This is a genomic window from Bifidobacterium erythrocebi, from assembly GCF_012932675.1.
Taxonomy (GTDB): Bacteria; Actinomycetota; Actinomycetes; order Actinomycetales; family Bifidobacteriaceae; genus Bifidobacterium; species Bifidobacterium erythrocebi.
Genome location: NZ_JAAIIF010000005.1, coordinates 57,672 through 115,342 on the forward strand (window position 1 = coordinate 57,672; position 57,671 = coordinate 115,342).

General features: G+C 62.0%; 42 protein-coding genes and 2 tRNA genes (2 of these 44 cut by a window edge). 36 read left to right on the plus strand and 8 right to left on the minus strand.

Annotated features, from left to right (window positions below; genetic code table 11):
• From topA to G1C98_RS01365, 3 genes are all read left to right on the plus strand, one after another.
• Positions 1–2,759, plus strand: partial view of a type I DNA topoisomerase gene (gene topA / locus G1C98_RS01355; RefSeq protein ID WP_169078533.1) — the 3' portion only. It extends 235 nt beyond the left edge of the window; 2,759 of the gene's 2,994 nt are visible here — the last part of the coding sequence; its start codon lies off the left edge, out of view; it ends in the stop codon at positions 2,757–2,759.
• Positions 2,760–2,906: 147 nt separating this feature from the next.
• Complete coding sequence (gene tmk / locus G1C98_RS01360) at positions 2,907–3,536, plus strand: dTMP kinase (RefSeq protein WP_169078535.1); 630 nt, start codon at positions 2,907–2,909, stop codon at positions 3,534–3,536.
• Between the two features lie 67 nt (positions 3,537–3,603).
• Positions 3,604–4,755: a DNA polymerase III subunit delta' gene (locus tag G1C98_RS01365; RefSeq protein ID WP_169078537.1), complete on the plus strand. Its 1,152-nt coding sequence runs from the start codon at positions 3,604–3,606 to the stop codon at positions 4,753–4,755.
• 39 nt (positions 4,756–4,794) lie between these two features.
• Here the strand turns inward: G1C98_RS01365 and G1C98_RS01370 are convergent, their stop codons facing one another.
• Positions 4,795–5,808 (minus strand): LacI family DNA-binding transcriptional regulator, encoded by a 1,014-nt coding sequence (locus G1C98_RS01370; protein ID WP_169078539.1) that lies wholly within the window; start codon positions 5,806–5,808, stop codon positions 4,795–4,797.
• 191 nt (positions 5,809–5,999) lie between these two features.
• On the minus strand, positions 6,000–6,260 hold the full coding sequence (locus G1C98_RS01375) for an HPr family phosphocarrier protein (RefSeq protein ID WP_169078541.1): 261 nt from the start codon (positions 6,258–6,260) through the stop codon (positions 6,000–6,002).
• 283 nt (positions 6,261–6,543) lie between these two features.
• On the opposite strand from G1C98_RS01375, the gene ptsP reads away from it, so the two are divergent.
• From ptsP to G1C98_RS01415, 8 genes are all read left to right on the plus strand, one after another.
• Positions 6,544–8,193 carry a phosphoenolpyruvate--protein phosphotransferase gene (gene ptsP, locus G1C98_RS01380; protein WP_169078543.1) on the plus strand — a complete coding sequence of 550 codons (1,650 nt, stop codon included), beginning with the start codon at positions 6,544–6,546 and terminating at the stop codon, positions 8,191–8,193.
• 156 nt (positions 8,194–8,349) lie between these two features.
• Positions 8,350–8,904, plus strand: a complete 555-nt coding sequence (locus G1C98_RS01385; RefSeq protein ID WP_169078545.1) for a YbhB/YbcL family Raf kinase inhibitor-like protein — start codon at positions 8,350–8,352, stop codon at positions 8,902–8,904.
• A gap of 167 nt (positions 8,905–9,071) precedes the next feature.
• Positions 9,072–10,661 (plus strand): C69 family dipeptidase, encoded by a 1,590-nt coding sequence (locus G1C98_RS01390; RefSeq protein ID WP_169078547.1) that lies wholly within the window; start codon positions 9,072–9,074, stop codon positions 10,659–10,661.
• Positions 10,662–10,710: 49 nt separating this feature from the next.
• Entirely contained in the window at positions 10,711–12,228 is a 1,518-nt protein-coding gene (locus tag G1C98_RS01395; RefSeq protein WP_169078549.1) for a formate--tetrahydrofolate ligase, read from the plus strand.
• 240 nt (positions 12,229–12,468) lie between these two features.
• A complete protein-coding gene (locus G1C98_RS01400; protein ID WP_169078551.1) occupies positions 12,469–13,929 on the plus strand; it encodes an ATP-binding protein in 1,461 nt (486 codons plus the stop codon).
• Positions 13,930–14,948: 1,019 nt separating this feature from the next.
• Complete coding sequence (locus G1C98_RS09465) at positions 14,949–19,421, plus strand: prealbumin-like fold domain-containing protein (protein ID WP_169078553.1); 4,473 nt, start codon at positions 14,949–14,951, stop codon at positions 19,419–19,421.
• A 75-nt stretch (positions 19,422–19,496) separates the two neighbouring features.
• Complete coding sequence (locus G1C98_RS01410) at positions 19,497–21,176, plus strand: isopeptide-forming domain-containing fimbrial protein (protein ID WP_169078555.1); 1,680 nt, start codon at positions 19,497–19,499, stop codon at positions 21,174–21,176.
• A 31-nt stretch (positions 21,177–21,207) separates the two neighbouring features.
• A complete protein-coding gene (locus G1C98_RS01415) occupies positions 21,208–22,131 on the plus strand; it encodes a class C sortase (RefSeq protein WP_169078557.1) in 924 nt (307 codons plus the stop codon).
• 322 nt (positions 22,132–22,453) lie between these two features.
• Here the strand turns inward: G1C98_RS01415 and G1C98_RS01420 are convergent, their stop codons facing one another.
• Entirely contained in the window at positions 22,454–22,801 is a 348-nt protein-coding gene (locus G1C98_RS01420) for a phenylpyruvate tautomerase MIF-related protein (RefSeq protein WP_169078559.1), read from the minus strand.
• A 107-nt stretch (positions 22,802–22,908) separates the two neighbouring features.
• Between G1C98_RS01420 and G1C98_RS01425 the strand changes: the two genes are divergently transcribed.
• Positions 22,909–23,445, plus strand: coding sequence for a GtrA family protein (locus tag G1C98_RS01425; RefSeq protein WP_026646565.1), 537 nt, complete (start codon positions 22,909–22,911; stop codon positions 23,443–23,445).
• A 138-nt stretch (positions 23,446–23,583) separates the two neighbouring features.
• Here G1C98_RS01425 and G1C98_RS01430 read toward each other — a convergent pair whose 3' ends face one another.
• Entirely contained in the window at positions 23,584–25,008 is a 1,425-nt protein-coding gene (locus G1C98_RS01430) for an MFS transporter (RefSeq protein ID WP_169078702.1), read from the minus strand.
• A gap of 252 nt (positions 25,009–25,260) precedes the next feature.
• Between G1C98_RS01430 and G1C98_RS01435 the strand changes: the two genes are divergently transcribed.
• The gene (locus G1C98_RS01435) at positions 25,261–25,920 is read left to right on the plus strand and encodes a histidine phosphatase family protein (protein WP_169078561.1); all 660 of its coding nucleotides are present in this window, start codon (positions 25,261–25,263) and stop codon (positions 25,918–25,920) included.
• Between the two features lie 81 nt (positions 25,921–26,001).
• Positions 26,002–26,838 carry a hypothetical protein gene (locus G1C98_RS01440; RefSeq protein WP_169078563.1) on the plus strand — a complete coding sequence of 279 codons (837 nt, stop codon included), beginning with the start codon at positions 26,002–26,004 and terminating at the stop codon, positions 26,836–26,838.
• A 176-nt stretch (positions 26,839–27,014) separates the two neighbouring features.
• On the opposite strand, the gene G1C98_RS01445 is transcribed toward G1C98_RS01440, so the two are convergent.
• A complete protein-coding gene (locus tag G1C98_RS01445; RefSeq protein ID WP_169078565.1) occupies positions 27,015–28,277 on the minus strand; it encodes a DUF805 domain-containing protein in 1,263 nt (420 codons plus the stop codon).
• Between the two features lie 212 nt (positions 28,278–28,489).
• On the opposite strand from G1C98_RS01445, the gene gltX reads away from it, so the two are divergent.
• From gltX to G1C98_RS01465, 4 genes are all read left to right on the plus strand, one after another.
• Positions 28,490–30,010 (plus strand): glutamate--tRNA ligase, encoded by a 1,521-nt coding sequence (gene gltX / locus G1C98_RS01450; RefSeq protein ID WP_169078567.1) that lies wholly within the window; start codon positions 28,490–28,492, stop codon positions 30,008–30,010.
• Between the two features lie 257 nt (positions 30,011–30,267).
• A tRNA-Glu gene (locus G1C98_RS01455) sits at positions 30,268–30,340 on the plus strand.
• Positions 30,341–30,376: 36 nt separating this feature from the next.
• Positions 30,377–30,451 (plus strand) — tRNA-Gln (locus G1C98_RS01460).
• A gap of 102 nt (positions 30,452–30,553) precedes the next feature.
• Positions 30,554–31,870: a metallophosphoesterase gene (locus G1C98_RS01465; RefSeq protein WP_169078569.1), complete on the plus strand. Its 1,317-nt coding sequence runs from the start codon at positions 30,554–30,556 to the stop codon at positions 31,868–31,870.
• A gap of 126 nt (positions 31,871–31,996) precedes the next feature.
• Here G1C98_RS01465 and G1C98_RS01470 read toward each other — a convergent pair whose 3' ends face one another.
• Positions 31,997–32,806, minus strand: a complete 810-nt coding sequence (locus G1C98_RS01470) for an IclR family transcriptional regulator (RefSeq protein WP_169078571.1) — start codon at positions 32,804–32,806, stop codon at positions 31,997–31,999.
• A 184-nt stretch (positions 32,807–32,990) separates the two neighbouring features.
• On the opposite strand from G1C98_RS01470, the gene leuC reads away from it, so the two are divergent.
• The 7 genes from leuC (at position 32,991) to G1C98_RS01505 (ending at position 43,096) form a co-directional block, all read left to right on the plus strand.
• A complete protein-coding gene (leuC, locus tag G1C98_RS01475) occupies positions 32,991–34,394 on the plus strand; it encodes a 3-isopropylmalate dehydratase large subunit (protein ID WP_169078573.1) in 1,404 nt (467 codons plus the stop codon).
• A gap of 44 nt (positions 34,395–34,438) precedes the next feature.
• Positions 34,439–35,128 carry a 3-isopropylmalate dehydratase small subunit gene (gene leuD / locus G1C98_RS01480; RefSeq protein ID WP_169078575.1) on the plus strand — a complete coding sequence of 230 codons (690 nt, stop codon included), beginning with the start codon at positions 34,439–34,441 and terminating at the stop codon, positions 35,126–35,128.
• A gap of 366 nt (positions 35,129–35,494) precedes the next feature.
• Complete coding sequence (gene rpsO / locus G1C98_RS01485) at positions 35,495–35,764, plus strand: 30S ribosomal protein S15 (RefSeq protein ID WP_003827663.1); 270 nt, start codon at positions 35,495–35,497, stop codon at positions 35,762–35,764.
• Between the two features lie 246 nt (positions 35,765–36,010).
• Positions 36,011–38,701: a polyribonucleotide nucleotidyltransferase gene (locus tag G1C98_RS01490; RefSeq protein ID WP_169078577.1), complete on the plus strand. Its 2,691-nt coding sequence runs from the start codon at positions 36,011–36,013 to the stop codon at positions 38,699–38,701.
• 466 nt (positions 38,702–39,167) lie between these two features.
• Entirely contained in the window at positions 39,168–39,734 is a 567-nt protein-coding gene (locus G1C98_RS01495; RefSeq protein ID WP_169078579.1) for a LemA family protein, read from the plus strand.
• A 170-nt stretch (positions 39,735–39,904) separates the two neighbouring features.
• Complete coding sequence (locus G1C98_RS01500) at positions 39,905–42,103, plus strand: DUF2207 domain-containing protein (RefSeq protein WP_169078581.1); 2,199 nt, start codon at positions 39,905–39,907, stop codon at positions 42,101–42,103.
• 129 nt (positions 42,104–42,232) lie between these two features.
• Entirely contained in the window at positions 42,233–43,096 is an 864-nt protein-coding gene (locus G1C98_RS01505; RefSeq protein WP_169078583.1) for an aldo/keto reductase, read from the plus strand.
• Between the two features lie 23 nt (positions 43,097–43,119).
• On the opposite strand, the gene G1C98_RS01510 is transcribed toward G1C98_RS01505, so the two are convergent.
• Positions 43,120–43,809: a LysE/ArgO family amino acid transporter gene (locus G1C98_RS01510; protein WP_169078585.1), complete on the minus strand. Its 690-nt coding sequence runs from the start codon at positions 43,807–43,809 to the stop codon at positions 43,120–43,122.
• 77 nt (positions 43,810–43,886) lie between these two features.
• Here G1C98_RS01510 and G1C98_RS01515 point away from each other — a divergent pair, with 77 nt between their 5' ends.
• The 9 genes from G1C98_RS01515 (at position 43,887) to G1C98_RS01555 (ending at position 54,521) form a co-directional block, all read left to right on the plus strand.
• Positions 43,887–44,081 carry a hypothetical protein gene (locus G1C98_RS01515; protein WP_169078587.1) on the plus strand — a complete coding sequence of 65 codons (195 nt, stop codon included), beginning with the start codon at positions 43,887–43,889 and terminating at the stop codon, positions 44,079–44,081.
• Positions 44,038–45,546, plus strand: a complete 1,509-nt coding sequence (locus G1C98_RS01520; RefSeq protein WP_169078589.1) for an aminotransferase-like domain-containing protein — start codon at positions 44,038–44,040, stop codon at positions 45,544–45,546. Before G1C98_RS01515 ends, G1C98_RS01520 begins: the two co-directional genes overlap by 44 nt.
• Before the next feature lie 25 nt (positions 45,547–45,571).
• Positions 45,572–47,176, plus strand: a complete 1,605-nt coding sequence (locus G1C98_RS01525; protein ID WP_205831828.1) for a peptidase U32 family protein — start codon at positions 45,572–45,574, stop codon at positions 47,174–47,176.
• A 55-nt stretch (positions 47,177–47,231) separates the two neighbouring features.
• Complete coding sequence (locus G1C98_RS01530; RefSeq protein WP_169078593.1) at positions 47,232–48,230, plus strand: purine nucleoside phosphorylase YfiH/LACC1 family protein; 999 nt, start codon at positions 47,232–47,234, stop codon at positions 48,228–48,230.
• A gap of 108 nt (positions 48,231–48,338) precedes the next feature.
• Positions 48,339–49,151, plus strand: a complete 813-nt coding sequence (locus tag G1C98_RS01535; RefSeq protein WP_240944874.1) for an IspD/TarI family cytidylyltransferase — start codon at positions 48,339–48,341, stop codon at positions 49,149–49,151.
• Between the two features lie 19 nt (positions 49,152–49,170).
• Positions 49,171–49,827, plus strand: coding sequence for a pyroglutamyl-peptidase I (locus G1C98_RS01540; protein WP_169078596.1), 657 nt, complete (start codon positions 49,171–49,173; stop codon positions 49,825–49,827).
• A gap of 159 nt (positions 49,828–49,986) precedes the next feature.
• Positions 49,987–51,396, plus strand: a complete 1,410-nt coding sequence (locus G1C98_RS01545; protein WP_240944875.1) for a cell division protein — start codon at positions 49,987–49,989, stop codon at positions 51,394–51,396.
• Positions 51,397–51,628: 232 nt separating this feature from the next.
• Positions 51,629–52,963 carry a C1 family peptidase gene (locus tag G1C98_RS01550; protein WP_169078597.1) on the plus strand — a complete coding sequence of 445 codons (1,335 nt, stop codon included), beginning with the start codon at positions 51,629–51,631 and terminating at the stop codon, positions 52,961–52,963.
• Positions 52,964–53,393: 430 nt separating this feature from the next.
• Positions 53,394–54,521 (plus strand): 3-deoxy-7-phosphoheptulonate synthase, encoded by a 1,128-nt coding sequence (locus G1C98_RS01555; RefSeq protein ID WP_169078599.1) that lies wholly within the window; start codon positions 53,394–53,396, stop codon positions 54,519–54,521.
• A 126-nt stretch (positions 54,522–54,647) separates the two neighbouring features.
• On the opposite strand, the gene G1C98_RS01560 is transcribed toward G1C98_RS01555, so the two are convergent.
• The gene (locus G1C98_RS01560) at positions 54,648–55,529 is read right to left on the minus strand and encodes a glycosyltransferase family 2 protein (protein WP_169078601.1); all 882 of its coding nucleotides are present in this window, start codon (positions 55,527–55,529) and stop codon (positions 54,648–54,650) included.
• A gap of 92 nt (positions 55,530–55,621) precedes the next feature.
• On the opposite strand from G1C98_RS01560, the gene G1C98_RS01565 reads away from it, so the two are divergent.
• Both G1C98_RS01565 and G1C98_RS01570 read left to right on the plus strand, forming a co-directional pair.
• Entirely contained in the window at positions 55,622–57,175 is a 1,554-nt protein-coding gene (locus G1C98_RS01565) for an AI-2E family transporter (RefSeq protein WP_470287744.1), read from the plus strand.
• On the plus strand, positions 57,175–57,671 hold the 5' portion of the coding sequence (locus tag G1C98_RS01570) for a glycosyltransferase family 2 protein (RefSeq protein ID WP_169078605.1). The gene runs 727 nt beyond the window's last position; the window shows 497 of its 1,224 coding nt (coding positions 1–497); the start codon lies at positions 57,175–57,177; the stop codon falls past the right edge of the window. The genes G1C98_RS01565 and G1C98_RS01570 overlap by 1 nt, the downstream gene beginning before the upstream one ends.

Sequence of the window (57,671 nt, forward strand, 5' to 3'; positions counted from 1 at the left end):
CCGATCTGAAGTCCGCCCTGAAGAAGGCCGACGAGCTCTACCTCGCAACCGATGAGGATCGCGAGGGCGAGGCCATCGCATGGCATCTGGTGGAGACGCTTAAGCCGAAGGTGCCCGTCAAGCGCATGGTGTTCCACGAGATCACCAAGAACGCCATCAAGCAGTCCCTGGAACAGACCCGCAATGTCGACGCCGACATGGTGGATGCGCAGGAGACCCGCCGCATCCTCGACCGACTGTACGGCTACGAGCTGTCGCCGGTGCTGTGGCGCAAGGTGGGGCCGGGCCTGTCCGCCGGGCGCGTGCAGTCCGTGGCCACCAGGCTGATCGTCGAACGCGAGCGCGAACGCATGGCCTTCACCCGTGCCTCGTATTGGGATATCGTGGCGGGTCTTACCGCTCCGAACGCCCAGGGCGAGAACGTGGATTTCGAAGCCCGCATGGTGTCGCTGGGCGGCAAGCGACTGGCCGCTTCCAAGGATTTCGGTGCCGATGGCAAGCTCACGCCGGCCGGATTCGCGGATAATGTCTGCCAGCTGACCGAGGCGGAGGCCACGGCTGTCGCGCAGGCGTTGCGCCAGGCGCGGTTCACGGTGGTGTCGATGAAATCGAAGCCGTACCGCCGCCAGCCGCTGCCGCCGTTCACCACCTCCACGCTGCAGCAGACGGCAGGCAACCGGCTCGGCATGAGCTCGCGTGCCACCATGCGTGCGGCGCAGGGCCTGTATGAGAACGGTTACATCACCTATATGCGTACCGATTCCGTCACCCTGTCGAGCGAGGCCATCGCGGCCGCGCGCAACGCCGTCGAATATCACTTCGGCAAGGCGTTCCTGTCCGACAAGCCCAAGCAGTACGCCACCAAGACCGCCGGTGCCCAGGAGGCCCACGAGTGCATCCGTCCGGCGGGCTCCCAATTCCATGATCCGAGCGAGCTGGCCACCAAGCTGCCGAGCGACCAGCTGAAGCTGTATACGCTGATCTGGCAGCGCACGCTTGCCTCCCAGATGGCCGATGCCACCGGTTCGACGGCCACGGTGAGGATCTCCGCCCCCGCGGAAGGCCACGGCGAGGCCATGTTCCAGGCTTCCGGCACCGTAATCGACTTCCCGGGCTATATGAAGGCCACCGGCGAACAGCATCACGCCGCCAAGCGTGACGACAAGCGCGAGAGCGGCGACACGTCGTTGCCGCCGATGAGCGCCGGTCAGCAGCTGGACGCCAGGGATGTGCAGGCCGACGGGCACGAGACCCAGCCGCCGGCACGATACACGGAGGCGTCGCTGGTCAAGACGCTTGAAGCCAAGGAGATCGGCCGCCCGTCCACGTACGCCTCGATCATCTCCACCATCATCGACCGCGGATACGTGTATGAGCGCGGACGTGCGCTGATTCCCAGCTGGCTTGCATTCGCCGTCATCAAACTGCTGGAGACGAAATTCCCCAAGCTGGTCGACTACCAGTTCACCGCCGACATGGAGAACGGGCTCGACCAGATCGCGCACGGCAAGCAGACCGGCCGCGACTGGCTCACCCGCTTCTACTTCGGCGACGGCGACGCGTCGGCGACCAATGCGGACGAGGCGCATGAGGGACTGCAGCGCCAGGTGGCGCAGCTGGGCGAGATCGATGCGCGCGCCATCAACACCATCGAGATCGGCGACGGCATGCATGTGCGCGTCGGCCGGTACGGCCCGTACCTGGAGGATATGGCCCATACGGACGAGAACGGCAATCCGAAGCGCGCCCCGCTGCCCGACACCATCGCGCCCGACGAACTGACCGTGGAGGTCGCCCGCGACCTGATCGAGAACCATTCGGGCGGTCCGCGCGAGCTGGGCAAGGATCCGAAGACCGGCGGCACCGTGGAGGTGCGCAACGGCAGGTTCGGCCCGTATGTGGCGCTGGTGCCCGTCGAGAGCGAAGACGCACCCGCTGCCGCGCCGGCGGCCAAGGGGTCGAAGAAGTCCGCTGCGCCACGCCCGAAGATGGCCAGCCTGTTCAAGACGATGAGCCCGGAATCCATCACGCTGGACGACGCGTTGCGTCTGCTGAGCCTGCCGCGCGAGGTCGGCTCCTACGAGGAGACGAACCCCGAGACCGGCGAGATCTCCGTGTCCAAGGTTGCGGCGAACAACGGTCGTTACGGCCCGTACCTGACCAAGACGAAGGCGGACGGTTCCACGGAGACCCGTTCGCTCAGCTCCGAGGACGAGATCTTCACCGTCGACATCGAGGCGGCCAAGGCCCTGTTCGCGCAGCCGAAGTACCGTGGCCGTGGTCGCGGGGCTGCCAAGCCGCCGATCCGCGAACTGGGAACGGATCCGGAAAGCAAGAAACCCGTGGTGATCCGCGAGGGGCGCTTCGGCATGTACCTGACGGACGGCGAGACGAACCGCACGTTGCCGCGCCAGTACGATCCCGCGACGATCAGCCCCGAGGATGCCTACCGCATCCTGGCGGAGAAGCGTGCGATGGGACCGTCGAAGAAGCGTGGTCGTCGTGGTGCCGCCAAGAAGACGTCCAAGAAGACCGCCGCGAAGAAGTCGACTGCGAAGAAGACCGTGAGCGCGGTCGAGGCGAAGCGTGCCGAACGCCGAGCGAAGGTGAAGCAGCTGGCCGACCAGGGGTGGGCGAATACGCGCATCGCCGAGGAGCTGGGGTCGACGCCGTCCACGGTGAAATCCGATATCGCATGGCTGACCGAGAACGAAGGGTACGAGCGCCCGAGCGTCGTGCCCAAGGGCTCGAAGAAGTGACGGAGCAGCGGCAGCGTTGCGAACGTCGCAGGGTACAGTGATGAATATGCACCAAGGCATATTCATCTCCTTTGAAGGACGGACAGTCCGGTGGACTGTGCGTAGCAGTGAGCAGCGGCAGCGTTGCGAACGTCGCAGGGTACAGTGATGAATATGCACCAAGGCATATTCATCTCCTTTGAAGGCGTCGACGGCGCCGGCAAGACCACGCAGGTCAACAGGCTGCGCGATGAGCTCGAAGCGATGGGCCGTGAGGTCGTCGTCACGCGCGAGCCGGGCGGCACGCCGCTTGGCGGGGCCATCCGCAAGCTGCTGCTGCACGGTGTTCCCGGCGGATCGGCCGATATCGCGCCGCGTGCCGAGGCGCTGCTGTTCGCGGCCGACCGCGCCCAGCATGTGGCGGAGGTTATCCGTCCTGCGTTGGAGCGTGGCGCTGTGGTGATCACCGACCGGTACCTTGATTCGTCATTGGCCTATCAGGCCGGGGGCCGTGAGCTCACCGCCGACGAGGTTCGCTCGCTCAGCATGTGGGCGACGAACGGGCTTCTGCCCGCGCGAACGTATCTGCTTGACATGGACCCCGCACTTTCGCATACGCGTCTTGACCACGATGAGGATCGTATGGAATCGGCCGGCGACGCGTTCCAGCGTCGTACACGTCAGGCGTTCCTCGATCTGGCCGCCGGCGAACCCGACCGGTTCCGCGTGATCGACGCTTCGGGTACGGTGGAGAACATGTGGCGTGCCATTCGCGCCGACATTGCGGACTTGCTGTAGACGCCGCGGCCCAAGAAATTCGCATATTCATATAAGAACGCAATACGACGCAAGGGGGAGTGCATTCATGAGCGTGTGGGATGGCATCATCGGGCAACGGCCCGTGTGCGACATGTTGTCCGCGATCGCGACGGGCGACCCGTCCAAGCTCGCACAGTCATGGCTGATCTGCGGCCCTCCCGGATCGGGGCGCTCGAATCTGGCGCGCGCGTTCGCGGCGGCCTTGGAAAGCCCAGATCACGGGCTCAATGACGAACCCACCCGCGTCACCAATCAGGTGCTTGCCGGAACGCACCCGGATGTGAGTATTCTCGCCACCGACAAGGTGACCATCGGCATCGACGAGGTGCGCGAGCTCATCACCGTGTCCGAGCAGATGCCCAGCACCGCGCCGTGGCGCATCATCATCATCGAGGACGTGGACCGTATGCTGGAGCGCACGACGAACGTGCTGCTCAAGGAGATCGAGGAACCGGCCGAGCATTGCATCTGGCTGCTGTGCGCCCCGAGCGCGCAGGACGTGCTGCCCACCATCCGCTCCCGTACGCGCATCGTGAATCTCGCCGTCCCGCAGCCGGCCGCCGTGGCCCAGTGGCTTGAGCAAAGCAACGGCATCGATGCGGATATCGCCGAACAGTCGGCCCGTCTTGCCGAAGGACATATCGGCGTCGCAAAACTGTATGCCACCGACGAGCGGGTGCGTTCAGAACGCGACGAGCTGGTGGCAGGCGTACTGAATCTGCGCCGCGCTTCGGATGCCGTGTTGCTGGCCGACAGGCTGAATGCCGATGCCAAATCGCAGGCGGAGCATGACGTGGAGCGTGCGGCCGAGAGGGAACAGGCCGATTTCCGTCGGATCAACGGGCTGGGGGAGTCGGATCGCATCCCGCCCAAGCTGCGTGGCGCGTACAACGCCATCGCCAAGAAGGAGGAGATCAAGCGCAAGGCCACGCGCCGAAGCCGTGACGTGCTTGATCGTGCGCTGAACACCATCGCCAGCGTGTACCGCGATGTCGCGGTTCTGCAGAACAATGCCGAGGAGTCGGTCGGGCTCATCAACCGTGAGCATCGCGCGGCCATTACGGAACTTGCCGCCGGCATGCCGCGTGCCGCGGCCGTGGCACGGCTCGACCATGTGGCCGTGGCGCGTAAGCGGCTCAACGGCAACGGTAATCCGCTGTTGGTGTTCGAGGCCCTGTTCTGCGCGTTGCTTCCCTGACTCCCGAAACGTGGGTGCGCCTCGGCGGGGGAGCATGGATTAGGCTCTGTTGCCTGTGAATCCCGTGGATTCGCGGATCACCAGCTGCGGCAGCAGCGAGATATGCGCGGGCGTACCGCCGGCATTGGAGATCAGCCGCAACGATTCCGAGACGATCTGCTCGAACGGCGGGTGCACGGAGGTCAGCGTCGGCATGGTCGTCGCCGCCAGCGGGGAATCGTCGAAGCCGACGATCCGCACATCGTCCGGCACATGCAGTCCCAGCGTGTGCAGCGCCACCATCGCGCCGAATGCCACCGCGTCGTCCGCGCATACCAGCGCGTCCGGCCTGTTGTCCTTGGCGAACAGACGCATCGAGCAATCGTATCCGCGCTGTACCGTGCGTTCGCCGAACTGGTTCCAGTCGGTGTGCGTGGCAAGGCGGTACGAGCGTACCTGGGTGTGGAACATGGTGAACAGCTCCGCCGATTCGAAGGAGATCTCCTTGCTGGCCATGTAGGCCACGGCGTGTGCGCCGCGTTCGGTCAGATGCCGCATGATGAGCTCCATCGCGGCGTTTTCGTCGATGGAGACCATGGAGGTCTTGAATGATTGCTGGTGGCCGCCGATCTGCACGATCGGCATGATGTCGGCGTAATGGTCCAGCGTGTCCGTCAGGTCGGCATCCGTGGCGGGTACCACGAGCAGGCCGTCCACGTGCCGTGAGGCGAGGGACTCGATGCGGCTTATCTGCGTGGCCTGATCGCCGCCGATACCGATCATGAGCTGTTGTTCGTCGGCGTCGATGGCGTATTCGATCTCGTCGAGCAGCTGGGCGCTGAACGAGTCGGTGGCGCTGGGAATGACCAGGCCGATGGAGTTGGTCACGTCGCTGCGCAGCGCGCTTGCCGCATAGTTGACGGAGTAGTTGAGCTGTTCCGCCGCCTCACGCACCCGTCTGGCGATGTCGTCGTCCTTGTTCCGTTTGCCGGACAGCACGCGGGACACGGTGGCGATGGACACGTTGGCCAATGCCGCGACGTTCGTGATGGAGCTGTTGGACTTGCCTGCCATGGTCTCCTTTTCATATGGTTCGTGCGTGTGACGCGGTTGCGATGGACGGATTGGGTGCATGGACCGGAAAAGCGTGAAACATTCCGTGGAACATCAGGGCGATGTATGTGCGCCGAAAGCCTTTCCGAGAATAGAACGGCCGCCCGTCAAAAATGGCGGGCGGCCGAAACGCACAAGGGGTGAGGGGTGACTCACTCGGCGTTCACGAGGATGTTGACCAGGTTGTCGGCAACGGTCTCGTCGTCGGCGCCCTGCACGTCGATCACCACGGCGTCGCCCTGCTTGATGCCCAGGCCCATGACGGACAGGATGGAGCCGGCGGGAACGGCGTTGCCGCCTTCCTTGGCGATGGTCACGTTGCAGCCGGAGGCGGTGACGGCCTGGGCGAACTGGGCGGCCGGACGGGCGTGGATGCCGACGGGATCGTTGATGGTGATGGTGCGGGTTGCCATAATGACACTCCTTTGAGTCGATGTGTTCTGTTGTTCCTAACAATCATGCGGCAACATGCGCGCCGCTGAGGAACAGTGTAGCACTTTTTCGCAAAACGCGGAAAACGTTTACCGTTTTTGTGTCGCGGATTACCGGGTGTATACTGGCCACTGGCTGAAAATGATTTACCGGCAAAGACGGTGGGGGTCATTGCAGTAACATAACGCGCCGAGTACGCGCGCATATCCAATTGTGCTGACCGCGCAGCAGGTGGTCGGAAGTAATTAGGAAAGGGAGTCACTCATGATTATCAAGGGTGTTGGCATTGGACGTGGCGTCGCAGTGGGCAAGGTCATCCGCATGGCCCCGCCGCTGGAGGAGCCGGCCGACGTCCGCCGTGACGCATCGATCAGCGCGGTGGAGGAGAACGAGCGCGTGACCAAGGCCATGGCCAAGGTGAACGCCGAACTGAACCGCAAGGCCGAGCAGGCCGCCAACGGCGACGAGGGCGCCAAGCAGGCCGCCCCGATCCTGCAGGCCATCGCCATGTTCGCCTCCGATCCCTCCCTCGCCGAAAACATCAAGAACCTCGTCAACGGCGGCAAGACCGGCGAACGCGCCGTGCTCGAAGGCTTCGCCCAGGTCGAGGAGATGTTCAAGATGATCGGCGGCTACCAGGCCGAACGCGCCGCCGACCTGCACGATGTCGGTCAGCGCGTGATCGCCGAACTGCGCGGCGTCGCGGCTCCGGGCGTTCCGGAATCCGACGAGCCGTTCGTGCTGGTCGCCGAGGACCTGTCTCCCGCCGACACCTCCACGCTTGACCTCGCCAAGACGCTCGCCATCGTTACCTCCCAGGGCGGCCCGACCTCCCACACCGCCATCCTGGCCCGCGCCCGCGGCATCGTGTCCGTGGTGTCCGCCGCCGAAGCCGAGGATCTGAAGGACGGCGAGCAGGTGATCGTGAACGCCGCCAAGGGCGAGGTCATCACCGAGCCGACCGACGAGGAGATCCAGCAGGCCGAAGCCGCCAAGGAACACGCCGCAAGAGCCAAGGAGCTGCGCGGCCAGGCCGGCGGCACCAAGGACGGCCACCACGTGCCGCTGCTCGCCAACCTGGGCAAGCCCGCGGATGCCAAGACCGCTCTGGAGTACGGCGCCGAAGGCGTCGGCCTGTTCCGCTCCGAATTCCTGTTCATCGGCAACTCCGAGCCGCCGAGCGTCGAAGAACAGACGAAGGCATACACCGAGCTGCTGAGCCAGTTCCCGGGCAAGAAGGTCGTCATCCGCATGCTCGACGCCGGCGCCGATAAGCCGCTGCCGTTCCTCACCCCGGAAGACGAGCCGAACCCGGCTCTGGGCCTGCGTGGCCTGCGCACCCTGCGCGAGCACAAGGAGGTCCTGGAAGGCCAGCTCAAGGCGCTCGCCGCCGCCGACGCCCAGACCGACGCCGACCTGTGGGTTATGGCCCCGATGGTCGCCGACGAGTACGAGGCCGACTACTTCGTCAAGCTGGGCAAGAGCTTTGGTCTGAAGAAGGTCGGTGCAATGGCCGAGGTGCCGTCCATCGCCCTGATGGCCGACAAGGTCGCCGATGTCGCTGACTTCGTGTCCATCGGCACCAACGATCTGACCCAGTACACCATGGCCGCCGACCGTACGCTCGGTTCCGTGGCCGGCTACCAGACCGCATGGCACCCGGCGGTGCTGCGCGCGATCAAGCTGATCTGCGACGCGGGCAACGCCAAGGGCATGCCGGTCGGCGTGTGCGGCGAGGCCGCCGCCGACCCGGATCTGGCCGTCGTGCTGACCGGTCTGGGCGTGAACTCCCTGTCGATGACCCCGGTCGCCCTGGACGACGTACGCGCCCAGCTGGCCGAAGTCACCTTCGAAGAGGCCCAGGCCAAGGCCAAGGCCGCGCTGAACGGCGACTTCTACAAGCCCGCCCAGTGATCGCCGGGTAGACTCCGATTATCGTAAGACCCCATCGGCCCCCACTCCTCTGGGCCGGTGGGGTCTTCGTTATGCTGCGTTCCCTGCCGGAGCCGACGTATCCGCCGGGTGGGCCGAACACGGAGACGAAGCAGGGGACGCGATACACTGAAGCATATGAAGATCTCCGCTGATTTCACAGTCGTGCCCGACGACTTCGCCAAGGCCGCGGCACCGGAATATCGGGTGGACGGCGTGCCCGCCATCTCCTTCCCCTTCTACATCGATGAGGTCGCCCCCGATGCACGTTACCTGCATTGGGCATTCACCGACCCCGATTCCATCCCCGTGTGCGGATTCGAATGGATTCACTGGATCGTGGCGAATCTGCCGATCGACGCGTTGATGTTCGATTTCAACGATTCCCACGCGCTGGCTATTCCGCCCGACTTCTCACGTCAGATGCCGGGCATGATCCCCGAGGCGGTGCAGGGGCGCAACTCCTCGGCGTCGCATTTCGTGGGGCGCAGCAGCGATGCCTCGCTGATCATGCGGTACAACGGCCCGCAGCCGCCGGACAAGGATCACGACTACTGCCTGCACGTGTGGGCCACCAAACAGCCGCTGCCCGGCTTGAACCAGGGATTCTGGCTGAATGAGATGTTCCACCGCCTGCGCGAGGCCGAGGAAACCCCCGACCAAGGCGTCATGTACGTAACGGGACGCGCCTGAATCTGAATAAGGAAAGCCCTGTGGGCTTTCCGCAGGCGCGTCCGAGCGCGGCAGCGCGAGGCAGCGTTGGGTCCGGCCGTCAGACCGGTCCGTAATTGCTGGATTGCGTCTGAATCACATACTTCGCTCCCCATGGGAGCGGCATAATCCAAGAAAGAAAGGAAATCATGGCCTGTACCACGATTCTGGTGGGCAAGGATGCGAGCTACGACGGCTCCACCATCATCGCCCGCAATGAGGATTCCGCGAACGGCGAGTTCTGCCCCAAGCAGTTCATCGTCGTCAAGCCGGAGGATCAGCCGCGCACCTACCGTGCGGTCATCTCCCACGTCCAGATCGATCTGCCGGACAATCCCATGCAGTACACCAGCGTGCCCAATGCCGACCTGAAGGAAGGCGTGTGGGGCGAAGCCGGTGTGAACGAGGCGAATGTGGCCATGAGCGCCACGGAAACGCTGACCACCAATGAGCGCGTGCTTGGCGCTGACCCCTTCGTGGAGCTGGTTCCCGCCAAGGGCAAGGAAGGCGAGGATGGCTACGAGCCCGAGGTCGCCGGTGGCATCGGCGAGGAGGATTTCCTCACCATCGTCCTGCCGTACGTCAAGACCGCACGCGAGGGCGTGGAACGCCTGGGCGCGCTGCTTGAGGAGTACGGCACCTATGAGATGAACGGCGTGGCATTCTCCGATGTGAACGAGATCTGGTGGATGGAAACCGTGGGCGGACACCATTGGATCGCCAAGCGCGTGCCGGATTCGGCATACGTGACCATGCCGAACCAGCTGGGCATCGACGAATTCGACTTGGACGACGCCTTGGGCGAACAGGCCGAGCACATGTGCTCTGCCGACCTGGGCGAGTTCATCAGCCGCAACCATCTCGACCTGTCCGTGGAGGCGGTCTCGCCGTTCAACCCGCGCGACGCCTTCGGCTCCCACTCCGACTCCGACCACGTGTACAACACGCCGCGCGCGTGGTGGATGCAGCGCTTCCTGAACCCCTACGACGAGGTGTGGGACGGCCAGGACGCCGACCATCGCCCGGAGAACAACGACATCCCGTGGGCACGCCAGCCGGAACGCAGGGTGACCATCGAAGACATCAAGTACGTGCTGTCCGGCCACTACCAGGGCACCCCGTACGATCCGTACGGCAAGCTCGGTGACGAACACACCCGTCACATGTACCGTCCGATCGGCATCAACCGTCAGAGCCAGCTCGCCGTGCTGCAGCTGCGCCCGTACCGCCCGCAGGCGTACCGCGCGATCCAGTGGATGGCCTACGGTTCCAACCCGTTCAACACGCTGGTGCCGTTCTATGCCAACGTCAATGTCACGCCCGCCTACCTGGCCGATACCACCACGCGCGTGACCAGCGAGAACTTCTACTGGGAGAACCGCATCATCGCAGCCCTGTGCGACGGTGCCTTCGCCGACACCGCCAACGCGGTCGAGCGCTACCAGGAGAAGACCGGTGCGATGGGCCATCGCATGGTCGCCGCCACCGACGAGCAGGCGTCCCGTTTGGGCTTCGATGGCGCGCAGTTCGACGCGGACAACGCCGACGGCGACGTCGAGCCGATGGATCCGGATGCCATTGTCTCCGCCGTGCGCAACGGTGAGGTGCGGGAGGTACTCGCCGCGGCCAACCAGACCATGGCCGACCAGCTGAAGGAGGAGACCGACAAGCTTCTGGATTCCGTGCTGTACACGCGCAGCATGGCCATGAAGAACGGTTTCCACATGTCCGACTTCTGATCGCCGGAGCGAGTGCTGTAAGAGGAATACACAGAAAGGTACACAACGTATGACTTCCATCGAGGACTTCACCAGCCAGTACGGCCTGGTGCAGAAGATTGACGCCTTCGGCTATCTCGATTACCTGAAGAACAACCCGGACGCGCCGCGCAAGCATGGCAAGGTCGTGTTGGTCACCGCCGATACGCCGTTGAAGGCGAGCCGTGGCGAGGGCAAGACCACCACCACCATCGCGCTGATCGATGCGCTCAACGAGCGTGGCATCGACGCGGCCGCCGTACTGCGCCAGCCGAGCATGGGCATCACCGCGGCCGGTTCCAAGGGCGGTGCCTCCGGCGGCGGCAAGGCCTCCCTGACCCATCCGGAGCTGATCGACTGGGGTCTGTGCGGCGAGATGGGCGCCATCGAGGCGGCTCAGAACCTGCTCGTCTCCTTCGCGGAGAAGGCCGTGGACGAAGGCAAGCTCGACACCATTCTGGTGCCGCGCGTCTCCGAAGTGCCGTCCCGTTCGCTGCGTCAGATCGCCGTCGACCGCGGCAAGGGCGATGTGCCCGAGCGCGTGGTGCTCACCCCGACCTGCGAGCTCATGCAGATTGTGGTGCTGTCGCGTTCCATGGATGAGATCGCCGACCGCGTGTCCAAGATGATCGCCGGTACCAAGGATGGCAAGGGCGTGACCTTCGGCGAGTTCGTCGACCTGTGGCGCATCACCGGCATTCTGGGCGATGCCGTCAAGCCCGCCAAGACCGAGACCGTGAACGGTTCCCCGGTGTACGTGCACGGCGGTCCGTTCGCCAACGTGTCCATCGGCATCCCGACGCTGGTCTCCGTGGAGATGGCGTGCGCGCTGCATGATGTGGTGATCGTCGAGGCCGGTTACGGCACCGATGCCGGTGCGCAGAAGTGGCTCGACATCGCCTGCCGCGAATTCGACGCGCAGTGGCCGTCCGCCGCCATCGTCGTGACCCGTGCCTCCACCTGGCGCGACGATCCCGAGCTGGCATGGCGTTATCCGTTCCACGTGCAGCGCCTCGAAGGCCTTGATATCCCCACGTTCCCGCTGATCAACCTGTGGGAAGGCGAGGACGATCAGGTGCCGGCGCTGAAGCAGACCGCCAAGGAACTGGAGTTCCGCGAGCCGATCGTGGGCAACCTGTTCCGCGACGGCGGCGAGGCCTTGGCCCCGCAGCTGGATGCGTTCGTCGACGCGCTGCAGAACAGCGCCGCTCCGGCCCGTCCGCACAGCCACAGGGGCATGTCGGTGATCGAGAACGCCAAGTGGGTCGCCGAGCACGCCTACGGTGTGCCGGCCGATCGCGTGCAGCTCAAGGATGGTTTCGTCGCTTCCCGCGACGAGGCGATCAAGCTGTGTGAGAGCGTCGGCATCGATATCACCAAGCTGGCGCTGGTCGCCGTGAAGTCCCCGGCCACCATGACTGATAACGACCGCGCTCCCGAAGAGGAACGTACCGTCACCCTGAAGAAGGTGGAGGTGCATGCTGGTGCCGGTCTGGTGCATGTGAACCTCACCACGTCGCTGACCACGCCGATGCCGAAGATCGTCTGATCTCCAGCTCGCGTGAGCCGTTCTGGCCGCTGGTCCCATTCGGGCCGGCGGCTTTTTCTTTGCACGCATTGGCTGTTTATTTGACGAGTAACCCGGAAAATTGGGGTCGGGTTGTGTAGAACGGCCATTTTCCAACGATTTTTTATTTGACGGTTATTTGACGGTTATTTGACGAACTGCGGCTTGTCTCAGCTACACTGGAGTAGGCTGAATCGGATTACGAGTGGTAAAGGGGCCGATATGCCAGAGGATCTTCTTAAGCTGGTCGAGCAGCTTGTCGCTCGTTCGACGGAATCGCAGACTGTTGAATTCAAGCAGTCGAATGACGATGCCTTCATGATCGGCAAAGACATCTCCGCTCTCGCCAATGCCGCGGCTGTGGAAGGGCAGGACTATGCCTACATGCTGTGGGGTGTGGATGATTCCACGCATGCAATAGTCGGCACGTCGTTCAATCCGCTTGCGGCTAAGCATAAGGGTCAGGAATTGGAGCTTTGGCTTCGACTCAAGCTCTCCAAGAATGCGGAATTCAAGTTCATTCCGGTGGAAGTGCGGAACCATAGCATGGTGATTCTGCGTATCTGGCCGGCTGCCGGATATCCGGTTTCCTTTGATGGAACCGAATATGTCCGTTCCGGAACCTCCACGCAGCCGTTAGCCAAAAACTCGCAACGCGAACGGCGTTTATGGGAGGTGACCAAGTCCGAATCCTTCGAGGAGCAGATTGCGGACCAGTGGCTTACCGCCGAGGAATCCTTGTCGTTGTTGGATTGGAACGTCTACTTTTCGCAGACCAATACGCCGTTGCCGTCCAGCCAGGATGCGATTCTGCATTACCTTGAAGCGGATGGCCTGATCAAGACGTTGGATAGTGGCCAATATGCAATCACCAATCTTGGGGCGTTGCTGTTCGCGACTGATATGCAGCGGTTCCCTACCGTTGCGCGTAAGGCCCTGCGCGTCATCAAGTATGAGGGAGTGCGGAAATCCTCGCCTTCCCGTACTCAGACCTACAGGCACGGTTATGCCGATATGAATGCGATGGTTGCTTTTCTGCAGCCCTGGCTACCTGAAGCCGAGACGATTGGTCGGGCCCTGCGCGTCACGCATACGGCTTACCCGCCGATCGCCATTCGAGAATTGCTTGCGAACATGCTGATTCATCAGGATCTCACATCCCGTGGTTCCGGGCCGCTTGTGGAGGTTTTCGACAACCGCGTGGAGTTCTCCAATCCGGGGAATTCGTTGATTCGTGTCGAGCGCCTGGTCAACGACCCACCTGAAACGCGTAATCCGAAGCTGGCGGAGCTGTCGCGCCGCTTGCATATGTGCGAGGAAGCGGGGTCCGGTTGGGATAAGATCATCGATTCCTGTGAGGCCGCGCATTTGCCTTCGCCGGTCGTACAGCAATCCGATGGTATCGACAACGCAAGTATGATGGTGCGGCTTTCCCAGTATCGGCCGTATGCGGAGCTCAGCATGGCGGAGCGCAGGGATTCCTGCTACTGGCATGCGTGCATCCAGTTTGCGGACGGAACATGTCTGACCAATTCGTCGTTGCGTAATCGATTTGGTTTGGACGAGTCGTATTCTTCGCAGGTCTCTCGTCTGATTCGTGATTGCGTGAATGAAGGTCGGATCAAGCCGGTTGATACCGCGGCTTCCAAAAAGAAGATGGAATATATTCCGGCTTGGGTGTGATGACTGTGTTTTATTTGACGAGTAACCCGGAAAATTGGGGTCGGGTTGTGTAAAACGGCCATTTTCCAACGATTTTTTATTTGACGGTTATTTGACGGTTATTTGACGGGCTGTGCCGTGGTTGGGTGGACTGGCGCTCGAATCTGCCGGGTGGCATATTGTGCGCTGCATGGAATCGGGGACTGGAAGGCTGAAGCGAACCGTTGCCGAATGACAGCACGCTGCCGTCAATTGCCCGGAATCCGTATTGGTATTTGTTAAGTAGCGTTTAAGTAGTGAAAATACGGAAGTGTTAACGCTCCCGTCCTGGCTGCCGGCATGACCACGCATGTCATTGGTCATCATCACCGGATTCGATGCCGGGAATGCGGGGGTGGCGAAAATCCTTGTAAATACTTGACATTGTGTCGAAAATACATGGCAGGCTGCCGTGCCGGGGAGCGCAAGGACTTGGCTGCGTCAACGCATTCGTCGGGGCTGCCGAGAGGTTCGCCGCCATGCGCTGACATGCGAATAAAGTTGATATTCCAAGCTTTTCATGCCGTTGTAGTCGATATGTTTTGATGCTGCGGAAGAGTGAATCGCTACTGAATAACCTCAGTTGTGCATGGATGTGGCAACGTGCGCGACACGCCGATGCATCGGCTGGTGCGCTGTGTCGAATGATGCTTGTGCGTCGTTGGCGGCGAGTCGCGTCGACCCCTTTGCTTCGAAATATGTATTTTCAGAAAGAAAATCTCGGACACTTGAATTTGCTGAGGTTTTCGCGATGTGGCGTAACTGAAGCGCATAAGTTAACGATTGGTAATTAAAACCTGGTCGATGTTCTGATAACGATATCTAATCGTTGTAAAAAAACCTATTGAGAGTTGTGTAGATTTGCTTAAGTGGTTTAAGTTCATATCATATGTGGGTGAAGCGGTTAAGTAATATTCGTCACATCGAATTATGGGATTCCCCAAGTCGGGTCCTGTTCGATGTCGGTTTACGCTCGTGCGGCAGTGAGGAAGGAGAACATCGTGAGCCGTTGGAATCCGCGCCATGGAAACGGTGACAGCATGCGCCATGCTGCGGCAAACCATACCCAGGCGGGTGCGCTGCGGCTGTTCGGTGTCAACGTAACCGCGATGCATGCCGCCCTGATTGCCGTCGCGCTGGTGCTCGCCGTGCTCGTCGGCGCACCGGTCGTCGCCAATGCAGCCGATGCCAACGCCATCACCGGCAGCAATGCCACCGTGGATGTGAACATCACCGGCACCGTGCGCGATGAGAACGGCGCGAAAAAGGAACAGACCTGGGAAAACCCGACATCCATCCCCGATCTGGTGCCGAACAGCAATCTCAAGGTCTCGCTCAATATCGACTTCAACAAGGGGCAGGTGGATAAGGACCATCTGAACTGGACGTACGCCCTGCCCTTCGCGTGCGCCGCAGTGCCGAAGATGGACAGCAAACAGGTCTGGGACAACGGCGTGTACAAGGGCACGATGGGTGTGACCTGCGGATCTGACGGCAAGGCCGTGCTGAGCATCGTGTTCAACAAGACGTGGGTGGAGCAGAACACCCGTGAATTCCATGTGGGATATGTGCTTGACGTCAAGTACGGCGGCTCGACCATGCCGGACGGCAAGCAGGACACTTGGGAATTCCCCGGCGTCTCGTCGAGCATCAAGGTGTCGTGGAGCGAACCCGATATCGCCGGCGGCAAGAACTGCTGGTACACCTCTGATGCCGGCTTGGGGGACGGCGGCATGAAATGCCAGGTCACCCTCACCGCGGAAGACGATGCGGACAACTTCCAGTTCGAGGATTCCTGGGGCGAAGGGCTGAACGTCGAAAAGAACTTCACCATCAACCCATCGGTGGACGGCATGACCTTCACCTACGACGATGCGAACCGCAAGGTCACCGCCAACGCGAGCAAACTTCCCAAAGGCACGTACACCATCGACTACACCGCCAAGGTGAATAGCGAGGCCCAGTACAACTCCGGCTCCGGCAAATACGACAACGCCAGAAACACGGCCACATGGAAATGGGGCAGCAACGGCGAACACACCAGCAGCTATTATCCGTACAAGATTCCGACCGGTGGCGGCAGCGGTAGCAACGACCCGTACGTGTGGGTGAACAAGTCCGCAAGTAGCAGCGACAACAAGACGATCGACTGGACCGTGCATCTGAACTACAACGGCGATGCCAACCAGCGTGCGTATATGGGCGGCTACACGTTCAAGGACGAGTTGCAAGCGGGATCGGACGGCAAACCGGCGCAGAATTACGTAGGCACGACGGTACACGTATGCAACGTCTCGACGGGCGTATGTGCGGATGAGCCCTTCGCACTGGGCGAGGACGGCCAATCCTTCACCTACACGTTCCTGCAGAACGCCGGCAACAGCGAATACACGCTGACTTATACGACCACGCCGGAGAACGGCAGAACCCACCTGCAGAACAAGGCAAGCGTCACCCGTCCCAGCGACAACTCCGAACGCGGCAGCGGCAGCGCCTCATACGACATTCCCGTGGCGGACCAGAACCTGCTGTCGAAGAAGAATGCCGGCAAGGCGAAGGAAGTCAAAGGGCATCCCGGTGTCTATACGGTGCCGTGGCAGATTGACTTTGACCCGAAAGACAACAAGAACATCACCAACCTCAACTTCTATGAGGATTGGACCACCAGCGACAACGACGGCAACACCCTGCACATGTGGTACAGCAAGGACACGCTGGACGTGCGTGTCAAGGAATACACGGGCGGCGAAGGCTGCACCGAAGATGAGGAGCGCTGCTGGACCGACATCACCGGCCAGTACCAGGTGTTCTCCCGCGACGGCCGCGAACTGCCCTCCGGCTACACCTATCCGGAGGATTTCTTCGCCAGCGGCGATACGTGGGGCGATTCGTGGGCGCTGCACAAGGGCTCGCCGTCCTTCAAACTGTGGCGCAAAGGGCAGGATTCGCAATCGTTCACATACGACAAGAAGCTGCGCATCACCTACAACACGTTGTTCGACGGCAATCCGGACCGTTACCGCAACGACGCCAAGTTCTCCTACAAAATCGGCGATACCGAAAAAGGCGAGATCGTTTCCGACAAATACACTTACACCGACGGCAACCATGTAGGCAAGACGGCCATGGCCGATTACGAGGGCGGTTCCGACTGGTCCAATCAGGCGATATGGGAGTCCACTGACACCATCATCAAGAGCCTGACCGGCAACGGCTGGACGCAGGACGATGCCGAAGCGTACGTCAAGAAGAATTGCCCGCGCGGACGGTGGCGCATGCACTGGCGCGTATGGGGCAACGGCGTGAAATCCTGGTGGATGGGCGAGGACCTGAGCGGCATCGAGGACCTGAGCGGCGTGCAGACCATCACCATGAAGGACTACCTGCCCACAGGATGGCAGATGGCCACGGATCAGCCGGTATACGGCAGATTCGTAGGAGAACCGAACAGCAGCTCGGGAGGCAGGGACTACTGGGAGACGTTCCGTCTGGCCCAGAACAAGCAGGACTGCACGGCATGGTCGAAAGGCGATACAACCGCCGTGTGCGGCACCTGGTCCATGACCGAGGGCGAGCGCAACACCGTGACCTTCACCGTGCCGAACGACAATACGCTCACCTTGTGGACCACCGAGGACGGCGACAAGCTGAACAAGCCGAGCAACACCGTCGTCAAGGACGGCGAGGTGTCCAAGATCGCCAAGCAGTACAAATCCATTGTGGTATTCGGATTCGACACGTATCTGACGCCCGAGGCGGCCGCGAAGACCGGCTATCAGCTGGGGGATGCGGACAAGGTCTACACCAACCGCGCCGACATACTGCTGGATGGCAACAAGATCGTGGACACGCCGGCTTCCGGCACGGTGAAGGTCACGTCGAGCAAGTCGTCGCTGCTCAACAAGTATGCGGTGAATGGCTGGCTGGATAGCAACAACAATCTGCAATACAAGATCGACGTCAACGCGGGCAACGAGCATTACAACTTCGCAGGCAACGCCGACAGCTTCCAGCTGGTGGACAAGCTGTCGACTCCGCAGGTGGAGTTCCTGCGGCTTGACGAGGCTCGTATCGATGACGGAAGCGACGCTTCTTCTGACGTGACCGATCAGATCCGCACGGCGGTAACCACCGATCCGGAGACGAAATGCCAGACGGTGACGTTCACTGTGCCGAAGGTCGTGACGCGCAAGAACGGGGAGCAACTGACCAACCCGCGCATCGTGCTGCGCTATACCGTGCATGCCAATGGTCTGCCCGGATTCGGCATGATCATCAGTAACACGGTACATGTGGTTGGCAGCGAAAGCGTCGATTCCGAAAGCAACGCCCACACATGGGTGCAGCAATCGGGGTCGGAGATAAGCGCCGAGGGCGCGTTGGTCATTCAGAAAGTGGATGACGACATCAACAACACCACGCTGTACGACACGTGCATGAAAGGACAAAATCCCAACGATTCGGCGGCGGTCGCCGCATGCAAGGTCAACCCTGCAGGCCAGCCGCTCGAAGGTGCACGATTCGAGATCAAAACAGTCGATATCGGCAAGCAGCCCGTAGATGGGAAGGTCTTCTATACCGACGATTCTGCGAAATTCGTGACGACCGGCACCGACGGCAAGGCCTATCTGGACGCGCAGTCGCAGTCCGATGCCAATGACAATGCGTCGCACCTGTACGACCTGAAAGTGAATACGCTGTATGCGGCCATCGAGGTCACATCCCCGAACGGCTACCAGGTGGACGCCACGCCGCACTTCTTCTACCTTGCCAGCAAAAAGAATCAGGATGAGCTTAACAAGATGAAGCAGTTCGTCAACAGCAACTCCATCACCGTCAACTCCAGCACGACTGTCGTGGTGCGCAACTCCACCTACACGGTGCAATGGTCCAAGGCCGACCTGGACAAGATCGGCACCAAGGATGGCACGACCAGCGTGGCCGTCGGCGGGTACCTCGCCGATTCGGCATGGACGATCTCGTGGACCGACGAAAACGGCAAACACAAGCGCGCGCTCGCCGACAACGGCAGCGGCCGCAACCTGTACCTCGCCGGCGAAGGCGAAAGCGTGCGGGACGAGGACGCCGCGGACGGACGGATGAAGATCTCCGGCCTGAAGCACGGTGTCACATACACGCTTGCCGAAGCGACCGCGCCGGACGGCTATAAGGCCAACGACGCCACGTACACGTTCACCATCGGCGATGACGGCGTCGTATGGAAGGCGAAGCCCACGAACGGTAGCGAAGCCTCCACTGAGACTGACAGGCGGAAGGCTGGCCTCTACACGACCTCTGACAGCGAAACCGTGATCGCCAACACGAAGATTCTTCGCCAGATGCCTGTAAGCGGCTCAAGCGGGGGAGCGCTGCGCGCGATTCTGCTCGGCCTCGGCATTGGCGTGGTCGGCATCATGCTGCTGCGCTCCGACGGCAAAGAGCGACGCGCCAAAGCGGTGCACGCCCGGCGGTAGGCACGGCAGGCGTTCCGCCGATAACAGATTTCCCCCAAACATATCCAACAACCAACCAGGAAAGAAGAGATCACCATGAACTCGATTACCAAACGTCTTCTGGCAGGCGTGGCCGCGGCCGCGACACTGCTGTCCGGCATGGCTCTCACGGGTTCCGCTATGGCTGCGGATACCGCGATCAACACTGCCGATGTCACGGCCGATCAGACCTTGACCGTCAAGGCGGCCGATGGCGTGCTTGCCGGCAAGAACCTGTATGCCGTTAAGCTGGCCTCGTATTCCGCGGCGCAGACCGACGGCGAATACATCACCGGCTATGATCTGGCGGATGGCGGCTATGCTACGGCAGTTGATACCGCGCTGAATGAAGCGGGTATCAGCCACGCTACTGAGTATTCTGCTTCCAACCCGATGGTGTGGGTCGTGCAGCATCTGCTCGACTCCAGCACTTCGCCGTATTCCGGCCAGCTGCGTGACTTCCTGACCAAGCTGGCGAACCAGCAGACGATCAAGGGCGCTTTTGTGGATGCCAACAAGATGATCGTGGCCGAAGACGGCAACACCGCCACCAAGAGCGTGCCCGCCGGCATCTACGCGGTATTCGATGTTGCCGCGGATACGGGCGATACCGTCGTATCCATCCCGATGCTGAACGGTACGACCATCAATGGCAAGACCATTGCTGGCAAGACTCTTGGCGAGGTCGACTACAAGGCCACCAACCCGACCGTGGATAAGAAGATCGTGGAAGGCTCCGAGCGCGTCGACAGCAATGTGGCGGCCATTGGCGACACCATCACCTACGAACTGACCACCACGATTCCGAACTACACCGGCTACGACCAGGGCTACTACCTGGCGCTCAACGATACCCTGTCCAAGGGCTTGACCTTCGGCCAGATCACCTCCGTCAAGGTCGAAGGCGTTGACACCGAGTACAAGGACAACGCAACGTTCTATGCCAAGACGGACTTGTCTGACGTGTCTTCCGCAGACATCTACAACGGCGGCAAGTCCTTCTCCATCTTGTTCGCGCCGACCGCCGGCACCGACGGCAAGCAGACCTCCGACATCACCAAGCAGGCCGACCTGTTCCCGGTCGGCAAGCGGATCACCGTGCAGTACACCGCCACGCTGAACGCCAACGCCGTCATCGGCCAGGATAACAATCAGGCCGGCAATCCGAACAAGGTGAACCTGACCTACTCCCGCAACCCGAATGGCACCGAGCAGGGCACCACCGAGGACCACGCCGTCAAGACCTACACCGGCGCATTCACACTGCACAAGGTCGGCCCCGACAATCAGGCCCTGGCCGGCGCCCACTTCTCCGTCACCAAGGGCGGCGAAACCGTGAAGTTCATCAAGAACGCCGACGACACCGTGTACACGGTCGATCCGAACGGCTCCGTGACCGAGGTTGTCACACCCGTCAGCGGCACCGTGGAGATCAAGGGTCTGAACGGCGAATACGCCGTCAAGGAAACCTCCTCCCCGCTGGGCGCCACCGCACTGCCTGCATTCACCGTCACCGTGACGGTGAGCAAGAATGACGGCTCCTACACCGTCACCAACACCCGGGATGCCAATCAGCTGGTCTCCGCAGCTGCCGGCGACACCATCACCGTCAAGAACGTGCGCAACCTGCTTGAGATGCCGAAGACGGGCGCCACCTGGCTTGCCATCTACGCGGTCATGGCCGTGCTGTGCGGTGCCGGCGCGTTCCTGCTCCTGCGTTCCAAGAAGAACGCCTGAGCCGAGCAACAGGCAAAGGTAACCTCCAGGCATGAGGAACACGCAGCGCAAGACCAGGCAAGGCAGACTTTCGGGCCGTGCCATCGCCGGTCTTGCGCTGCTCGCGTTATGCGCGCTGTTCTGCACACTGCCGTTCATCCTCATGATCAGCAACGGCAACGCCGCCAATTCCGTCACACAGTCGCACGACGACAAGACCTCCGTGCTCGCGAAGCAGCAGCGTGCGGAGGAACTGCGGCAGGCGCACGAATACAACGCCAGACTGTTCCGCAGCGGCCAGGCGACCATGGGCGAGGTGTCCGACCCATTCTCGAAGCACAGCGACCAGTCGGCGTCCGACGCGGACAAGGACTACCAAAGCCAGCTGGACACCCCGGCCGACGGCATCATGGCCACCATCACGTATCCGCGCCTCGGCATCAACCTGCCCATTCGCCACGGCACCAGCCAGACCACGCTGGCCGACGGCGCAGGGCACATGTACGGCACGTCCCTGCCCGTGGGTGGTAAGAACACGCATGCCGTCATCTCGGCACACACCGGTCTGGCGGATCGGCTGATGTTCGACAAGCTCAGCCTGCGCCAAGGCAAGGTGGGGGACTTCTTCTACATCAAGGTGGTGGGCAAGACCCTCGCCTACAAGGTCACCGACATCAAAGTGGTGGAGCCCGACTGGTTCGACGACCTGAAGATCGTGCCGGACAAGGACGAGGTGACATTGCTCACCTGCACGCCGTACGGCGTGAACACGCAGCGCCTGCTGGTCACCGGCGTACGCACCACCATGCCACACCCCGCGCCCGCACCGAAGGATGCTCCGAAGGACCACACTTCTGACTACATGATGCTGTTCGTGGCGATCGTATGGGTCGCGGTGAGCGTCGGCATGATTCGCTACATCCGCAAGCGGAGAAACGGCAACGCGGGGAAGCCGAGATTGCGCCATGGGCGTTGATTGACGTTTTCCAAAACAGCCAAGTGGCTTGTTTATGGCACTGAAACGGCGATGGGTCAAGTATGGGCCTTGGAATTCCAAGGCCCATACTTGACCCATCTGGTTTTGGATGCCATAAATAGGCGAACTGCTCTACGTGAGGTTCGTCAGTCTGCCATCAATAGCCGAGGTAGTGCAACTCGGTGGCATCCCGAAGGAACGGTGGAACTTCGTCAGAAGTTTCCTGCCCCGAACCGTGAAGCGGGGAGCCCTGTGGGCTCCCCGTAGGTGAGGTGAGGGGTTTGCAACCACAGGCAAACCCCGAAGGAACGGTGGAACTTCGTCAGAAGTTTCCGCCGTTCCAACCCCAGTCGGTAGTAGCGGTGTAGCGGATGTACGTGCGGTCGTTCGGAATGCCGAGCTCCTTGTTCAGCGCGGCCATGATCTGCTCGGTCAGCTTCTCCCAGGCGGAACCCGGCACGGAACGGCCGAACACGTTCACCTCCACGTACGCGGCCGGCTTGGAATCGTCACCGCCGAAGTAGATCGGCATATTGTCCTCGAACGGGCACATCAGCCATCCTTCGGACTTGCCGGGAACGGCGGTGATGGCCTTGCCGTAGGCGGTCTTCAGCGCCTCGCGCTGCTCAGGGGTGGTGGAAACGGACACATGCGTGTGGATGACTGGCATTGCTGCTCCTTGCAATCGTTGGAAAATATTGTCCTTCGTCACCCAAGTCTAGGTGGTCTGCGTACGAGTGTTTAATATTCTGTGTGAAAAAACTGATTGAACAGCTGATGAAATTCGGCATTGTGGGTGTAATCGCCTTCATCATCGACTGGGGTATCCTGAATCTTCTGGTCGGCCTGTTTCACATGCATAATGTGCTCGCCGCCACCATCTCCTTTATCATCTCCCTTATCTTCAACTATGTGGCCAGCATGAAGGTCGTGTTCAAGCATCGCGACGACATGGCGCGTTGGATGGAGATTGTCATCTTCGTGGTCGGCGCGGTGATCGGCTTGTTCATGAACGACGCCATCATCTGGATCTCCACGTACGGCATGAACCATGACGCCTACGTGTCGCAGAGCACCGAATACCTGATCCGTACCAATGTGGGCAAGCTCATCGCCACCGCCGTGGTGATGGTGTGGAACTTCCTGACCCGCAAGTGGCTGCTGGACGATACGCACACCAATGCGATGAACCGCTTGAAGAAGCAGGAGAACCGCCTGACCCCCGAAGAGCTGGAGGCCAAGTGGGAGAACAGCTTCTCGCACAAGCTCGGCGTGTGGTCGCTGGAGCATACCCCTAAGGGCTGGCCTAAGTAGTCTGGCTAATCCGACTCCGCGGCTGATTCTCAAGCCGTACGGCACCATATAGATGGTCTGAAATACGAATGGCGGTTGCGCTCACCCGAGCGCAACCGCCATTGTCGTCTATCCGGTTGTTCCGCCGAACCCACGCGTTCACGCGCTAATCTGCGTGAGCATCGGCTGCTCTGTCGAATCCTTGATCTGCTTGAAACCGATGAACGCGATGAGCAGCGAGGCCAACGCCAGCACGGTGACCACCAGGAAGCCGCCATGCGAGCCCATACGGTCGATGAACTGGCCGGCGATGGCCGAACCGACCGAACCGCCGATCGAGTTCATCGCGCCCATCCATGCCATGCCCTCGGTGAAGCGCGTGGGCGGCACCAGGTGCAGCATCAGCTGGTTGCCGTTCACCCATGTCGGGGCCTGGCAGACGCCGATCAGCAGGTAGATGATCATGATCACCCACAGGTGCTTGGCGAACATGAAGGAGCCGATGCCCAGATCCACCACGGCCAGGCAGAAGTAGAAGCGTTTCCACAGCGGGATCGTCCAGTTCTTCGCGCCGTAGAACAGTGCGCCCAGCAGCGAGCTGAACGAGAAGCAAGCGAACACGAAGCCGGTGTACTGCTTCATATTCGCCTCGGTGGCGAACGAGACGATCGAAATGCCGGCAGCGCTCTGGAACGCGCCCAGGCCGAACCATGTGACGCACACGGCGATCAGGCCGGGGCCCCAGATCGATTCCTTCTTGCCGGCACGCACGTCGGCTTCGGCCTTGGCCATCGCGGCCCTGACCTCATCCTCGCTCTTGCCTTCGGAACGTGCCTTGTCACGCGCGTACTCCACGGCCGTTTCGGCCTGCAACGCCTTGGCATGGGCGGCTTCGCGCTCGCGGTACTGCTTGCGGGTCATGCCGGCCTCACGTGCCAGCTGCGTCTGCGATTTCGGTTCGGTCGTGAGCTCGGTCAGGAACATCAGCGCGCCGATGACCACGCACATGCCGGTGAACGAGAACGCCAGCAGGCCGGAAATCACGGCCAACGTGGAGGCGAGCGGATTGCCGATCACCCACATGCATTCGTCGAATACGCCGCACAGCGACAATGCGCGGTTGGTGCGTTCGGTGTCGCCCTTGAGCTGGTTCGTCCAACGCTGGCGGCTCATCGCGCCCCACGGCGGAATGGCCGCCATGAACGGCGTGATGCAGAACAGCACCCATTCTGGCGCATGCGACTGGATGCTGGTGATCAGCGCGGTCGCGGCCACGATCCACACGATGATGGTGGGAATCGACACCTGGCGCTGGCCGAACTTGTCGACCAGCTTGCCCAGCACCGGACTTGCGATGGCCAAGGCGATGGCCTGCACGGCGGACAGCGCGCCGGCCAGCGAATAGTTGCCGTAGTAATGCTGCACGGCGATGGTGATGGTCATGCCCACCATGGGGAAGGGCATGCATGCGATGACGGAGCCGATGGAGAATCGTGCGGTGTGCGGGATGCGCAGCAGCTCAGCATAGCCGCCGAACACTTTCTGGCCGACTTCCTTCAGACCGGTTAGTACTTGATTGGACACAGCAGCACCCACGCTCCTTTCCGCTCCCGATTGGATGTCCCTCGCAGCACAGTTCGTTGTGTGCGAAGCCCTCATCGAATGATGTGTTGATTGTCCATGGTCGCGCAAAGTTTGCGTCTGCATATTTGCGTCACGGCAACTCTAATCGTTTGACACGACGCAAAACGGCCGTGACACGCGGTGCGTGCGGGTACATTGGAAAGAAGATTTTCCCGCTTCCCCGGACATGAACCGGCTATGGAAAGGAACGCTGTGAGCACGACCACCATCCACTTCGTCCGTCATGGCAAGGTGTACAACCCCGACCATCTGCTGTACGAACGGCTGCCCGACTTCCATCTGTCCGACCGGGGCCGTCGCATGGCGGAAGCGACCGGCGCATACATCGCCGCGGACCCGGCCATGAACCGGTCCGTCGCGATCTTCTCCTCGCCGCTCGACCGCACCCGCGAAACCGCCGGAGCCATTCTGGAAGCGCTCAACCCCGTGCGCGAAGCCCGCGGCGAACAGCCGCTGGAACTCGCCACCGACGAGCGCATCATCGAGGCGCGCAACGAATTCCGCGGCAAACGCATCGGCCACGGCGAAGGGGCCCTGTGGCGCAACGGCAACTGGAAGCTCATCACGAACCTCTACAAGCCGAGCTGGGGCGAGACCTACCGGCAGATTGCCGCGCGCGTAGGCGACTTCGCGGACGAGAAGGTGCGGGAATTCCCCGGCGAGCACATCATCGTGGTCAGCCACGAGTCACCGATCTTCAGCTACCGGCACATGCTGGAAACCGGTCACCCGGAGCATTGGATGTTCCTGCGCCACACCGCGCTCGCATCCATCACCTCCATCACCTACAGCAACGAGACCGGGCGCATGGTGTCGATCGCATACGTCGACCCGGCCGCCGAAGTGGAGTGACGGCATCACGCTATGCCGTGCGATAAACGGTGGCCGTGGAGTAGCGTAGTCGGAAGATAGGCACCATTGGTGGGGGGCATTATGACCATTGCATTGGACGAGACGGATATCAGGCGCATCGCGGATATGCCGCAGATGCGCGAGGCGGCGCAGGCGGCCGGCGAGCTGACCTCGCTATGGCCGCTGAACAGCGCGTTGCAGATGGACAACGACGCGAAATACACGGAGGATCTGCAGGTCCGCTTCACACTCGCCTTTGCACGGGTGATGACCGGCCTGGACGTGACAGCGGCCGATGCGGAGTTCGTGTACGAGGGCGCGGACGCCATTCCGGGGCGGCCTCAGGCGGTCGTTGATGCCCTGCTCGCGGCCGACGAGGCATACGAGATCATGGAGGATTACGGGCGCGACGGCGAAACCGACCTGGTGGCCGAAGCGGCGCAGGCGCTGGGATCCGCGTGGGACAACGACACGATACAGGCCGTGGACGCGGTGATTTCGGACACCGCCCCCCATGCCGCGCAGGTCGAGGCCAGACCCATGGCCGAGCGCGTGGCCATCGCGCTCGCCACATGCGACGCCTTGCTGGGCATCGTCTCCCAAGGTGCCGCCAGCGCGCAGGAGGCCGCCGTGCGCTCGCTACCGGTGCTGCTGTATGCCAACGAGTGGCGTGAGGAATGCGCCGTTCCCAGGATCTTCCTGGCCGACGAGCAGATCCGTGCTTTGGCCGAGACCCGTTGGGATGCGGACGATACCCTGGCCGCCACGGTCGGATTCGTGGCCCCGCTGGCCGCAGCGGAGTGGCGCAGGCACCGCGAGGACGTGCTGTGGAACCCCGATGAGGCCAAGAAACGCGCCAAGGAAGAGGACGAGGAACGCAACAAGCGCGAGTTGGCGGCCAAGTTCGCTGATAAGTGACATTACTGACATTACTGCCGCTGATTGCCGGATGATTGCCGCAACAACGCCGATATGAGCCGGATATGCATGATGGCCCCGTTCAACACGAACGGGGCCATCATGCATATCCGCAGCCAATAGCCGATCGCCATACCACTCAGCGACGGCGCGGCGCATGCGGTGCTAATCGTCTGCTACTGGAGCGTGCCGTCATTATTGCCGGTGTTGTTGGGCTCGGCGGTTTCTCCGGTCTGCTGCGGCGCATCGAAGGGGACCTGTTCCGCAGTGGCGGAGTCGGTGCCGGCGTTCAGCGGAGCCTGTTCGGGGGCTGCCGGCTGTTCGGCCTGCACGGGCGAAACGGGCGGAACCGGCTGGGTGGGCTGCATGTTCTGAGCCGGCTGAACCGGCTGGCCTGCACCGTATGCGGTTTCCGGACTCATTGCCATGGGCGGCATCTCCGGAATGGGCGGCACCTGATATGCAGGCGCTTCGGGGGCTGCGTACATGGGCTGTGCGGCAGGAGCGGTCATGGGTGCCTGCTGATATGCGGCGGCGTTCATGGCACCGGTCGTCATCGTCGGAGCCAGAGGAGTTGCCGGCATGTTCGCAGCGGGATAGGGTGCCTGATTGCCGGGCTGGCCGTATGCCGGTGCGCCGTAGGGCTGAGTGCCATAGGCCTGAGCGTCGTAGGTCGGTGTCCCGTATGCGGGGGTGCCGTATGCGGGCGCACCGTACAGCGGCGGCACCGCCTGTGCCTGGGCGGTCTGGTCATCGAAACGTGCGCCCTCCGGGTTGGACTTCATCGCCATGAACACGATGTAGGCAATGCTCAGCGCGATGGAGATGACGATGATGATCGCCAGCACTATGCCGAATCCCACGATCTCGTCGGAGGCGAAGCAGCGGGTCAGCATTTCGGGGGTCATGCCGTTCGTTGCGCCGAAGGCGGTGTTGTACGAACCGACAAGGCAGTTGCTGCCGTTCTTCAGCAGCGCGACGATGGACATGACCAGTGTCGTGATGAACACGACGATCGTCACTCCCGAGATGGCGTAGTAGCCGAAAAGCCACCAGCCGGACTTATTCGCATCGTGCAGTCGGCGCGTGGCCAGGGCCATCATGGGGATGAAGATTGCCAATGCCCACAGCGTGGGCAGGAAGCTGAGCTGGTCCACGGCATTCGCGATGGCGGCGAGCGCGAACGAGATGATGACGTTGGCCAGCATGAACCACCAGAACTCGCTACGCGAGGCACGCCCCTTGAAGGTGGCGTATTTCCTCCAGAATCGGGTGAAGGCCTCCACGAACGGGCAACCATAGTACGGCTGGTTCAGCGGTACCGACACTGCCGGGGCCGTGGGCTGCGGGACGTTCTGCATATAGGGGTTGGGAGCGCCCTGCGGGTATTGCTGCGGCGCAGGCTGTTGCGGCTGCGGCGAGCCGTTGGGAATGGACATGCTGATCTCCTTCGGTTGACTGCCCTTCGCTGGGCAACTGCTTGCCATTGTAATGGGAACGGGGTCGGTCCAGGGGAGAAGCCGTGGGGGATGGACGGCGAATGTTCTGTGTGATTGCTGGGCGTTCGCTGATGGCGATGCATGATGCCCGTACCGGCGTTCCCCGACTGGGGCACGGTGTCTCGTCCCTCTTGCGCGGCACAATGGAGCCTATGACTGAAGCTGAACATACCAAACCAGAACTTCCTGAAAACGTTCGCGTGCGCTTCTGCCCGTCCCCGACCGGCATCCCGCACGTCGGCATGGTCCGTACCGCCCTGTTCAACTGGGCCGAAGCACGCCACACCAAGGGCACCTTCGTGTTCCGTATCGAAGACACCGATGCCCAGCGTGACTCCGAGGAAAGCTACAACCAGATCATCGAGGCCCTGAATTGGCTCGGCATCGACTGGGATGAGGGCATCAACGTCGGTGGCCCCGACGGCCCGTACCGCCAGTCCGAGCGCGGTGACATCTATAAGGATGTTGCGGCCAAGCTGCTCGAAGCCGGCTATGCGTACGAATCCTTCTCCACCCCCGAGGAGATCGAGGCCCGCAATGTGGCTGCTGGTCGTCCGAAGGCATTCGGTTACGACGGCTACGACCGCAACCTGACTGAGGAGCAGAAGGCCGCCTTCCGCGCCGAGGGCCGCAAGCCCGCCCTGCGTATCCGCATGCCCGACGAGGACATCGCCTTCGACGACCTCATCCGTGGCCGCATCGAGTTCAAGGCCGGTTCCGTGCCGGACTACGTGATCGTGCGTCCGAACGGTGACCCGCTGTATACGCTCACCAACCCGGTCGATGACGCCATGATGCGCATCAACGTGGTGCTGCGTGGTGAGGATCTGCTGAGCTCCACCCCGCGCCAGATCGTGCTGTACCGTTACCTGATCGAGCTGGGCGTGGCCAAGGAGATGCCGCTGTTCGGCCATATGCCGTACGTGATGGGCCAGGGCAACAAGAAGCTTTCCAAGCGCGACCCCGAGTCCAACCTGTTCCTGCATCGCGACCACGGCTTCATCCGCGAGGGCCTGCTGAACTACCTGGCGCTGCTGGGCTGGTCCATCGCCCCCGACCGCGACGTGTTCTCCATGGACGAGATGATTGAGAAGTTCGATGTGCGTGATGTCAAGGCCAATCCGGCTCGTTTCGACATCGACAAGGCCGTCTCCATCAACGCCGAGCACATCCGCATGCTCGAACCGCAGGACTTCCTGAACCGTTCCGTGCCGTATCTGCATCGTGACGGCGTGGTGTCCGCCGACTCCTGGGACGCCTTGACCGATCGCGAACGCGAGATCCTCACTGCCGCCGCACCGCTCGTGCAGCCGCGTGTGCGCCTGCTGGGCGAGGTCGCCGGCATGGTCGGCTCCCTGCTGTCCACCGAGGGCTACATCGAGCCCGCCGCCGATGCCAAGAAGCAGCTCAAGGAATCCGCCCCCGAGGTGCTGGACAAGGCCATCGCCGCCCTCGAAGGCGTGGACGAGGCTGACTGGAAGACCGATAACCTGCACGAGACCCTGAACAAGGCGCTGGTCGAGGAAGGCGGCTACAAGCCGCGTCTGGCCTTCGGTCCGGTGCGTGTGGCCATGAGCGGCCGCCGCGTGAGCCCGCCGCTGTTCGAATCCATGGAGATCGTCGGCAAGGACGTCTCTATGGCTCGTCTGCGTGGTCTGCGCGAGCATCTGTGATCGGCTGCGACGCATCGCGGCGATAGATGGCCGGCGAATCCTTGGCGATTCGCCGGCCATCGCCGTTGTTGGGGCCGGAGTCAGCGGATTTTTCGGATTATTTCCGGCTGGCGAGTGGCGACCCCGCCTGCCGTGGCGTACGAAAATCGTTGGAATTCCAAGCGACACGCCGAGATTTGCATACGGGCATGAACCCGCGTATATTAATCACTCGTTGCGGTTCACACAGCACAGCTGAGAACCACAGCGAACAGTTAGCCCCCATCGTCTAGCGGTCTAGGACTACGCCCTCTCACGGCGCCAACACCGGTTCAAATCCGGTTGGGGGTACGACGGACAGCTCAACAGCTGTCACGCCTGCCAAATTGGGATGTGGTGTAATTGGCAACACAGCTGATTCTGGTTCAGCCATTCTTGGTTCGAGTCCAGGCATCCCAGCCAATAGCCCTCGCGGAAGCGAGGGTTTTTTGTTATCTGCGGAGATTTGCGGTACGCGCTCACGGGGCCGTGGGATTCGCTCAGTGATGGGATACAGTGGAAACCATGACGGAAACACAGCATGTGCTCGAAGGTTTGTCCAGTAAGCCGAGAATCAAGCCCGCCGATGAGGGCGACAAGCGACCGGTGTCGGTGTCGGCGCGTCTGGGGTGGTTGCAGTTCCATAATTCCGGCAAGTTCAGGGTGCTGCAGGTTTCCGATATCCAGGCCGGGGCGAAGGTTTCCCGCGACACGATCGCGCTGATCGGTGCATCGCTGGATACGGTCCGGCCCGATCTGGTGATCTTTACGGGCAATCAGATCGCCGGCTATGATCCGGCGTTCTCGGACACGTTCACCAAGCGCTCGTGGAGCGTGCAGGAGCAGGACGAGGAGGCGTTGGCGCGTACCCGGCAGAAGGTGCATGACGCCATCGCGCAGTTCCTGGCGCCGCTGATCGAACGCGAGGTGCCGTTCGCCGTCACGTTCGGTAATCATGATTTCCAATGCGGCCTGACCAACGCGCAGCTCAACGAGCTGTACCGTTCGTTCCCCGGGTGCCTGAATCCGCCTTCGCCCGGTACCGGGGAGGCATCCGACGCTTCCGCCACGCAGGATCAGCCTGCGGCTGTCTTGCCAAAGCAGACCGTCATCCCGTTCGCTCCGGGCACCTTCGCGCTGCCTGTGCTGGGGATGGAAGGTTCCTCCCAGGTGCTCACGCTGGCATTGTTGGATTCGGGAAGCTACGCGCACGGCGGCGGCTTCGCTTCGCCCGACCATAAGGCGTTGGAATTCCTGCAGACCGTGCCGCATCGTACCGGGAGCAAGGCGATGTTGTTCCAGCACATGCCGGTCCCGCAGTATTACGACCTGCTCAAGCCGGTCAAGTCCACTGCGGCGTACGCCATGCAGGGGTACCGCACGCACGCCGATCAGTACTATGTGCTCGACGAGGCCAAGACCCAGCTCGGCGGATATATGGGCGAGGGGATCAGCTGCCCGGATGCCTCGGAGGAATTCGACATGCTGCACGGCGGTCTCGTCGGCATCTCGGCCGGGCACGACCATCGCAACGGGTTCGTCGGCAATCTTGACGACACTCTGCTGATCGCCACGCCGACCTGCGGCTTCGACACGTATGGGCCGGCACCGGACCATAGGGCCACCCGCCTGATCGAATTCGACATCCGTCATCCCTACGAGCCGCGTACGCAGCTGCTGACCTTCGGCGAGCTGGTCGGCAAGCCGAGCTCCAAGAAGGCATACACGTATGCGATCAACGCCAAGCCCCCGCAGGACGGGGAGGGGGATGATCTGCTGCGTAAGCCGTCGCTGTGGTCCAGACTGCTGGGACTGTTCGGCAAGCGGGAGCGGCACGACTGAGCGCTTTCGTGGATGGCAGTGCCAAGGCGCGGGATGAATCCGAAACGACGAAAGAAACGAGGAGGGGCGTGCAACCCATGTGGGTTGCACGCCCCTCCTCGTCAATGATGCTTGATGCGCAGTGCGTCAGCGGCCTGCGGAGGCCTTGATCAGCGCGTCGGTGAGGTAACGGCCTGCCGCCATCACCAGCGGCGCGTAGCGACGGCCTGGGGTGGTGCCCATGCGGCCGATCGGGCCGGAGATGGAGATGGCCGCGATCACCTGGCCGGAGGCATTGCGGATCGGCGCGGAGATCGAGGCGACGCCTTCCTCGCGTTCGTTGACGGATTCGGACCAGCCGCGCTTGCGCACCTGTGCGAGCTTGGCGGCGTTGAACTTGGCGTGGCGCAGCCCCTGATGCAGACGATCGGCGTCCTCCCAGGCGAGCAGGATCTGCGCGGCGGAACCGGCCTCCATCGACAGCATGGCGCCCACCGGGATGGAGTCGCGCAGGCCGGAGGCGCGTTCGACGGCGGCGATGCATACGCGCTGGTCGCCCTGGCGGCGATAGATTTGTGCAGATTCTCCGGTGCGGTCCAACAACGTTTGCAGGATCGGGCCGGCCGCAGTGAGCAGGCGATCCTCGCCGGCCGCCGCGGCAAGCTCCGCGAAGCGGGAGCCGAGCACGAAACGGCCGTGCTGGTCGCGCAGTACGAAGCGATGGCGTTCAAGCGCGATGGCCAGACGGTGTGCGGTCGGGCGGGCGAGCCCAGTGGCGCTTACCAGCTGCCCCAGCGTGGACGGGCCCGATTCAAGGGCGTCGAGGATCTTGACGGTTTTGTCAAGCACTCCGACGCCGGAATGGATTTCATTGTCTTTCGGCGCGGTTGCCGCTGCCTGATTCGCGGGGGCGAATTCGCCGCTTTGCGGTGTGATATCGTTCTCAGCAAGAGTCATAATACTGTGATTATGACATCTCACATAGTGAAATAGCAAATCGGGAAATATCTCATTGTGCGGTATTCGGGGGCACATCTCAATATCCGACCGCAAAAGGTGCAATATGTGACACGCACCATAGGCTAGTACCACGAACAAGAAGTAAACGCAAGAGTTAGCGTGAAAATTCAGGAGGATTTCCATGGGAACGACACTGGCCGAAAAGGTCTGGGCCGATCATTTGGTACGTAAGGGCGAGGATGGAGCACCCGACCTGCTGTACATCGACCTGATGCTTATGCACGAAGTCACCAGCCCGCAGGCCTTCGAGGGTCTGCGACTGGCAGGGCGCAAGCCGCGTCACGTTGACCAGCTCATTGCCACCGAGGATCACAACACCCCGACCGTCGACATCGATAAGCCAAACCCCGACGAGACCAGCTCGCTGCAGCTGACCACGCTCGAAAAGAACTGCAAGGAATTCGGCGTGCGTCTGCACCCGCTGGGCGACGCGGACCAGGGCGTCGTGCACGCCTTCGCCCCGGTGCTGGGCCTCACCCAGCCGGGCATGACCATCGTGTGCGGCGATTCGCACACCTCCACCCACGGCGCGTTCGGCGCGCTGGCCTTCGGCATCGGCACCTCCGAGGTCGAGCATGTGATGGCCACGCAGACCCTGAGCCTCAAGCCGTTCAAGACCATGGCCATCAATATCGAAGGCGAGCTGCCGAAGGGCGTGACCGCCAAGGACATCATCCTGGCCATCATTGCCAAGATCGGCACCGGCGGCGGCCAGGGCTATGTGATCGAATACCGTGGAGAAGCGCTGAAGAAGCTCTCCATGGACGCCCGCATGACCATCTGCAACATGTCGATCGAGGCCGGTGCCCGCGCCGGCATGATCGCCCCGGACGAGGTGACCTTCGAATACCTGAAGGGTCGTCCGCATGCGCCGCAGGGCGAGATGTGGGACAAGGCAGTCGCCTACTGGAAGACCCTGAAGACCGATGATGACGCCGTGTTCGACAAGGAAGTCACCATCAACGCCGAGGATCTTGAACCGTACGTGACCTGGGGCACCAACCCCGGCCAGGGCGCACCCATCTCCGCCACCGTGCCCGACCCCGAAACCATCGCCGACGAGACCGAGCGCAACGCCGCCAAGCGTGCCATCGACTACATGGGTCTCAAGCCCGGCATGCCGATCAAGGACATCGCCGTCGACACCGTGTTCATCGGCTCGTGCACCAACGGCCGTCTTGAGGATCTGCGCGTGGCCGCGTCCATCATGAAGGGCCACCATAAGGCCGAGAACATCCACCGCGTGCTCGTGGTGCCGGCATCCTCCCGCGTGCGCCTGCAGGCGGAGAAGGAAGGCCTCGATAAGATCTTCAAGGACTTCGGCGCCGAATGGCGTAACGCCGGCTGCTCCATGTGCCTGGGCATGAACCCGGACAAGATGGTCGCCCGCGAACGTTCCATCTCCACCTCGAACCGCAACTTCGAAGGCCGTCAGGGCAAGGGGTCCCGCACGCACCTGGCATCCCCGGCAGTCGCCGCCGCCACCGCCATCCGCGGCACGATCTCGTCCCCGGCCGATCTGTAAACCTGTTCCGCCTCACGCGGAGATAGACACAAGGACTTTTCGAAATGGAAAAACTCACTACCCTTACCGGCGTCGGCGTGCCGCTGCGCCGTTCGAACGTCGATACCGACCAGATCATCCCGGCCGTGTTCCTCAAGCGCGTCACGAAGACCGGCTTTGACGACGCGCTGTTCTACGCATGGCGTCGCGACCCGGAGTTCGTGCTGAACAAGCCCGAATACGCCAAGGGCCAGATTCTGGTGGCCGGCCCCGAATTCGGCATCGGTTCCTCCCGCGAGCATGCCGTGTGGGCGCTGCATGATTACGGATTCCGCGTGGTCATCGCGCCGAGCTTCGCCGACATCTTCTACGGCAACACCGCCAAGAACGGCGTGCTGGCTGCGATCATGCCGCAGGAATCCGTCGAGCTGCTGTGGAAGCTGCTCGAAGAGGAGCCGGGCATCGAGATGACCGTGAGTCTGGAGGACCGCACGGTGACCTGCGGCGACGTGACCCTGCCGTTCGAGGTGGGCGATTACGTGCGCTGGCGTCTGATGAACGGCTACGACGACATCGACCTGACGCTGCAGCATGAGGATGACATCGCCGCATACGAGAAGATGCGTGCCGAGAAGTTCCCGTTCAAGCCGAAGACCCTGCCGATCAAGCAGGAGCCGGAACAGCCGATCGAATCCGCCCGTGAAGGGGAGTATCCCGATTGGCAGGGGCCGTTGGCCGATCGCGGCATCATCTAGCCGCGATGGCGGTCGGCAGTGCAGTGCACTGCCGACAGGCCCCTGCCCGAGCGAACCGATAGGCGAGCGAGAGTAGCAATGAGCCCGGCCGAAGGCCGGTTCGTAATTGCCGGCAGGGGCCGTTGGCCATTTGCATAAAGCCGAGGGGCATACCCCCGCCCATCCGGCTCATACCGGAGCGACAACCGACCGAAAGGCCGGTTTTCGCATATCTGCAGTCGGAACGTCGCTGCCGCGCCAACGCTATTGCGTTCGTCAGGGGCTACAGGTAAACTGCCTGATTGGCGTAAAGCGCCCGCGGATAGAGAGCGCTTCGTGCATTGGGCCCGGAGCACCGCGCAACACATTGACCACAAGGAGGACGCCGTGGCACTGACGGCTGAAGAGAAGACCCAGATCATCAACGAATTCGCGACCCACGAGGGTGACACCGGCTCCCCGGAGGTCCAGGTTGCCCTGCTCTCCAAGCGCATCGCCGATCTGACCGAGCACCTGAAGGAGCACAAGCACGATCACCACTCCCGTCGTGGCATGCAGATGATGATCGGCTCCCGTCGTAGCCTGCTCGATTACCTCAAGCGCACCGATATCAACCGCTACCGTGCGCTGATCGAGAAGCTTGGTCTGCGTCGATAATTCAAGACTTCCGCCCGAGCGCCTTATGGCGTTCGGGCGTTTTACATACGCTGCCAACGGCAACAACATAAACGAGGGCATTACAGAGGATCAGGCCAGAGGTTCAGGCCAAGACAGCGAGCCCGACTGAAGAGGTTGACACGAGGAACGCAGCCAAGGGGCTGTGAACATTGCGAATGTAAGAGCTTGCCCAGCTGAAGAGGGCTGTTTGAAGGAATAATTAGGAAAACACGAAGGAGTAGCCCCATGGAGGGTCCCGAAATCAAGGCCGCAGAGGCCGTTATCGATAACGGTTCATTCGGTAAGCGCACGCTGCGCTTCGAAACCGGTCGTCTTGCCCAGCAGGCTGACGGCGCAGTCGCCGCCTACCTGGACGACGACACCATGATCCTGTCCACCACCACCGCCGGTTCCAGCCCGAAGGAGAACTACGACTTCTTCCCGCTGACCGTCGACGTCGAAGAGAAGATGTATGCGGCCGGCAAGATCCCCGGCTCCTTCTTCCGTCGCGAAGGCCGTCCGAGCTCCGAGGCCATCCTCGCCTGCCGTATCATCGACCGCCCGCTGCGCCCGCTGTTCCCGCACACCCTGCGCAACGAGGTCCAGGTCGTCGAGACCATCCTCGCCGTCAACCCGCAGGATGCCTACGATGTGGTCGCGCTGAACGCGGCATCCGCATCCACCATGATCTCCGGCCTGCCGTTCGAAGGCCCGGTCTCCGGCGTGCGCCTGGCCCTCATCGACGGCCAGTGGGTCGCGTTCCCGACTTGGGATCAGCGTGAACGCGCCGTGTTCGAGATCGTGGTCGCCGGCCGCGTCATCGAGAACGGCGACGTCGCCATCGCCATGATCGAGGCCGGTGCAGGCAAGAACGCCTGGCACCTCATCTACGACGAAGGCCAGACCAAGCCGGACGAGGAAGTCGTCGCCGGTGGTCTGGAAGCCGCCAAGCCGTTCATCAAGGTCATCTGCGAGGCCCAGAACGAGCTCAAGGAGAAGGCCGCCAAGAAGACCAAGGAATTCCAGCTCTTCCCGGAGTACACCGACGAGCTGTACGCCCGCATCGACGAGATCGCCCACAAGGATCTCGATGAGGCCCTGACCATCGCGGAGAAGCTGCCGCGCCAGGATCGCATCAAGGAGATCAAGGAAGGCGTGAAAGCCACCCTCGCCAACGAGTTCGAGGATATGGACGACGCCGAGAAGGACAAGGAAATCGGCAACGCCTTCAAGGAGCTGCAGCGCCAGATCGTGCGCCGCCGCATCCTGACCGAGGACTACCGCATCGACGGTCGTGGCCTGCGCGATATCCGCACCCTGTCCGCCGAAGTGGACATCGTGCCGCGCGTGCACGGTTCCGCCCTGTTCCAGCGTGGCGAGACCCAGATCCTGGGCGTCACCACCCTGAACATGCTCAAGATGGAGCAGCAGCTGGATTCCCTGTCCGGCCCGCAGTCCAAGCGTTACATGCACAACTACGAGATGCCGCCGTACTCCACCGGTGAGACCGGCCGCGTCGGCTCCCCGAAGCGCCGCGAGATCGGCCATGGCGCCCTTGCCGAGAAGGCCCTGGTGCCGGTGCTGCCGAGCCGTGAGGAGTTCCCGTACGCCATCCGTCAGGTCTCCGAGGCCATCGGCTCCAACGGTTCCACCTCCATGGGTTCCGTGTGCGCATCCACCCTGTCGCTGCTCGCCGCAGGCGTGCCGCTGAAGGCTCCGGTCGCCGGCATCGCCATGGGCTTGGTGTCCGGCGATGTGGACGGCAAGCACATCTACAAGACCCTGACCGATATCCTGGGTGCCGAAGATGCCTTCGGCGATATGGACTTCAAGGTCGCAGGCACCTCCGAGTTCATCACTGCCCTGCAGCTCGACACCAAGCTGGACGGCATTCCCGCCGACATCCTGGCCGCCGCCCTGCAGCAGGCCAAGGAAGCCCGTACCACCATCCTTGAGGTCATCAACGAGTGCATCGACGGCCCGGCCGAGATGAGCGAGTTCGCTCCGCGCATCATCACCACCACCGTCCCGGTGGACAAGATCGGCGAGGTCATCGGCCCGAAGGGCAAGATGATCAACCAGATCCAGGAAGACACCGGCGCGGAGATCGCCATCGAGGACGACGGTACCGTGTACATCTCCTCCGAGGGTGGCGAGGCTGCCGAGAAGGCCAAGAAGATCATCGACCAGATCGCCAACCCGCACGTTCCGGAAGCCGGCGAGACCTACAACGGCAAGGTCGTCAAGACCACGTCGTTCGGTGCCTTCGTGAACCTGACCCCGGGCACCGACGGTCTGCTGCACATCTCCCAGATCCGCAACCTCGCCAACGGCGAGCGTATCGATCAGGTCGAGGACGTGCTGCAGGAAGGCGATACCGTCGAGGTCGTCGTGCAGGGTGTCGACGATCGCGGCAAGATCAGCCTTGCCATTCCGGGATTCGAGGATCAGGAATCCAACTCCGGCCGTGGCGGCCGTGAGGATCGTGGCGAGCGTGGCGGCCGTGGCGGCCGTCGTTCCCGCGACGATCGCCGTGACGACCGTCGCGATGACCGCCATGACGACCGTCGTGACGATCGCCGTTCCCGCGATGACCGCGACTATGACGACCGCCCGCGCCGTGGCCGTCACGACGATCGCGACAACGATCGCGATTATGAGGATCGTCCGCGTCGTCGTCGTTCCTACGATGACCGTGATGACCGCGATCGCGATTATGAGGATCGTCCGCGTCGTCGTCGTTCCTATGATGACCGCGACCGTGATCGCGATTACGACCGCGATGAGCGCCGTGGCCGCGGCAGCCGCCGTGGTTCCGACCGCAACCCGCGTTACGCGACCGACGACAACTACGATGATTACCGCTCCGAGCGCGAAGAGCGCACCGAGCGTCCGCGCCGCCGTGTGCGCCGCGACTTTGATCCGTTCGAAGACTGAGCCGTTAAGAAAACAGCAGAGCTGTTTTTAGGCTCAGTGCGAGCCGACAGGCGAGCCAGCAGGTTGCGGCCTGCAAGGCCGTCCGTAATTGCGGAACCTGATGTCTTCTCACGGATCCTTCGCAGCAAGCTGCTCACTTCGCCTACGGAAAGCCCACTGGGCTTTCCGCTTGACGGCTCAGCGTTCGAGGACTGAGCCGTTAAGAAATAGGTAATCCGAATGTTGGGGCCACTCCGTTATGGAGTGGCCCCAATGCGTTATTAGGGGGAGACCACGGTGCCGTGGTGTACGAATACGTTGTGCATCGATTCGATGATTCGCTGCTCGTTGTGCATCGATTGACATGGCGCGCATGACGTTCCAAGGGATGTCTAAACGCAGGGATTCTCGTCTTTTTCGCAAGGCATGACCAAGACATATGCGATAATGAAATCGTTGTCTACATTCAGCAAGGAGGAACTTGCCAATGGCCATCCTTATTATCGTCATCGTTGTCATTGTGCTGGTCGTACTGTGGGCGATCAGCGTGTACAACGGTCTTGTCGCATTGCGCAACCGCGTGAAGAACGCATGGGCGCAGATCGACGTGCAGCTCAAGCAGCGCGCCGATCTCATCCCGAATCTCGTGGAGACCGTCAAGGGCTACGCCGGTCATGAATCCGAGGTGCTTACCCAGGTGACCCAGGCACGTGCCAACGCCGTGCAGGTCGCCGCCAACCCGAACGCCGCGCCGGTCCAGCGTTTCCAGGCCGAAAACGCGCTGTCCCGCGCCATCTTCAATCTGCAGGCCACCGCCGAAGCGTACCCGCAGCTGCAGGCCAACCAGAACTTCATGGATCTTCAGGGCCAGCTCAAGGCGCTTGAGGAGAAGCTCGCCTACGCCCGCCAGTTCTACAACGACGTGGTGCAGAAGTACAACACCAAGATCGAGACCATACCCACCAACATCGTCGCCTCGCTGTTCCACTTCGAGCGTGCCGACCATTATCAGATCGCGGAATCCGATCGCGCGGTGCCGCAGGTCAGGTTCTGATTCATAAGCACCGAACGGCAAAGACATACGCATCGAGGGAAGAGGCATGTGCCTGCGCCGTTCGGCAACCGCTCCGGAATAATGGGGTTTCGGAGCGGCCGATGCGCCGCAATCGGGGCGGATCCGTGCCCGCGGCGTGAGGAATTGCTCGTGCAAGGGAAGAGAATGTCATGAGGAAGAGATTCGTCAGGGCGGTGGCCTTCGCCATCGTCTCCGCGCTGGCCGTGGTGCTGGTCGCCGCGATCGACGGCTTCGGCGGCGAACGGTCGGAGGCAAGCTATCGCAGCCTCGATTACGAGGCGACGATCCAGAACAACGGCGATCTGAAGGTCGTGCAACGCTTGGATTACAAGCTGGACAGGCGTGAGGACGACGACGGGGATGTCCAGTATTGGCGCCAGCTGTACTGGCAGTACAAGCTCGACAGCCAGGCGCTGACCAACATCACCGATATCAGCGTCAGGAACGTCACCACCGGCGAAACCTACCATCAGATCGAACCGCAGAACCCGAACAGCGTCGACTCCGGCACTTGGGATACGAAATATGCGAACCATTGGTATATCGCCGATGTAACGGGCGGAAGCAACAACCCAAGGCTCTTCGACCCGCAGACGGACGGCCTTGACGGGATTTCCGCGAGCCATGTCACCCGGGACGTGGAGATCGGCTGGAACATCCCCTACACCATCAAGGCCGACAGCCTCAAATTCGAGGTGCAGATGACGTTCCATGGCGCCGCCACACAGTACCAGGACGTCACCAGCTTCCAATGGGAGCCCATCGGCGACACCAACTCCATTCCCGCGCAGAAAGTGACGGGTACGGTCCGCTTCCCAAGCGGCATCGACGCCAAGAACTCGTGGGCGTGGCTGCACACCAAGAACACTTCGGAAACCTCCCGTGGCGATCAGGGGGAGCTGAACTTCGCCGTCTACGACCTCAAATCCGAACAGTACCTCGATCTGGTGGTCGCCTACGACAGCAAGGTGTCGTCCAATGTGGCGAGGACGGAGCTCGGCAACCACCTCGACGCCCTGCAGGCCGATGAGGCCGCGCAGGAGAAGGCATGGTACGACAGCCAGCGCCAGAAGGCGATCACCAGGGTGGTGGCATGGATCCTTTCGCTGATAATCGGCGTGGGTGCAGCCATATGGGCGGTGATCGCCGTGATGCGATCCAACAAGGCCGCCAGCTATCGTGGCGGCTTGGAATACTGGCGCGACAGGCCTTCGGTGTCGCCGGCATCCGCCGCCCGCATGATCGACATCATCGACGAAAGCAAGGGCACGGTATCGTCACGATCCATGACGGCGACCGTGTTGGCCTTGGCGGCCAAGCATGCCATCGCCATCTATCCCGGTCCTGCCTCGAACTACAAGGGCATCGACATGAGTCAGGCCAATGCGGTCCAGCTCTCGCATATGATCGCCTCGGACGGTGCCAAGGCCAGCGTCTCGTCCAAGACCAGCACCATCGTGATTCTGCCCGTGGCCCTGCATGACCGTGATTCGCTGCCGCTGAGCGCGTCCGAACGGACCTGCCTGCAGCTGCTGATCGGCATTTCCGCTCGCGTGGGGTACCCGGTATTCGATCTCAAGCAGATGCAAAGTGCTTGCAAGGACTGGGAATCCGGCTATGAACAGCTGGAGAGGTTCGAACGATCCTGCGATACGGAATTCGCTCTGCTAGGTGCCACGTCCCAATCGGCATGGCAGTACATGCTGCCGGGCACCATCGCCGCGTGCGTCGGCTGTGTCATTGCCATGACCGGCTTCTTCATCGGCAATTATGCTCTCGGATTCCTGATTGGTCTGCCGATATTCGCGATCGGCATGTTCTGCGATTTTGCGGGCGCGCGCACGACGATCACGCCGCAGGGCCAGGAATACGCCGGTCAATGCATAGGCTTGAAGAACTACATGCAGGACTTCTCCGATTTCTCCGATCGCGGCGCGGCCGACCTGAAGATGTGGGACTGGTACCTGGTGTATGCGGCGGCGTTCGGCATTTCCGACCGCGTGATGCGCGAACTCGCCAAGGCCTATCCGCAGGTGCGCGACCAGGCGTGGCTGGACGCCAACGGTTCGAATTCGCTGTGGTACTGGAACTACAGCCATGTGCATTGGCATAACGGGGCTTCCTCCGGCCCGTCGTTCGGCGGTGGGTTCGGCGGCCTGTCGTCCGGTGCGTTCGATATCGGCACGCAGCTCGATGCCGGATTCGCGTCGGTGCGTAATACTCTGAGCGCCGCGGCTCCGTCGAGCAGCAGCGGCGGCGGGTTCCACAGTTCCGGCGGATCGTTCTCCGGCGGTGGGTTCGGCGGTTCGAGCGGTGGATTCGGCGGCGGCTCGTCAGGCGCTCGCTGATTCGGCTCCAATATAACGGGTGGTTTGTGCGGCGGTTGGTGCCACGCAAACCACCCGTTCTGCCTTGGGCGGGAAGTATTCTGGGGTTCAGCGGCCCAACGGCCAACCATCGATACAAGGAGAAGAATCATGACGCTGTTCCGTGATCTCGGACCATTCCACACCACCGCCATCGGCCACGGCGAAATGCCGTTGACCATCGAGAACAACCGCGGGCATGATGTCGGCATTGAAACGCTGCACGCTTCACTGGACGCCGGCTGCCGCCATATCGACACCGCTTGGGCCTACTACACTCCCGGCGAGGAGGAGCAGACCGGCGAGAAGCTGGTGCGCGAGGCTCTGGAAACTTGGAAGGGCCCGCGTGACGAGGTCACCGTGGCCACCAAGGTGGGTCTGCGCCGCGCATGGGATGGCGACAAGCCGATCTGGCCGCGCGACGGCAAGCCGGAGCATCTCATCGAATACGGCAAGCAGTCCGCGCAGGCGCTCGGTGTCGATTCGATCGATCTGCTTTACCTGCACCGCCATGACCCGGAAGTGCCGTACAACGAGTCGTGCGAAGGCATCAAGGCGCTGCTCGACCAAGGCGTGGCGCAGTGGGCGGGCGTGTCCAACGTGAGCATCGAACAGCTCAAGATCGCGCAGGAGATCCTCGGTGACAAGCTCGTGGCCGTGCAGAACCAGTATTCCCCGATCCACCTGGAGACCCAGGATACGTTGGAATACTGCGCCAAGGAAGGTCTCGCCTTCGTGTGCTGGAGCCCGCTGGGCGGTTACCGCCACCCGTACGACGAGCACCTGTTCGACCCGTTCCGCGAGGTGGCCGCCAAGCATGGCGTTAGCTACCAGCGCGTGGTGCTGGCCTGGGAGCTGGCCAAGGGCGACCACATGTTCGTGATTCCCGGCGCGCACCACCCCGAAACTATCCTCGACTCGCTCAAGGCGGACGAGCTTGAGCTCAGCCCCGAGGAGCTTGCATTCCTCGGCTGATCGGTCGAGGACGAAACCTCGGCTCAGACGATCGCGCATGCGAAATCGACGAGCAGCTTGATGCCATAGGCCATCACCACAAGGCCGCAGATGCGGTTCAACGCGGTGATGGCCTTTGCGTTGAATCTGTGGCTGATGGCGGAGATCAGCAGTGTCAGACCGGTGAACCATAGGGCCGATGCCGTGCCCACTCCGGTGATGAATGGCGTGGATTGGGAGGCGGTGAGCGTCACGCTGAAGGCGCCGAGCATAAGCGTGCCGTCGATAATGGCCTGCGGATTGCACCAGGTCACCACGCCTGCGGTGAGAATGGTGTGCAATAGTTCGCCGCCGCGCGTTTGCCGGGTGGAAGGTACCGCGGTGCCTTGCGATTGGAATGGTCGCTTCGTCACGGCCTGCGGTTGCTGGCCGCTGTCGTGATCGTTCGCCGTTGTGTCATGCGAGAACAGCAGTCCTGCGCCGATGCAGATGACCACCGCGCCTCCCAGGGCAAGCACAACCAGGCGCATCCATTCGTAGTCCTGCATCAGCTTGCCGATGCCGAAGAAGCATGCCAGCGATAGCGAGATGTCGAAGCACAGCACGATGAATGCGGTCAGCATCGCGCGTCGACGTGGCTTGGTCAATGCCGTGTCGATGACGAACAGATTCTGCATGCCGATCGGCGCGACGTACGCCAACCCCAACGTGAGTCCCTGTGCAAACGCTCCCATACTGGTGCTCGATTCCTTTTATCGAATTTGGTTGGCTAGAGCAAACCAGCCAAACATGGTTGTCTGTTGAACGGTGAATGGCTGATAAAACAAATGATTTTGCGGAAAATCGACCACTCAATGCTTTATCCTATAAATATCGCTTTGGTAAGCAACCAGCCAAAATGCATAGTGGCCAGCCAAACGCAATCATCGAATACACACGAATCCGCAACCGCAGGGGAAAACATGGCACGCATCGCACCGCTGAACATCGACTGGAAACCGAATAAGGGGTCCAAGGCGACGATCACGGAACAGATCGTCGACTATATGTGCGAACAGGTTGCGAGCGGCAACTGGCCGATCGGCTCGCGCTTGCCGTCGCAGCGGGCGTTGGCGGAATGGTTCGGAGTGAATCGGTCCACCATCATCGCGGCCATCGCCGAACTGTCCGATTACGGCATTGTGGAGGGACGGCGCGGTGCCGGCACCAGAATCGTGAGCAACACCTGGTCGCTGATGCTGCCCGGTGACCCCGATTGGGCCGATTATGTCGATTCCGGATTCTTCAAGGCCAACAATGCCACCATTCAGGCCATCAACCGCTATGAATTCGAACCGGGCATTACGCGCATCGGCACCGGGGAACTCGATCCAAGACTGTTCCCCAAAGCCATGTGGAAACAGGTGCTTGGCAGCTGCGCCGTCGAAATCGGTTCGCTCGGCTACCCGCCGCCGGCCGGCATGCCGCAGTTGCGTGAGGCGATCGCCCGGCACATGTGCGCCGCCGGCATTGACTGCACTCCGGAACAGATACTGGTCACTTCCGGGGCGTTGCAGGCGCTTCAGCTCATTTCGGTGAGTCTGCTGCCGGCCGATACCACGGTGTATGCGGAGGCTCCGAGCTACATCAAATCATTGCAGGTCTTCCAATCGGCCGGCATGCATGTGAATGGCGTGCCGATGGACGGCGAAGGCATCGACGTGCGGCGGCTGCGGGGCATGCTGGCACAACGACAGAGCGGAATGCATGGCGAGGAGCTGTCGGCCGCCCGCCAGGGCGTGAAACGTGCGATCCTCTATACGATTCCGACCAACCATAATCCGACGGGCATCACCATGAGCACCGCTCGCCGTCGCGAACTCATCGAGCTGAGTGTGGCCAATCGACTGCCGATCATCGAGGACTGCGCCTATCGCGATCTCTATTTCGAGGGCGAACGGCCGCTTGCGCTCAAGGCGCTCGATGAGACGGGCATGGTGATTACGCTCGGCAGCGCTTCCAAGGCCCTTGCTCCCGGGTTGCGCATCGGCTGGATAGTGGCCGCGGAACCGATCGTGCAGCGGTTGGCGGATGTGAAGATGCAGATGGACTATGGGGCGAGTGTATTAAGCCAGTGGGTGTTCGCGCGTTTTCTGGACAACGGCATGTACGACAGGTATGTGGTCGATCTGAACGCCGAACTGCGCCGGAGAAGAGATCTGGCTGTTCGTGTGTTGCAGCGGGAACTGGGGGACTGCGCCCATTGGAACGTGCCGCGGGGAGGATTCTACATCTGGCTGACGTTCGATCGCCCGGTGCGCATGGGGCGTCTGTTCCAGCTGGCGGTAGAACGAGGGGTGCTGCTCAATCCTGGGGACATCTATGATTTCGCCGCCGACAACTCGCTGCGTTTGAGCTATTCCTACGTCACTCCCGAGGAATTCGCAGACGCCGTGCATGTGCTCTCTTCCATCGTGCATGAGTTCGGATGAGTGGCTGTCCCGTGAATCTACGAGAATGTCAGATGGTCTTTTACGAGTAAGAGGGATATCCGTGCAAACAAGAAACAAGCCTGAAGTACTGGCCCCGGCGGGCAATCTGAGAGGTCTCAAGACCGCGGTCGACTACGGTGCGGATGCCGTGTACTGCGGCGGCAAGGCCTTCGGCATGCGCAGCGCGCCGAAGAACCTGAGCCTGGAGGATTTCGAGGAGGGCGCGCGCTATGCGCATGAGCGCGGTGCACGCGTGTACGTGACATGCAACGTGCTGCCGCGCAACAGCGAGGTCGAGGCGATTCGCGAATATCTCGGCCAGCTGAAGGACACCGGCGTGGACGCGCTGATCGTCAGCGATTTCGGCGTGATGATGACCGCGCGTGAGGTCGCACCCGAACTCGAACTGCATGTGAGCACGCAGGCGGGCATCACCAACTACGGTGCCGCCCGTGCCTTCTACGAGCTGGGTGCCAAGCGCGTGGTGCTCGCCCGCGAAATGGATCTGCAGGCCGTGCGCGACATCCGCGCCCGCATCCCGGAAGACATGGACATCGAATGCTTCGTGCACGGTGCCATGTGCATGGCGTTCTCCGGCCGTTGCCTGTTCTCCAACTACCTGACGGGCCGTGACGGCAATCATGGCGAATGCGCGCAGCCGTGCCGTTGGAAGTACTCGATCGTGGAGGAAAAGCGCCCCGGCCAGTATTTCCCCATCGAACAGACCGAGAACGGCGCCTACCTGTTCAACTCGCAGGACATGAACATGCTGGAGCATATCGACGATCTGATCGATTCGGGTGCGACCAGCCTGAAGATCGAGGGGCGCTCCAAAAGCGCGTACTACATCGCCGCGATGACCAACGCCTACAAGACCGCGGTGAACCAGTACATGGTCGAACGCGGCTTCGAGGACGTCGATGGCAACGAGCTCAAGCCCTTCCGCGACAGGGTGATCCGCCCCGGCGACCCGGACTTCGACGCCATGGCACCGGACGCCATCGAACGCAATGCGGACAAGGCCTTCGCCGGCGTGCCCGACGCCGAGGACGGCCAGGCCGCGCCGCAGGTCAACGTGGTGCGCACCGGGAACATCGGCAACGCCGACGACGCCGGACTGAGCTACCATGCGCGCAGCACGCGCCGCAAGTCGAACACCGCCGTGGAGATTCTGCCGGAAGGATGGCATCATGCCGCGGTGCGTCCGGCCGAACACGTCGAGCTGCCGGACTGGCTGAAGGAAGAGCCCTACAAGGTGGCCCACCGCGACTATTCCACCGGCTTCTACTACTCGGAGCAGAAGGTCACGCAGCGCACCGACCGCGCAGGCTACTTCCGTTCCTGGCTGGTGGTCGGCGAGGCGCTGTCGTGGTCGCCGGACGAGGGCGGCAGACTCACCATCATGAGCCGCAACAAGATCGAACCCGGTCAGGAAGTCGAATTCCTGATTGCCGGCAAGCCGCCGCTGGCATACACCGTCCCCGATTCCGGCCTGCATGATGCGGACGGCAATCCGGTGGCCGCCATCAACAACCCCGCGCACGTGTTCTCGATCCCATGCCCGTACGAAGTGCCGGCCAACACCGCCATCCGTTCGCGCACCAAGCACGCCACGCTGAAAGCCGAATGATCCGGCTGTCCCACCAACCGTCACACCAATCGTCACACCAACCAAGGAACACACCATGACCGAATACGACGACGCGATCCTCGATTCATCCTCCATCAGCTCCACGGACAAGGCCGGACGCCCGATTCCGGTCACCATCCCCATTATCCTCGCACAGGGCATCACCGTCACCTACACCACGAGGCTCGGCGGCCTGAGCGCGGGGGAGTGGGGCAACTGCAACCTCGGCGGCAAGGGCGGCGATAGCGCCGAAGCCGTGCTGTCGAACCGCATCGCGTTGTCGGAAGCCGTGGGAGCCCCGCTGAGCATCATCTCGCAGGTGCACTCGGGCAAGGCCGTGGATATGGACGAGGTGTTCGGCAGGAACGCCCTGTTCGGCTACGACTTCTCCGGCACCCAGGACGACGAAGGCCATGCCCAGGCGGGCGTGACCGTGATCGAGGCCGACGCGCAGGTGACCTCGCGCAAGGGCGTGGCATTGGGCGTGTTCGCAGCCGACTGCCTTCCGGTGTTGCTCGCCGACCCGCAGGCCGGCGTGATCGGCGTCGCGCATTGCGGGCGCAAGGGATTGCAGCAGGGCGTGATCGGTTCGGCTGTGGACCTGATGAAGACGAAGGGTGCCGTGCCGGAACGCATCGTGGCCACGCTCGGACCGCGCATCTGCGGCGACTGCTATGAGACCGGCGACGAGATCGCCGACGCATTCGACGCGCAGTTCCCCGGCAGCTTCTCCCTGACCCGATTCGGCGGCACCGGCATCAACATCGTGGCCGCGGCACTGAGCGAACTGTCCAAGGCGGGTGTGGTGACCGACAACATCATCGAATCGCGCCCGCGCGTCAACGCTGCCACGCAGTATCTGAGCGAGGACGCCGAACTGGCGGAGCTGTGCGCCACGGACGGCGAAGGACCGGCAAGCCTTGACGAACGTATCAACGCGATCCATCGCAGCATGTGCACGGTGGAGAACCCGCTGTGGTACTCGCATCGTCGCGCCGCGCTCGCCGGCAAGACCCACGAGGGCCGCATGCTCGCGCTGATCCAGCGCCAGTAGGCGTTGGAACGGCGTTGCCGGGCGCATTCCGGCGACGGACGAAGATTCCGTGCAGAACAGCTGATCGCGGCCATGGGCACGGCATGGCACGGCATACGGTGGAGGACTATGCAAGAAGAAGAGAAGAAAAGGCAGACCGCGCCTGTGGTGGCGGTGGTGCTTGCCGCCGGTTTCGGCACCCGTTTCGACCCTGACAACCCCAAGCAGCTGGTGTGCATCGCGGACAAGCCCATCGTGTGCTGGAGCATCGAGGCCTTCGAGCACAACAGCCGTGTCAGCGACATCGTGGTGGTGGTGAACCCCAAGGTGCGCGGCGCGGTCGAGGAACTGATCGACGAGGCCCGCTACGAGAAGGTGCGCATGGTGATCGACGGCGGCGCCGAGCGCGCGGACAGCACCATGGCCGCGCTGAGCATACTCAAGCAGGCCGGCATTCCCGAGAACGCGAAGATCCTCATCCACGACGCGGTGCGTCCGTTCGTCTCGCAGGAGTCGATCGACGATTCGATCGACACGTTGGACGAGTTCAACGCGGCGACCGTCGCGTTCGCCTCGACCGACACCATTCTGCTGACGCATGACGCCGGCGACCGCAAGGTGATCGGATCGGTGCCCGACCGTGCCGACACCTTCCGTGCGCAGACCCCGCAGTCCTTCCGCTTCGGAACCATCAACCACGCCTACGAGCTGGCCGCCGGCGACCCTGATTTCCACCCGACCGACGACACCCGTGTGGTGGTGGACTACCTGCCCGACGAGTCGGTCGCCATCGTGTCCGGCAGCGAGACGAATCTGAAGGTCACCACCATGGCCGACCTGCCGACCGCGGAACGCATCGCCGCAAGCGTCACGCATCAGCTCACCAAAGAGGAGGCGCGCGCCCGGATGCACGCCATCCTGCGCGAGGCCGTGGGCCGCTGAGGAACGGTAGACTGGGCGTATGCAGCAGTTCAGCGTGGTGATTTCCGGTTTCGACCATTACGACGGCATCGAGGTCAATCCCTCCTACGAGGTGCCGAAGCTTCTCGCGCAGCGGGGCGTCGGCGGACTCGACGGTGTGGAGCTGACCATCAGCACGGTAAGCCTTCCGGTGAGCTTCTCCAAGGCATGGCCGCTGCTGAACCAGACCATCGAAACGGCGAAGCCGGACATCGTCATCGCCACCGGACTCAAGCGCGCGGCCCGTGGCATACTGCTGGAACGGTGCGCCACGAACATCATGGATTCCAGCAAGCCGGACATCGACAACACCACGCCGCGTCTCGCGCCCATCGACCCGAACGGCCCCGCGGCCTATTGGACCCGCCTGCCGCTGCGCGCGATCCTGGGCGATTTCACCCATGATTCCATCCCCGCCACATTGAGCTCCGACGCGGGCACGTTCGTATGCAACTCCCTGTTCTACAACCTGCTGAACTGGGCCTCCTCGCAGGAGAAGGTGCTGGCCGGGTTCGTGAGTCTGCCGATGGTGAACGAGGATCCGCACCCGCAGCGCGGCCTTCCGTTGGAACAGCTGGTGCAGGCCTGCGCCGACGTGGTGCGCAAAAGCGTGGAATACTACATGCGCCCTTCCAGCGAGGGCATTCTCATCGCCTGAAATCCCGCCTGCGTATCGCTTCGCCTGCCGGGCGGTCGAGGCTGTGTGAAAAGTTCCAAGACGCTCGCCGATTCACGGCCGCATATGCAGTAGTGTTTTACGTGGATAAGTCGAGTAGGATTATGTGCCACGACGGAATTTCGGCGAAAGGAACAGAGAATGGAACAGTTCCCGGTTGTATTGAGGGGATACGACAAGGACAGGGTGGACGCGGCCTTCGCGCAGGCGCAGAAGACGTTGGCCGACATGCGCGAGCAGATCGCCTCCAATGACGACATGATCCTTCAGCTGCAGGCGCAACTTGAGCAGGAGAAGTCCCGTCAGGACAAGTCCGGCAGCAGCTTCTCCTCGCTGGGTGCGAACGCGCAGCAGATGCTGTCGTCCGCGGAGCAGACGAGCGCCGAACTGCTCGAACGTGCCAAGAGCGACGCGGCTTCCACCCGTTCCGCCGCGCAGGTGCAGGCACAGACCCTGATCAACAACGCCAAGCTCGACGCCAAGCGCATCGTCGACGATGCCAAGGCCAAGGCGGACAGCATCCTGACCCGCGCCAACAACGACGCCGAAAGCACCACCCGTTCCGCCAAGGAGGACGCGGAGCATCTGCGTTCCGAAACCACGAAGAACGTCACCGAGCAGCGCCAGACCGTCGAGATCGAACTGCGCAACGCCCGTGAGGAACAGACCAAGAAGCTGGCATCCGAGCGCTCCACCCAGGAACGCGAGATCGCGGAGATGAAGGCCGACGCCGTTCAGCAGATCGCCGCCCAGCGCAAGAACACCAACGAGGAACTGACCCGTCTGAAGAACGAGGCCAACGATCAGATCGAGGCCGCCCTCGCCGAGGCGAACAAGAAGCTCGCCGACGTGCGCGAGCAGGTGGCCAAGATGACCACCGACGCGCAGCGCAAGGCCGCCGAGATCACCGACGCGGCGAACACGAAGGCCCAGGAGATCACCGACGAGGCCGAAGTGCACCGCACCAAGACCATGAGCCAGGTCAGCGCCGAAGTCGAACAGATCCGCAGCGATATCGCCGCCCAGCAGGAGGAAGCCACCAAGAAGGTGAGCGAACTGCTGGAAAGCCTGGAACAGCGTCGTACCGCGGCCAAGAAGGAAGCCGACGAGCTGATCAGCCAGGCCAAGACCGCACGCCAGGAAGCCGACGAGTACGCCACCCGCAAGCGTACCGACACCGACGCCAAGGTCGATGTGATGCTGAAGAACGCGCAGGACGAGGTCGAGCGCCAGATCGACGAACGCCGCAAGGCCGCCCAGGAGGAGATCAGCGACCTCAAGGAGCGCATCAGCAACCTGCAGCAGCGCGAGGCCCAGATCACGCAGCGTGTGGGCGAGCTTCGTTCCATGTTCTCCAACGCATTCGCTGGGTTCCTCGCCGACGACCCGAATGGTCCCGCAGCACAGGCGCCTGCCGCCCCCGCCGCTGCGGAGCAGTCGGAAGAGCCGGCACAGGCCGAGGGCGAAGTGCCCGCCGATACTGCCAATGCCGGTGGCGAAGCCGCCGAAGCGGGCGATCAGCCGGAAGCGAACGGCGAGAGTCAGGAGTGACATTCGTTGATGAATAGGGTGCCGGCCGAATCCTGTGGGGGTTCGGCCGGCACCCTATTCATGTCTATGAGCCCGTGGCTTGCCGCATTCGTGCCGTTTGCTGTCGTGACGGCGTGATCGGGAACGATGATGGTAGGCTGGGCAGCACAGCACCATGTGCGATTCTGCGGCATCCGGCCTGGGAGATCCCGACGGCCGGGTGCCGCGATGTTTTGAGTAAAGGAGCATTCATATGGCACAGATCACACCGTTGAGCGCCGAGGCCCTTGAGGGACTGCGTGATGGATTCGAGTCGAGCGCCGTCAATCGTATGGCGATGAACGCCGTCACCGCGGCCGGGGTGGATAAGGTGGCCCGCAACTACGACCGCGCCCGCCTGATGCAGCGCAGGTTCTCCACCGTCATCGACAATGGCGACGCCACCCATCAGGACCGTTCCGGCCGCTGCTGGTTGTTCAGCTCGCTGAACGTCGCGCGTTTCGTGGCCAAGAAGAACCTGGGACTCAAGGAATTCGAGTTCTCCCAGAACTACGCCATGTACTACGACAAGCTGGAACGCATCAACTACTTCCTGAAGGACGTGGCCGCGCTGATCGCCGCCGGCGAGCCCGCCGATTCCCGCCTGATGCAGCACCTGCTGCAGGATGTGATGGGTGACGGCGGCCAGTGGACCATGGCCATGAACGTCTACAAGAAGTACGGTGCCGTGCCCAAGGACCTGTTCCCGGAGACCGAGTCCTCCAAGAACACCGGCGAGATGAACACGCAGCTGCGTCATATGCTGCACACCGCCGTGGCACGCATGTACGCCAAGGACGCCGATGTGGAGCGGATCATCGCCGACGCCACTGCGGCGGGCCATCGCATCCTCACCATCCACCTGGGCGAGCCGCCGGTCTCCTTCGATTGGGAGTGGACCGACAAGGACGGCGTGTTCCACCGCGACGGCGAGATCACCCCGCAGGAGTTCTGGAAGAAGTACGTGGGTTCCGCCGATCTGGAAAGCTATGTGTGCCTGGTGGACGATCCGCGTTCCGAACATCCGAAGGGCAAGAAGATCGCCATCGAGCATCTGGGCAATGTGGCCGGCGGCGACGCCACCGAGTACCTGAACGTGCCGAACCAGTTCATGAAGGACTGTGTGAAGAAGATCCTGGTCGAGGAGGGCATTCCGGTGTGGTTCGGCGCCGACTGCCATCCGTTCATGGATCGTGAGAACGGTGCGTGGGCCACGGATCTGTTCGAGTACGGCAAGCTGTACGACTTCGACTTCGACCTGGATAAGGAGGAGCGCGTGCGCTTCGCCGATTCCGCCATGAACCATGCCATGGCCTTCGCCGGTGTGGACGTGGCCGAGGACGGTTCCACCCGCCGCTGGCGTGTGGAGAACTCCTGGGGCACCAAGATCGCGGACAAGGGTTACTTCACGATGAGCGACGACTGGTTCACCGAATACGTGTATGAGGTGGCCGTGCCGAAGGCGCTTCTGCCGGCCGAATACCAGGCCGCCCTGGACGAGCCCGCCATCTCCCTGCCCGCATGGGATCCGATGGGCGCGCTCGCGTAGGCGACGCCCCAGTGGGGCGTCGCGCGAGCGCGCCGGAGCGAGGCGGTAGCCGAGCTCCGGTGGGCATGGGGCAAATACCTGTGATGTCGTCTTTTTAAAGGGACGATCAGACACGCGCGCTCGCGTACGCCTGGCAGTAGCCGAGCTCCGGTGGGTATAAGCCAAGCACCTGCTACACCGCATTGACTCGACGCATGCGTTCGCACTTCAAGCGTCCCATCAACCGGGCCGTCTGCCCTTCCGCAGGCGGGCCGTTCCTGTTGCTCCATCCGCCTGAATCCGCCCTATCCGTTCCGGTAGACGGTCGACCGTTGTATATTGCGTGGCCGATGAACTATTGTGGTGAATTCGGTGCGCATGTGTCGCACCGTTCAACCTGTATTGTCGGTATTGCAGTCACTGTAAGGCATTGAGAGGAAGGAGAGTCGGCATGGCAGCGTTACGCGGTCCGGATAGTTCCGAAGATGAGCGTCGTTTGGGGGAGCAGGCCGTCTTTCCCGAGACGGTGGATGTCAATATCCGCCAGCTTGACCCGATTCCCGCGCCTCGTGCGTTCCTGCGTGAGCTTCCGCTCACCGAGGAGATGTGCGAGTTGGTGCGGCGGTCGCGTCAGGAGATTCGTGATGTGCTGCGTGGCAGGGACGATCGTCTGCTGGTCATTGTGGGCCCGTGTTCGATTCATGATCCCAAGGCCGCGCATGAGTATGCCGAGAGGCTTGCCGCGGTGCAGCGTGAGCTGAACGATCGTCTGCTGATCGTGATGCGCGTGTATTTCGAGAAGCCTCGTACCACTATCGGCTGGAAGGGCCTGATCAACGATCCTGATCTTGATGGCCAGTTCAATATCCGCAAGGGCATGTGGGAGGCGCGTAAGGTGCTGACCGACGTGCTGTCGCTCGGTCTGCCGATCGCTACCGAGTGGCTTGATCCGATCACCCCGCAGTATATCTGCGATGCCATCAGCTGGGGTGCCATCGGCGCGCGCAATACGGAGAGCCAGGTGCATCGTGAGCTGGCCAGCGGCCTGTCGATGCCGGTCGGTTTCAAGAACTCGACCGACGGTTCCATCAAGGCCGCCGCGGATTCTTGTTATGCGGCGGCATTCGAGCATCATTTCCTGTCCATCAATCTGGATGGCCGTGTGATTTCCGCGGAGACGAAAGGCAATCCGGATTGCCATCTGGTGTTGCGTGGTTCGTCGAGCGGTCCGAACTATGACGCCGAGTCGGTCAGGAAGGCGCTGGATGCGCTGCGCAGGTCGAAGGCTTCCGGTCCGAGCGAGCATGGATTGGTCATTGATGCCGCGCATGGCAATTGCGGCAAGGACGAGGTGCGTGAGGCTGAGGTGGTCGAGGAGATCGCGGCCCGCTTGGCCGAGGGCGAGCAGGGCATTCTCGGCGTGATGATGGAGAGCTTCCTGGTGGCGGGCCATCAGAAGCCCGCTCCGCTCGATCAGCTGGTGTATGGCCAGTCGGTCACCGATTCGTGCATTCCGTGGGATCGTACCGAGCAGTTGCTGCACACACTGGCCGACGCCGTTACGGCCCGCCGCGCGTAGTCGCGTATAAGGCCGTTGAGACGTTTTCAGCTGAACGCCCCACACACATAAGGCCGGGCCACGCGAATCACATGGTTCACGTGGCCCGGCCTTATGCGTATTTCTGCGCGTATTTCTGTGCTGCGGTCACATATCCTGCAGGTCGTCCTTGTCCTCAAGCTCGGACTGCATGCTGAACCACATGCGTTCGGCGGGGTTGATATCGCGCACTTCGAGCAGTTTCTGGTACATGGGGTACAGCACGTGCAGCCACGGGTACATGATGTATAGCGTGTGCTCCGACTTGTGGGTGCGCCAGTGCTCCGGGTGTGCCTCGAAGGTGTTACGGAACCGCTTCATGTAGGCGTGGAACGAGCTCGGCGACGTGTACATGCGCCGTGCGGAAATGCCGCACACCATGCGCTTGGAATACACGGTCTTCAATCCGCGGCCCAGCAGGTGCAGCGATACGTCCACGTCCTCGTGCATCACGTCGGATTTGTCGCGGCACACCTCGTTCCTGATCTGCTTCCATGCGGTGGCGCGCAACGCCATGTTCGATCCGAACAGCAGCACCTGCCCGTTGTCGGCGCGGTATGAGTGGCGTCGCACGTGGTCGTCGCCGCGCAGCGCGATCTTGCGTGCGGGCATATCGTAATAGCTCACCGGTCCGGTCGCCCCCATGGCCTCGTCGTCTTCGGTGAAGATGCCGGATACGACCTCCACCCAATCGGGTTTGAGCATGCAATCCGCGTCGATGCGTCCGAGCACGTCGCCGGTGGCGGCATCGAGCCCATAGTTCCTGGTGGGGATCAGCCCCTGTTCCTCGTCCTGGTGCAGCAGTCGGATCGGTGCCTCCGGGTGCTGCGTCATGAATTCCTCCACGACGGTGCAGGTGCTGTCGGTACTGCGGTTGTCCACCACCAGAATCTCATGCGGGCAGACGGTTTGGCGGATGGTGTTGGTCAGGCAATCAGCGATGCGTTCCTCTTCATTCCACGCAGGGATGATAATCGAGACATTCAGCATGCCTTCCAGAATAAGAAGCCGGGCGTACACTACGGGCTGAACCGGGGGCGGTACAGCCCTCGTCGCTAGAATGGGGTGCCATGGAAGAACGCATGGACGAACGCGCGGGTGCGCGTGGAGGAAGCGGGGAAGACGCCAGAAACGGGCTTCGCTGGGATTTGGGGGCTTTGTTCCCGGCCAAGGGGGATGATCGCAGGCCGCCGGAATGGTTCGGCAGAGCTTTGCTGTACATTGCCATAGCGGTGGTCATATTCGCTTACTGCTGGCGTTCGTGGGGGTTGGTCGCCTATCTGATCTACGACATCATCATCGCGCTGTTTCTGGCGCTCGCCATCGAGCCGATGGTCAAGGGGCTGGTGAGCCATGGCTGGAAGCGCGGGATGGCGGCGGTGCTGTCGTTCACCGTGGTGATTGTCGCCGTATGCGTGCTGTTGCTGCTGTTCGGCAACATGTTCATCCAGCAGGTGATCGCGTTGTTCACCGGATTGCCCGACATGTATGAGCAGGTGCGGCAGCTGATCATCCAGCAGTTCTCGTTCACGCTGCCGGAGATCGACAATCTTGGCCCCGAGATCATGAAGAACATCCAGTCCTCGTGGATTTCCGATTTCGCCGGTCAGGCGCTGCACACCGTTTCCGGCGTATCCGCCGCGTTCATCGACGTCACCACGGTGATCATGGTCACGTTCTATATCTCCGCGGCAGGCCCGAAGCTGCGCCGTTCCGTATGCCAGTGGTTCGCCCCGTCCGCACAGCGTCGCATCCTTACCGTCTGGACGGTCGCGCAGGATCAGATTTCGTCCTTCCTGTTCTCCCGTACCATTCTTGCCGTGCTCAACGCCTTCTTCACGGCCGTGTTCCTGGTGATCATGAAGGTGCCGTACTGGCTGCCTTTGGCGCTGTTCAGCGGCATCGTCTCGCAGTTCATCCCGATGGTCGGCACGTTCGTGGGCGGTGCGGCGCCGGTGCTGTTCGCATGGGCGAACAATGGTCTGGTGGCAGGCATCGCGGTCATCGTGTTCATCACCGTGTACCAGCAGATCGAGAACTTCATCTTCCTGCCGAAGATCTCGCAGCGCACCATGGACATCAACGAGGCCGTGGCGTTCATCTCCGTGCTGTTCTTCGGCTCGCTGTTCGGCGCGATCGGCGCGTTCCTTGCGCTGCCTATCGCCGCGTCCATCCAGGTGATCGTGCATGCCGGCACCCGCCGCTACGAGCTGGTGGATTCGCCGTTGATGAGCGACCCCGCGCCCAAGAAGAAGTCCAAGGTGGTCGAGGCCGGCGAGGCGTTCAACGAGCATGTGATCCAGCCCATCAACCATGCCATTCCGCGTGCCGTCTCCAGCACCGCGAACCGTGTGCACGTGGACGATGAGCTGCGCCAGATGCAGGAGATCTTCTACTCCATGTCCGACGAGGAGCTGCGTGAGGGGCTTGAGGACGATTCCGCCACCGTGGCGATTCCCAAGGGGGTGCTCAAGGAAGCGGCCAGTCATGACGGCCGTTCCGGCAAGCCCGCTCTTAAGGGGACCGAGGTGGACGCGTCCGTCAACGAATCGGATTCCGATTCCGCGACTCGAAGCGAGGACGGTGAATCGCCTTCGAACGATGTCTCATCCAATCCGCGAAAGGGGTGGCGCTGATGGTTCTGCTCACCGTACTTGATGTGCTGCTGTTCGTCGTGGGCGCGGTCGGCATGATCTACCAGGGCGTGTGCATCGTGGCGTCCCTGTTCGCCAAGCCCGTCACCTTCCCCGAAGCCGCGATGGACAAGCGGTATGCCGTGCTCATCTCGGCCCGCAACGAGGAGAACGTGATCGGCAACCTCATCACCTGCCTGCATGAGCAGACCTATCCGACCGAGCTCATCGACATCTGGGTGGTGGCCGACAACTGCACCGACGACACAGCCAGGGTCGTGCGCGACATGGGATGCCATGTGGTCGAACGCCACAATATGAAATTGGTCGGCAAGGGCTATGCGCTGACCTATCTGCTCGACCATATGATCGACGCGGGCCTGTCCGACACCTATGACGCCTATTTCGTGTTCGACGCCGACAACAAGCTGGACCGCCACTACTTCGAGGAAATGAACAAGGCGTTCCAGTCCGGCTTCAAGATCCTGACCAGTTACCG

Coding starts and splice junctions, on each gene's coding strand:
- tmk (WP_169078535.1), top strand. CDS start 2,907: ATGAATATGCACCAAGGCATATTCATCTCCTTTGAAGGCGTCGACGGC.
- G1C98_RS01365 (WP_169078537.1), top strand. CDS start 3,604: ATGAGCGTGTGGGATGGCATCATCGGGCAACGGCCCGTGTGCGACATG.
- G1C98_RS01370 (WP_169078539.1), bottom strand. CDS start 5,808: ATGGCAGGCAAGTCCAACAGCTCCATCACGAACGTCGCGGCATTGGCC.
- G1C98_RS01375 (WP_169078541.1), bottom strand. CDS start 6,260: ATGGCAACCCGCACCATCACCATCAACGATCCCGTCGGCATCCACGCC.
- ptsP (WP_169078543.1), top strand. CDS start 6,544: ATGATTATCAAGGGTGTTGGCATTGGACGTGGCGTCGCAGTGGGCAAG.
- G1C98_RS01385 (WP_169078545.1), top strand. CDS start 8,350: ATGAAGATCTCCGCTGATTTCACAGTCGTGCCCGACGACTTCGCCAAG.
- G1C98_RS01390 (WP_169078547.1), top strand. CDS start 9,072: ATGGCCTGTACCACGATTCTGGTGGGCAAGGATGCGAGCTACGACGGC.
- G1C98_RS01395 (WP_169078549.1), top strand. CDS start 10,711: ATGACTTCCATCGAGGACTTCACCAGCCAGTACGGCCTGGTGCAGAAG.
- G1C98_RS01400 (WP_169078551.1), top strand. CDS start 12,469: ATGCCAGAGGATCTTCTTAAGCTGGTCGAGCAGCTTGTCGCTCGTTCG.
- G1C98_RS01410 (WP_169078555.1), top strand. CDS start 19,497: ATGAACTCGATTACCAAACGTCTTCTGGCAGGCGTGGCCGCGGCCGCG.
- G1C98_RS01415 (WP_169078557.1), top strand. CDS start 21,208: ATGAGGAACACGCAGCGCAAGACCAGGCAAGGCAGACTTTCGGGCCGT.
- G1C98_RS01420 (WP_169078559.1), bottom strand. CDS start 22,801: ATGCCAGTCATCCACACGCATGTGTCCGTTTCCACCACCCCTGAGCAG.
- G1C98_RS01425 (WP_026646565.1), top strand. CDS start 22,909: ATGAAATTCGGCATTGTGGGTGTAATCGCCTTCATCATCGACTGGGGT.
- G1C98_RS01440 (WP_169078563.1), top strand. CDS start 26,002: ATGACCATTGCATTGGACGAGACGGATATCAGGCGCATCGCGGATATG.
- G1C98_RS01445 (WP_169078565.1), bottom strand. CDS start 28,277: ATGTCCATTCCCAACGGCTCGCCGCAGCCGCAACAGCCTGCGCCGCAG.
- gltX (WP_169078567.1), top strand. CDS start 28,490: ATGACTGAAGCTGAACATACCAAACCAGAACTTCCTGAAAACGTTCGC.
- G1C98_RS01465 (WP_169078569.1), top strand. CDS start 30,554: ATGACGGAAACACAGCATGTGCTCGAAGGTTTGTCCAGTAAGCCGAGA.
- G1C98_RS01470 (WP_169078571.1), bottom strand. CDS start 32,806: ATGACTCTTGCTGAGAACGATATCACACCGCAAAGCGGCGAATTCGCC.
- leuC (WP_169078573.1), top strand. CDS start 32,991: ATGGGAACGACACTGGCCGAAAAGGTCTGGGCCGATCATTTGGTACGT.
- leuD (WP_169078575.1), top strand. CDS start 34,439: ATGGAAAAACTCACTACCCTTACCGGCGTCGGCGTGCCGCTGCGCCGT.
- G1C98_RS01490 (WP_169078577.1), top strand. CDS start 36,011: ATGGAGGGTCCCGAAATCAAGGCCGCAGAGGCCGTTATCGATAACGGT.
- G1C98_RS01495 (WP_169078579.1), top strand. CDS start 39,168: ATGGCCATCCTTATTATCGTCATCGTTGTCATTGTGCTGGTCGTACTG.
- G1C98_RS01500 (WP_169078581.1), top strand. CDS start 39,905: ATGAGGAAGAGATTCGTCAGGGCGGTGGCCTTCGCCATCGTCTCCGCG.
- G1C98_RS01505 (WP_169078583.1), top strand. CDS start 42,233: ATGACGCTGTTCCGTGATCTCGGACCATTCCACACCACCGCCATCGGC.
- G1C98_RS01510 (WP_169078585.1), bottom strand. CDS start 43,809: ATGGGAGCGTTTGCACAGGGACTCACGTTGGGGTTGGCGTACGTCGCG.
- G1C98_RS01515 (WP_169078587.1), top strand. CDS start 43,887: ATGGCTGATAAAACAAATGATTTTGCGGAAAATCGACCACTCAATGCT.
- G1C98_RS01520 (WP_169078589.1), top strand. CDS start 44,038: ATGGCACGCATCGCACCGCTGAACATCGACTGGAAACCGAATAAGGGG.
- G1C98_RS01525 (WP_205831828.1), top strand. CDS start 45,572: ATGTCAGATGGTCTTTTACGAGTAAGAGGGATATCCGTGCAAACAAGA.
- G1C98_RS01530 (WP_169078593.1), top strand. CDS start 47,232: ATGACCGAATACGACGACGCGATCCTCGATTCATCCTCCATCAGCTCC.
- G1C98_RS01535 (WP_240944874.1), top strand. CDS start 48,339: ATGCAAGAAGAAGAGAAGAAAAGGCAGACCGCGCCTGTGGTGGCGGTG.
- G1C98_RS01540 (WP_169078596.1), top strand. CDS start 49,171: ATGCAGCAGTTCAGCGTGGTGATTTCCGGTTTCGACCATTACGACGGC.
- G1C98_RS01545 (WP_240944875.1), top strand. CDS start 49,987: ATGGAACAGTTCCCGGTTGTATTGAGGGGATACGACAAGGACAGGGTG.
- G1C98_RS01550 (WP_169078597.1), top strand. CDS start 51,629: ATGGCACAGATCACACCGTTGAGCGCCGAGGCCCTTGAGGGACTGCGT.
- G1C98_RS01555 (WP_169078599.1), top strand. CDS start 53,394: ATGGCAGCGTTACGCGGTCCGGATAGTTCCGAAGATGAGCGTCGTTTG.
- G1C98_RS01560 (WP_169078601.1), bottom strand. CDS start 55,529: ATGCTGAATGTCTCGATTATCATCCCTGCGTGGAATGAAGAGGAACGC.
- G1C98_RS01565 (WP_470287744.1), top strand. CDS start 55,622: ATGGACGAACGCGCGGGTGCGCGTGGAGGAAGCGGGGAAGACGCCAGA.